The following is a 57,671-nucleotide window of genomic DNA, read 5'->3' as shown; positions in this document are numbered from 1 at the left end:
ATCGCAGCGGCATCCTGCACTGCTCCACACCGCTCGACTCCCACGGCCTGCAGGCCGAAGCAGAGGCGGCTGCCTTCAAGGTGATGCACGAGCTCGACTATGTCGGCGTGATGGCCTTCGAGTTCTTCGTCGTCAAAAACGACGATGGCAGCGAGCGCCTGCTGGCCAACGAGATCGCACCGCGTGTGCACAACTCGGGCCACTGGAGCATCGAGGGCGCCGCCACCAGCCAGTTCGAGAATCACCTGCGTGCCGTCGCCGGCATGCCGCTGGGCGAGACCGCACTGCTCACGCCCTGCGCAATGCTCAACATCATCGGCCGCATGCCGGAACGTGACGCCGTGCTCGCCAACCCAGGCGCGCGTCTGCACGACTACGGCAAGGCGCCGCGTGCGGGGCGCAAGATCGGCCACATCACGCTGCTGGCCGCCGACAAGGCGAGCCTCGACGCCCGCATCGCGGCTGTCGAAGCGCTGCTGGTCAATGAACTGGGCAAGTAAGCCGGTTCTGCGCCACTGAAGACGAAACGCCCCCGCTGCCATCGGCAGCGGGGGCGTTTTCGTTTCGGCACGGCTCAGCGAGCCGCCACGGAATCAGTCGATCTCGTGGTGGATCTGCTTCTGCAGGTAGAGCTCGATGCCGACCTTCTCGATCAGGCCCAGCTCGGTCTCCAGGTGATCGATGTGCTCTTCCTCGTCGTCGAGGATCTTGCGGAACAGATCACGCGAGGTGTAATCGCGAACCTGTTCGGCGTAGGCGATCGCTTCCTTCAGATCGCCATGTGCCTGGTGCTCCAGCGCCAGATCGCACTCGAGCATTTCCTTGGTGTTCTCGCCGATGCGCAGCTTGCCGAGGTCCTGCAGGTTGGGCAGACCTTCCAGAAACAGGATACGCTCGATCAGGGTGTCGGCGTGACGCATCTCTTCGATGGACTCGTCGTATTCCCACTTGGCCAGGCGCTTGAGGCCCCAGTCCTTGTACATGCGCGCATGCAGGAAGTACTGATTAATGGCGACCAGTTCGTTGGCCAGTATGGTGTTGAGATGCTCGATGATCTTGGGATCGCCTTTCATGTCGCCATTCCTCTCTTGTCAGGGTTGCTGCTTGCGTCAGGTTCTGTGCTGCGCCTGATGACGGCATGCATCAGCCGCAGCGCGGGCACGTCAGGCGTGCCCTATCGATCAGGTGCGGCAAGTATGGCGCAAAAACATGAATTTTTCGAGACATACCAACAAGTTATCGACTTTTAGGCGCAAATGGGAAGGATTGGTATCCGCGTTGTCATGTGGCGACTGACACCGGAATGCCTGGCGCCCATACGAAAACGCCCGCCACCCGGTCTTGAGACCAGGTGGCGGGCGTCAGGCAAGCGAGCACTTGCCGGGAGTCGACGAGAACGGATCACGCAGCTGGGCAGCGCGGCGACTGGGCGGCGACTGGAGTGTCAGTCGCCGACAGGCGAGCCTCGGCTCGAGCCTGCATCACACCGCGTAGGCGAGATCCTCTGCCGGCATCATTTCACGCGCGACCGCTTCGCGAGTGATGGTCTTGGCCATGCAGGCACATTTGCCGCACTGGGTCGCACAGCCGGTCTGCTCACGGACTTCGCGGAAGCTGCGCGCTCCCTGTTCCACGACTTCGCGGATCTTGTGGTCTGACACACCTTTGCACAGACAGACGTACATGGCTCACCTCGCTCACTCCAAGTGAGACAAATGTAAATGATTCGCAGAAACATGCGCAACACCTGACTGCAAAAAATTCTCATTCACACGTTATATCAAATACTTAGCGAGGCGATTTCTGGCCGGTTTGCGGTTGCGGAACACACGATGTCATAAGCAGGCCACATCAGCCTCACAAAGCGATTGCCGTGGGGAAAGCCAGCGCCGTATAAAGAATGATGGCCCGTGGCTGACAGAAAGGTAGGGTTGCGATTTCACACGAGGCCGCTAGTATGTATAACGATTTTTTATGCAATTCGAAAACAATCGCACCAAAACATAATGAGTCATCGCTAGCCGATCACTCAGGCGGGTCACTCGAACGCAGCCCAGCTCCTCGCTCACGGGAAGCGCCGCGTCACGATGAAGGCAAATGACTGCCACGCCCCGCCAGGCAATCAGGAAAGAACATGAACAGGACACTGCAAGAGATTCCGTCGCTCCGCCTCCTCATGGCCATGACCCGCATCGGCATGCCGATGATGGGCGCCATGCTGAAGCCGTGACCGGCCTGAATCCGTCTGCTGTTGCCCTATCTGCCGATTTCCGAACGCCAATCCGCAAGGAGCCCGATATCATGTCAGTACAACTCGCCACCGCCGATCATCACGCCACGTCCCACCTGCCACTTGATCTGGACGCCGTCCGCGACGCCGGCAGCTGCTTCGGTGACCACCACCGTCTGCCGCTGACCCCGCTGCTGCGCAATCTCTATCGTGAAGCCCGCCGTGAAGGCCTGGTGGATGAGCATTGCAACGCGCGTGAACTGATGAGCCATATCGCTCTGCCCCATGACCACGTGGTCACCCAGGAAATTTCCGACCGCGTCTGGCGCTACAACGTCGGTTACTCCAACACCGGCGAGAGCGCGGAACAGGGCGACCTGAGCGCGGCGCTGGACTCCCTCAACGAGCGCACCCTGGATGAGCCGCTGCCGGGCGCCCTGCAGCGCCTGACCGAATCCTGGCTGTACCTGCCGGGCGAGCTGGAAAGCCCGCGTCAGGCCAGCGCCGACGTGCTGTGGCTCGACAAGCAGGGCCGTGCTCGCTACCGCCTGGATCAGGCACGCCACTGGTTCGCCACCCTGCGCGATGAAGCCGTTGACATTGATGGCTGGCTGGCATGGCGCCTGACACACCTGCCGCTGACCAGCGCGCCGGTGCTCGATACCGTCAGCGCCTTCACGCGTCTGGCGCGCCTCGACCACGATGGCCAGCGTCCGATCGGTCAGCTGTCCTTCGTGCGCTACCGTGAAGGCGTGCGCCTGGAAGGCATGGGCACCGCGGTGATCGACCTGCCGCGCGAGCTGCCCGAGACGGCGGCGCAGGAAGACAGCCTGGTGGTGTCACGCGCCAGCGTGGAACGCATCATCACGCGCCTGGATGGCCTGCTGGGCGTCTGATCAACCCCTCCACTCGCGGAAAACACAACGCCCCGCCAGTCATCGACTGGCGGGGCGTTTTCTTGTCTAACTGAGATCACTTCTGGCTGAGCTCACGTCTGGCTGAGATGACTTCTGGATGAGCTCACTGCTTTCCTGCACGGCGCATGCGCCAGAGAATCCCTGACGGTGCCTCACTCGCGCCGCGGCTTGGGCAGCACCACCACGCGAGTGCCGGAGGCGATATCCTGCCAGCTGCGCTGCTCAGGGTCCCACAGCTGCCAGACGTACCCCAGCCCGCAGGCACCCAGTGACAGCCCGGCAACCACGAAGCGTATCAAGCACTGCTGCAGTGTCGGGACATGACCCTGTGGCGTCTCGATGCGCAGTCGCCAGGCCTGCATGCCCAGCGTCATGCCACTGCGACTCCAGCAGCCGCCGAAGAAGGCGAACATCGCCACCAGCAACAGACTGCGGAACAGCGGTGACTGATTGGCCTCACCGCCATTGACGGCAACCCCGATGAAACCCAGCACGATCAACAACGCCATCACGAGGAAGGCGTCATAGACCACGCCGCCCAGACGCCGCATCAGGCCCGCAGGGCGTGCTCCCTGCGGGTCGAGACGGCGGCGAGAGTGCGGGGCGCCCCTAGCCACTGCGCCGGATCAGCAGCAGGCCGATCACGTAACAGGCCAGCATCGGCGCCAGCACCGCCCAGATGGGCGCGAAGCCGAACACCACCGAGGCCGGGGCGAGCAGGTCCTGCAGATACTTGAACAGCAGGCCGACCACGATGCCGTAGAAGACCCGTGTCCCCGCCGCCACCGTGCGCAAGGGCCCGAACACGAAGGAGGCGGCCACCAGCACCAGCGCCGCCAGCGTCAGCGGCTGCAGAATCTTCTGCCAGAAGTAGAGCAGCGGCTGATTGGCCGACAGGCCCTGGTCCTGCAGGTAGCGGGAATAGCGCCACAGGTCGGAGGCTGACTGCTGCTTGGGGTCGCTGATGACCAGCTTGAGCAGGTCCGGCGTCAGCTGGGTATCCCACTCGCGGGTCTCCTGCTGAGCCACCGTGGTGGCGCTCGGCTCGCCATCCTGGGACTCGAAGGTGGTGGTCTGCACCGCCTCCAGCGTCCAGCCATCGCTCTCCCAGACGGCGCGCTTGGCGTAGAGCGCCTGGGTCAGATGGCGCTCGTCATCGAAGCGATAGCGGGTCACATTGAGCACCACATCATCGCTGCGAATCGAGCCGAATCGGTAGTAGTCGTTGCCCTCGCGCTGCCAGCCGCCGCCTTCCGCGTAGACGGCGCCTGCGCCCTGCTGCTTCTCGGCGCGCCAGGCGTCGGCCTGCAGTTCGGTGACAGGGGCGACGTATTCACCGACCGCCATGGTGATGGCGATGACCAGCCCCAGCGGCTTCATCACGCCCCACAGAATGCGCGTCAGTGAACGACCGGCGGCGCGCATGATGGTCAGCTCATTGCTCGAGGCCATGCTGCCCAGCCCGATCAGGGCGCCCAGCAGTACGCCGACCGGCACGAATTCGTAGAAGCGCGACGGCAGACGCATCAGCAGATAGAGGAGCACTTCAAAGGCGCCGTAGTCGCCTTTCACATCCCCCAGATCATTGATGTAGGTGATCATCAGGTCGAGCCCGAGAATCAGTACCTGCACCACCAGCATGGCCACCAGCACATTGCGGGCGATGTAACGGTCGAGACGATCAAGCAGCATCAGCGGCCACCTCCGCGGTTGTCGCGCCAGCTCAGCCAGATGCCGAGCGCCAGATAGACGCCGTGAATGGGCCATAGGCCGATGGCGGCCGGGTACTTCTCGGATGCGACGGCATTCTGCGCCGCGATCAACAGGCTGAGATAGGTGATATGCACGAAGATGGCCGGCAGCAGGCGTGCAAAACGCCCCTGACGCGGATTGACGCGTGCCAGCGGCAGACCGATCAGCATCAGGATCGGCACCATCAACGGCAGCGAGATGCGCCACTGCAGCTGGGCCTTGGCCTCCGGAAGATCGGAAGCCCAGAGCTGCGCCGTGGTCGCAAGCTCGATGTCTTCCTTGAGGGCCGCGGCGTCCTGGCCCTCGGTGATGCGCACGCCGTAGCGATCAAAGCCCAGTCGCTGGGCGATCGCCTTGCCCGGCTCCACCCCGTAGCGCGTGCCGTCGCTCAAGACCAGATAACGACTGCCGGTCTCGGGGCTGACTTCCTGGAAGGCACGCTCGGCGCGCACCACCGACTGGCTCGGTTCGCTGTCGGGCGTGCTGGCGGCATTGCTGTCACCTGCCTCGGCGATGAAGACGTTTTCCAGCTCGCTGTTGTCATCGCTCATGCTCTCGGCATAGACGGTGCGATTGCCGATCTCCTGGAAGCGTCCCGCGCCGAGAATCGAGAAGTCGGTCTTCTGCTTCTGCTGCTCGAGCAACAGCTCATTCTTGAGCGCGCCGGCAGGCGTCAGATAGAGACTGCAGGCCGCGACCAGCGCCGTGATCAACAGCGCCGGCAGCAGGGTGACACGCAGCAGGCGCTCCGGGCCGACGCCACAGGCGACCAGTACGGTGATCTCGCTGTTCATGTACAGCTGACCGAAGGCCAGCAACACGGCGAGGAAGAAGGACAGCGGCAGCAGCAGTTCGAAGAAACCCGGCAGGTGATAGAGCATCAGACTGCCGAGAATCGACGCCGGGAAATCCCCCTCCGCCGCATCACTGAAATAGCGGATGAATCGGCTGCCCATGATGACAAGCATCAGCACCCCGGCCACGGCGGCCATGGTGGTGAGTATCTCGCGTGTCAGGTAGCGGAAGATGATCAAGTGGAACTCCTGTTTCCCGCTCGCAAGCGAGCGTGTTGACCAGATCGATGATAGCCGGTGGAGGAATGGTCGTGATCACATGAAGGCATCATCCCCCTCATGCATGGTGCGCAGCCTTTGCGTACACTGGCGGCACGGGTCTGAAGACTGGACGGGAGCGGCTCCCCCTCATGCAGCAGCATTATCCAGAAAGGATGCTGCCTTGTCGCGGCTGCAGGCATTGCACGTGGACAGCCTGACATGATGGACTGCCCTCACTCGTGCATGCCAGCTCAGCTTGTCATGAGCGGCCTGCGCCCCCATCCAGACCATGACCCCGATGTCGCCGCGAGCCGGGCACGCCTGGCCTGACGACATCCTTCATCCTTGTACTGTTCATCTTCGTACCCTCACTCGCGCGCGTGGAGTTGCCATGGAATTTCCTGTAGTCACTGCCAATCCGGCCCAGCTTGAAACCGCCTGCATCGTGGTACCTGTCATCGAGGGCGACCTCACCGGTGCTGCGGCACGACTCGACGATGCCAGCGAGAAGCTGATTTCCCAGCTGATCGAGCGCGGCGACTTCAAGCCCGAGCTCGGCAATACCCTGCTGGTGCCCTTCGCTCCGGGCCTCGGCGCTCAGCGCCTGCTGCTGGCCGGTTTCGGCAGTGAGGAAAAGCTCGACGAAAGCCGTTACAAGCGTGGCCTCGACGCCGCCATGACCGCCCTGCTCAAGCTGCCCATCGAAGACGCGGCCTTCGCTGGTCTCGAGCTGAATCTCGAGCTGCGCGAGGCTGACTGGATGGCGCGCATGATCGCCGAGAGCGCGCTGCGCACTGCCTATCGCTTCACCGAGATGAAGAGCAAGCCGGGCGAGCCCGTCTCTCTGACCCGCCTGAACGTGGTTAGTGCCGACAAGCAGCGTCAGGCCGAGCTGGAAGCCGGCCTGCGCGTCGGTGCCGCCATCGGCATGGGCGTCAATGAAGCGCGCACGCTGGGCAATCTGCCGGGCAACATCTGCACGCCGCGCTACCTGGGCGAGCGTGCCGAGCAACTGGGTGCTGCCTCCGATGGCGCCCTGAAAGTGACCGTGCTCGGCGAGGAAGAGCTCGAGGAGCTCGGCGCCCTGTCCCTGCTGTCGGTCGGCCGCGGCAGTGAAGAGCCGAGCCGCCTGATCGTGATGGAATACCGCGGCGCGGAAGACGAGAACGAAGCTCCGCACGTGCTGGTCGGCAAGGGCATCACCTTCGATACCGGCGGCATCTCGCTCAAACCGGGCGCCGGCATGGACGAGATGAAGTACGACATGGGCGGCGCGGCCAGCGTGTTCGGCACCATGCGCACCGTGCTGGAACTCAAGCCCAAGCTCAACGTGGTGGCCATCGTGGCCAGCGCCGAGAACATGCCGGACGGCCGCGCCACCAAGCCGGGCGACATCATCAAGACCCTGAAGGGCCTGACCGTCGAAGTCCTCAACACCGACGCCGAAGGCCGTCTGGTGCTGTGTGATGCGCTGACCTACGCCGAGCGCTTCGAGCCGGCCAGCGTCGTCGACATCGCCACCCTGACCGGCGCCTGCGTCATCGCGCTGGGCAATCACGCCACCGGCCTGATCTCCAACGATGATGACCTGGCGCTCGACCTGCTCGACGCCGGCGAAGAAGCCTGGGACCGCGCCTGGCACATGCCGCTGTGGGACGAATATCAGGCGCAGCTGGATTCCAACTTCGCCGACATCGCCAACATCGGCGGTCGCGAAGCCGGCATGATCACCGCAGGTTGCTTCCTGTCCCGCTTCGCGGACACCTTCCCGTGGGCGCATCTGGACATCGCCGGCACCGCCTGGATGTCCGGCAAGCAGAAAGGCGCCAGCGGCCGCCCGGTGGGCCTTCTGACCCAATACCTGCTGGATCGCGAAGCGGAACTCAGCGCCCCGCAGGAAGAGACCGTCTGAGGCTTCGCATGCTCTCGATAGCGTGCTAGCGTTGAGACACGCGGGTCGCGACGCCACTCGGCACCGCTGACCCGAGAGGTCCTATAAAAATGATTCGACCCCCGGCGTTCCGCGTCGGGGGTCTCGCTGCTACGGAGACACCCACGTGACCAAAGGCTTCGACGTCCGCGCGTCCACGCAACCGGCGGATGCTGCCGTTCGTGACACCATTCTGGCCAATCCCGGCTTCGGCCGTCACTTCAGCGATCACATGGCCCATGTACGCTGGACCGCCGACGGCGGCTGGCACGGCCATGAAGTCCGCCCCTACGGCCCGCTGAGCCTCGACCCCGCCGCCTCGGTACTGCACTACGCCCAGGAAATCTTCGAAGGCATCAAGGCCTACCGTCATGAAGACGGCTCGGTGTGGACCTTCCGTCCCGAGAAGAACGCCGCACGTTTCCGCAACTCCGCACGCCGTCTGGCACTGCCGGAGCTGTCCGACGAGGACTTCGTCGGCTCGCTCAAGGCCCTGCTCGCACAGGACAGCGCCTGGGTGCCGACTCCGGCCAGCGTCAGTGACGAATGCAGCCTCTATCTGCGCCCGTTCATGATCGCCAGTGAAGCCTTCCTCGGCGTGCGTCCGTCGCGTGAAGTCGATTACTACGTGATCGCCTCACCGGTGGCGGCCTACTTCAAGGGCGGCATCAAGCCGGTCTCCATCTGGCTGTCCTCGCACTACAACCGTGCGGCCGCCGGCGGTACCGGTTTCGCCAAGTGCGGCGGCAACTACGCGGGTTCACTGGCCGCGCAGAGCGAAGCTTCCGCCAATGGCTGTGACCAGGTCGTGTTCCTGGACGCCGCCGAGAACAAGTGGGTCGAGGAACTGGGTGGCATGAACCTGTTCTTCGTCTTCAAGGACGGCCGTCTGGTCACGCCGCGCCTGACCGGCACCATTCTGGAAGGTGTCACCCGTGACTCCATCCTGACCATGGCGACCGATCTGGGCCTGACGCCGGAAGAACGCCCGATCAGCATCGACGAGTGGCGTGAAGGCATCGCCTCCGGCGAGATCACCGAGGTGTTCGCCTGTGGTACCGCCGCCGTCATCACCCCGGTGGGCGAGCTGGTCAGTGAAGAAGGTCGCCTCGACCTGACCGCCAACGCCGGTGATGTCGCCATGCGTCTGCGCAGCCAGCTGCTGGATCTGCAATACGGTCGCGCCGAAGACACGCGTGGCTGGATGACGCGTCTGGCATAAGTGCACTGACATTAGTTCTCTGGAACAAGCCCTCGAGCCTGCCCCTGTGGCTTGCAGGATGACCGAAACCCCAAGGCCCGCCTCTCTCGAGGCGGGCCTTGGGGTTTCTGGCGCGCGGATATCTGACTGCGGAAAGATGTCACGGGAGGCAGGCTGCATCGAAGCCGCGCGACGAGTGCGGTATCCTGAGCGCTCGAGAATTCCTTGCCCGAGCGGTGCCCATGACCCAGATCGACTTCTACATCCTGCCCGACACCACGCTGGAAGCCCGGCTGGAATTCGCCTGCCGGCTGGCCGAGACCATCCACGCCAAGGGCTTTCGCCTGCATGTGCATGTCGAGGACGAGGCGATGGCGCGTCAGTTCGATGAGCATCTGTGGCAGTTCCGCCCGGAAAGCTTCGTGCCCCATGCGCTGGATATCGATCTCGACATGGCCGCCCGCGAGGCCGAACACGCCGATGACGTGCCGCGCCCGCCGGTCACCATCGGCTGGCAGGACGCCCCGGCGCCGGGTATCGAGGCGCTGCTCAACCTGCACCCCGAGATTCCCGAGTGGTTCTCACGCTTCGAGCGCGTCGCCGAGATCATCAATCAGCATCAGGATGTGCTGGTGACCAAGCGCGAATGCTGGCGCACCTACAAGTCACGCGGTTATGCCGTGCGCTCGCATCAGCTCAAGGGCGTCAGCTGAGCGACACGCCATGCGTCAGCGGTCCGTATCGCAGGCACGCTGGAAGTTGACCATCAGATGCGTCATCCAGCGCTCGATATCGTCCATGCCGGGCGGACTTTCACCACTGTCGAAGAAGGCCTCGGGCAGGCCGCCTGCGGCCTCGCTGGCGTCACGCCCCCCGATACGCACGGCCCACAACGGCAGTTCGCGCGGCATGCGCTGGATCTCGGCGAACAGCGCGGCCACGTTCATGTCCGGCACATCGCCGAAGATGACCAGACACGGGCTGACATCTCGCACCAGGCGCAACGCCTGGGCCGCACTGCTGGCGATGATGATCTCCAGATTGGCGACGTGACTGCCGATCACCTCGAGGCGCAGACGGTCCTGCGCCCGCGTGCTGATCACCAGCCAGCGACAGGGCACCGGCAGCACCTTCTCCGCCGACCACGCCGCCTGGACGACGCGCTCATGGGCGCTGACATCCGCCAGCGGCAACCAGACCCGGAAGCTGGCGCCTTCGCCCAGCTCGCCCCGCGCCGTGATGTCACCGCCCATGCGGCGGGCGAGCTCCCGCGACAGCGCCAGCCCGAGCCCGGTGCCCTCGATGCCTGAATCTTCTCGTCCCAGACGCGAGAACGGCTGGAACAGCTGGACCGCCTGCGCGGAATCAAAGCCGAAGCCGCCATCGGTGATTTCCACCCAGCCCATCTCCACTCCGCTGGCATTGCGCTCCTGGCCGATGGCCAGACGAATCCAGCCCCCCTCGCGGTTGTACTTGATGGCGTTGCCCATCAGGTTGCCGAGAATCTGATCCAGACGACGCTGGTCGGCATTCAACCACAGTGACTCGCCTTCCAGCGCCAGTGATAGCGTCAGATTGGCACTTTCCAGGCGCGGCTGATATTGCCCTGCCAGCCGGATCAGCTTCTGACCCACCGAGAGGGGCTGGCAATCCAGCGGCAGGTCACCGGCTTCCAGACTCGACATCTGCAGCACGTCCTCGATCAGCGCCGACAGCTGCGCCGCCGCATGACTGGCCTCATCCACGTAGCGGCGCTGCTCGCGGGTCAGGTCGGCTTCTTCGCAGAGCAGATCCGTGAAGCCCATGATGGCGTTGAGCGGGGTGCGAATCTCGTGACTGAAACTCGAGAAGAAACGCGACTTGGACTGGCTGGCCTCGGTGGCACTGTCGCGGGCCGCCTCCAGCAGCTTGAGTGACTGCTTGTGGCGCTGGATGTCCAGCGCAAGCCCGGTGGCGCGCTGTGGCCGGCCCTCATGATCACGCCGGGTGATCTGGCCGCGGATCTGCACCCAGACCCAGTGACCACGCGCATGCCGATAGCGCACGTCACGTGCCTCGGCCCAGCTCTCACCGTGCATGACTCGCCAGCGCGCCTCGAGCAGACCGACGAGGTCTTCCGGGTGCGTCATGGCGTCAAGGTCCGCGAGATGCATGCTGGCGCGTACCGGCAGCCCCAGCATCAGGAAGAAATTCTCGTGCAGGTAGAGATCATCCTGATCGAAGTCATAGCGCCAGGTGGCATCACCGGAGGCCGCCATCACCATCTCGACGTGCCGCGCACCTTCGGCGCGTTCAAGCTCGATCTGGTCACGGCGCTGAGCTGCTTCGCGCAATGCCTCACCGGCCTGGTCCAGCTCCTGCAGCTGGAAGCGCTCGCGGACCACGGGCTGGCCGCGACCGATGCGCAGCGCCATGTCGCTGAGGCGTGCCAGTGATTCGGACAGGGTGGCCGCCATGGCCTCGGCCCGCCAACGCATTACCACCAGCAGGGCGAAGAAGAACAGGATCAGCCCCACCAGCATCACGTAGCCCAGCTGATTGAAACGCTCATTCCAGATATCGATGCCGCTGTTGACCTGCTGCGCATCCACCACCGCCAGCAACCGCCAGTCGGTGCCCGGCACCGATTGCCAGCCGATCAGCCGCTCGCCGGCGAGCAAGGCAACGCTGCGCACGCCCTGCGCCTCATCCGAGATGCTGCGCAGCAGGTGCGCCATGGCCGGGGAGTTCTCGACATCATGCGCCGTATCGAGGAAACGATCGTGCAGCAGCGGCATCGGCACCACTTCAGGATCGGGCTGGGGGCCGAAATCCTGCTCGCCGACACGCGGCATGGCCATGACGACATCGTCACTCACCAGAATCAGATAGGCGCCCCAGGGCAGCTCGGCATTCTCGAGCCGCTCGACCAGAGAATCGAGGGTGACGTCGATGCCGACCACGCCTTCGAGGAAGTCGCCGCGATGGACCGGCATCAGCGTCGAGACCAGCCAACCGCTGCCGACCGGGTCCTGGTAGGGCGGCGTGATGACGGCGCCACGGCTCGGGTTGTTGCGGTCATCCGCCAGGTAGTAGAAGCCGTAGCTGGTGAGGTCGACGCCGGGCGTGAAGATGTTGCGGGTATCGGTCCACGGCGATATGCGGAAGTAGCCGTCGTAGCCGGAGAACCAGATCTGGCGCAGCTCGGATTGCGTGGCGAGCATGTCCGACACCTGGGCGTCCATTGTCGAGAGGCGCACCACCTTGTCGTGGTCCTGCAGATAGCTGGGCACCAGCGAGGAGTAATAGGAGCCGGCGCCACCATCATTCTCGGCGACGTACAGGGTGCCGTCGCCCGCACTCATGTGGCGCTGCAGCTCCTGCTCGCGCTGGCGGGGCGTCACGGGGGTGTCCATGTGACGCAGAGTGCTGCGCGCCAGCTGGCGGGCATCGCTGCGCCAGTCGTCCGCCAGCAGACTGATGTGCTCTGCCTCGTAATGGGTCAGCTGCTCGAGCTGGGTATTCACCAGCTCACTGCGCGTGGAGTCCTGCTGCCCGGAGACCAGCCAGTGCAACACCAGATAGCAGCCCAGCAGCGCCACCTCGAGCACCAGCAATGGCACCAGCGCATGACGCAGCAGTTCATGCCAGACCCAACGACGTGTCGGACGAGGGGCACCGTCCGTGGGGCGAGGCTTGGACATTGCGGCTCCGCGAGCGTGAGAGAATGGGAAGTGTGCGAGGCGGCAAGCCTCGGCTCATGAGGTCGCAACAGGATACGGCATCAGTGCGTGGATGTTGCCTGCTTTGTGAAAACAGGGTCTGCCAGACGCCACGAGGGCCTGCCCGCCAAGACCGAATGACGCCCGTCATCAGCGGCGCTATAATCGAGCCCATTTTCTGCCTGCGCTGACCGCTCCTTGAGCCGGCGCGGGACGCCCCGCCCAACCGGATCAATGCAGACCCATGGACAAGACCTACCAACCGAACGCCATCGAGACGCGCTGGTACGAGCGCTGGGAATCCGACAACCGCTTTGCGCCGTCAGGCCAGGGCGAGAGCTTCTCACTTGTCATCCCGCCGCCCAACGTCACCGGCTCCCTGCACATGGGCCACGCCTTCCAGGATTCCATCATGGACACCCTGGTCCGCTGGCGCCGCATGCAGGGTCGCAACACCCTGTGGCAGGTAGGCACCGACCATGCCGGTATCGCCACCCAGATGCTGGTCGAGCGCAAGGTCGCCGCCGAAGAAGGCAAGACCCGTCATGATCTCGGCCGCGAAGCCTTCACTGACAAGATCTGGGAGTGGAAGGAAGAGTCCGGCGGCAACATCACCCGCCAGCTGCGTCGCATGGGCACCAGCATCGACTGGAAGCGCGAGCGCTTCACCATGGATGACGGCTTCTACAAGGCGGTACAGGAAGTCTTCGTGCGCCTGCACAAGGAAGACCTGATCTACCGCGGCAAGCGTCTGGTCAACTGGGACCCGACCCTGCACACCGCGATTTCCGACCTCGAAGTCGAGAACCGCGATCAGCAGGGCAGCTTCTGGCACTTCCGCTATCCGCTGGCCGATGGCGTCAAGACCGCCGATGGCAAGGACTACGTCATCGTCGCCACCACGCGCCCGGAAACCCTGCTGGGTGACACCGGCGTGGCCGTCAATCCCAAGGATGAGCGCTACGCAAGCCTGGTCGGCAAGTTCATCGAGCTGCCGCTGGTCGGCCGTCGCATCCCCATCGTCGCCGATGAACACGCCGACATGGAAAAAGGCTCCGGTTGCGTCAAGATCACCCCGGCCCACGACTTCAATGACTACGAAGTCGGCAAGCGTCAGGGCCATCTGCTGATCAACGTGATGAGCCAGGATGCCACCATCCTGGAGCGCGCCGAGATCTATGACCTCCAGGGCCGTCCGCAGCCCCAGGAAGACGCCAGCCTGCCGGCCGCCTACGCCGGTCTGGATCGCTTCGTCGCCCGCGAGAAGCTGGTCGCCGACATGGACGCGCTGGGCCTGCTGGAGCAGGTCGAGGCCGTCAACAACACCCTGCCGCACGGTGACCGCTCCGGCGATGTCATCGAGCCGCTGCTGACGGACCAGTGGTTCGTGGCCGTCGAGGAGCTGGCGCGTCCGGCCATCGAAGCGGTCGAGAACGGCGACATCGAGTTCGTGCCCAAGAACTACGAGAACATGTACTTCGCGTGGATGCGCGACCTGCAGGACTGGTGCATCTCGCGTCAGCTGTGGTGGGGCCACCGCATTCCGGCCTGGTACGACAACGACGGCAACGTCTATGTCGGCCGCAATGAAGAAGAAGTCCGCACCGAGAACAACCTGGGTGCCGACGTCGAACTGCGTCAGGACGAAGATGTCCTCGACACCTGGTTCAGCTCCGCGCTGTGGACCTTCGGCACCCTCGGCTGGCCGGCGGATACCGAAGAGCTCAAGACCTTCCACTCCACCGACGTGCTGGTCACCGGCTTCGACATCATCTTCTTCTGGGTGGCGCGGATGATCATGTTCACCCTGAAGTTCAAGGGTGAAGTGCCGTTCCGCAAGGTCTACGTGCATGGTCTGGTGCGTGACAGTCTCGGTCAGAAGATGTCCAAGTCCAAGGGCAACGTGCTTGATCCCATCGACCTGATCGACGGCATCGGCATCGAGGAGCTGGTCGAGAAGCGTACCGGCAACATGATGCAGCCGAAGAAGGCCAAGGCGATCGCCAAGGCCACCCGCAACGAATTCCCGGAAGGCATCGAGCCTCACGGTACCGATGCGCTGCGCTACACCCTGCTGTCACTCGCCTCCACCGGGCGTGACGTGAAGTTCGACATGGGCCGTCTCGATGGCTATCGCAACTTCTGCAACAAGCTGTGGAATGCGGCGCGCTACGTGCTGATGAATGCCGAGGACCAGGATTGCGGCGTCAACGGCGAAGCCGTCGAACTGTCGCTGGCCGATCGCTGGATCATCGCGCGCCTGCAGCAGACCGAGCAGCAGGTCACCCGCGCGCTGGAAGAGTTCCGCTTCGACCACGCCTCCCAGGCGCTCTACGAGTTCATCTGGAACGAGTACTGCGACTGGTATCTGGAGCTGTCCAAGCCGGTTCTGTGGGACGACAACGCCAGCATCGAAGCCAAGCGCGGCACGCGTCGCACCCTGGTGCGCGCCCTCGAGACCATCCTGCGCCTGATCCACCCGATGATGCCGTTCATCTCCGAGGAGATCTGGCAGCGTATCGCACCGCACGCCGGCAAGCCGGTGGAAGGCGAGAGCATCATGAGTCAGGCGTGGCCGCAGGCCGAAGCCGACCGGATCGATGAGCAGGCCATCCGCGATATCGAGTGGCTGAAAGGCATCATCATCGCCATCCGCAACGTGCGCGGCGAGCTCAACCTGTCACCGGCCAAGCCGCTGGAAGTCTTCCTGCAGAACGGCGCGGCTGGCGATGCCGAGCGTCTGGAAGCCAACCGCCTGTTCCTCTCCAAGCTGGCACGTCTGGAAAGCATCACCTTCCTGGCGGCAGGCGACGAAGCCCCGATGTCCGCCATCCAGCGCGTCGGTGAGCTGGAAGTGCTGGTGCCGATGGCAGGCCTGATCGACAAGGAAGCCGAGCTCAAGCGCATCGACAAGGAGCACGAGAAGCAGCAGAAGGTCATCACCGGCCTCGAGAACAAGCTCGGCAACGAGAAGTTCGTCGGTCGTGCACCGGCTGATGTGGTCGAGAAGGAGCGCGCCAAGCTGGCCGACGCCCAGGCGGAACTTGCGCTGCTGGAAAGCCAGCGCGTCAAGATCGAAGCGCTGTAAGTCACGCTCGCGCTTCACGCAAGCAAAAGCCCCCTGCACCGAACGGTGCAGGGGGTTTTCTCGTTTCTGGCAGCCCGCTCGCGAATCGCCTTACAAGCGCGCCGAGCAATTACTCGGCGGCGCCTTCCAGCGGCATGAAGGTCGCCAGCAGATAGCCGGTGTCATCCATCACGCGCAGCCGAGCACTCTCACCGCTGCCGATGATCTGATAACTGGCCACATCCTCGAGCATGCGATTGAAGGCGTTGGACTGCTCGGGGTTGGGACACATCTTCATGGTCGAGGCCAGCGGACCGATATCCAGCGTCTGACGCGACTCATCCAGCACCACCGGCCCCATCAGGCGGTTGCAACCATTGCTGCCGACCAGACGCAGACGGTCGTCCTCCTCGTCTGCCAGCTGCTGCTGACTGGGGGGCTGCAGCAGGAAGTTGGCGGCCTCTTCACTGGCATCCGTGGCGGAGAAACTCCATTGGGTGCCCACCAGGGCAGGAGCAGCGGCACCCGATGAGTCACTGCCCTGCGGATGCTGTGTCATGGCCGCGCAGCCAGCCAGCAAGGAGATAGCGAACCCCACGGAGGTATAACGCGATAGACGACGCACGGTAACGGACATGGATGACTCCTGTGGCGCCCGCCGGTGACATTGCCGGCAACGGCAGTCACCCGGCAGACGGAAAGAACGGTGGGTAAGGAACAGACATGACAGCAAGGGTAGCGATCATGCGCACGGCTGTCATGAACGACAGGCCCTCACGACATGCGCCTGAATGTCACCTGCCGGACTACCGCCAGCTTGCCAGCAACGCGATGGACGCAACCATCTGTCCACCTCGCCGACTTTGAAAACAGTGTTTTCAAAGCGAAGCCTGCTCTAGAATTTCGACCAGATCGCCACTCAGCGTCGCCTGTCTCGAGTCCTCTGGCCACCGAGCCAGCGAGCTACCGACCTGAGTGAGCCTATCCCGACATGAGCCCCGCAGAGCTGACACGACATGACTCCCGCCGCCCCCGACAGTCCTTCCTTGCACGCCGCTGATACTGCGTCTTCACAGCGAGTCAGTGGTTCGCAGCAGGCCCCGCACGTGCAACCCTCGCACCCGCCCCGCCCGCGCAGGGCGCAGACAGGATTCAATCTGCGACGACTGGTGTTCCTGAATGCGCTGGGAGTGGCGCTGCTGGCGTGCTGGTGGATACCGGCGCTGGATTTCTGGCCCACCCTCGACAGCGATGTCTTCTGGGACTTCAACCAGTTCATCACACCGCTCAATCCGCACTGGGACACGCTGCTCGGCATTCTGAACACGCGCGCCTTCGACGCCGTAGCCTTCGCCATGATGGGGGTACTGTTCTGCTGGGCGATGCTCAATGATCAGCAGCCTGCCCGCTATCGCCGCTGGACCAGCATCGGCATCACCATGCTGCTGACGGCGGGCCTGCTCTCGCTGTTCGTGCTGCGCGCCATCAGCTATGGCCATGCCAGCCCGACGCGCTTCTTCAGCCACGCACAGCATCTCTCCGAGCTGGTGTCCTTCAAGACCAAGGATTCGGCGTCGAACAGCTTCCCGGGGGATCACGGCCTGATGCTGATGGTATTCGCGAGTTTCATGCTGGCCTTCGCACCGCGCCGCATCGCGCTGTGCAGCCTGGCGTTCGTGGTACTGCTGAGCGCTCCGCGGATCATGGTCGGCGCTCACTGGTTCAGCGATGTCTATCTGGGCTCGCTCAGCATTGCACTGATCGCGTTGCCCTGGGTGCTGTGCACACCACTGGCGACCACCGTTGTCCATGGCATGGAGAACGCGCTGGCCCGATTCAAGCAGCGCTCCTGAAGCAGCATTCGTGAACCTGCACTCAAGAACCTGAACTCAGGTCAGCCGACGAGGGGGGTCCGCGAGAAAGGGCTGGAATCCTTGTGGCGCTGCTTTTCCTGGCGGTCATCCTCCTTGCAGCGAGCGCCCTCCTCCACGGCCTCTGCCTTGCCAAGTCCGCCGCCGTCATTGCCGGGGGGCGGAGGGCTGACATCGGGCGTGGCAAGGCCTGTCATCTCGTGTTCCCCACCGGCCACCACCTGATCACGCCCATTGTGCTTGGCGTGATACAGCCGCCTGTCGGCCAGCTGCATCAGCTCATCCAGCGAATCGACCTCATGACTGATGGCAACGCCGATGGAAACCGTGACCGGCACCGGCGTGCCGGCGAAGACCGGAGGAGACTTGGCCAGCAGGGAGCGCATGCGTCCCGCCACGGAAATGGCCTCGGTGCGCCCGATACGTGGCAGCAGCACCAGGAACTCCTCGCCACCGACACGCCCGGCGCGATCGCCCTGACGCAGTGTGGCCGTCAGCAGGCGGCCCAGATGACGCAGCACTTCATCTCCGACGGCATGGCCATGCAGGTCATTGACGCGCTTGAAGTTGTCCGCATCCAGCATCAAGGCCGCACAGGGCACTCCGTCACGCCACCAGTCCTCGGCGTGGCGCAATATCTGGCGGCGATTGAGCAATTCGGTCAATTCATCACGACTGGCATCCTTCAGATACTGACGCTCGAAATGTTCGGTAAGTGCCAGCATGCGCCACAGGAAGGTGACCATCATCAGGAAGACCGCGAACAGATTGGTCGATTGCAGCACCCAGGCCGACAGGACGCCGTCCTCATGCAGGACTGGCGAGACCATCAGTGCCGAGACAGCCGCCATGAACAGCATCAGGGTCGTCACCACTCGAACACGCGCCGCCAGCGGGGCCAGGTGAATACCGGCCATCACGATGAAGAAATAGTACTCATAGCCCGCCGAGAGCCCGAAACAGAAAACCGAGAGCCAGGCCATCAGCGTCAAGGCGCTCATCATCAGGGCCAGACCCAGCGTCAGTTGATGCGCCCGGTGCAGCATCACGCCCAGCACGGACACGAGCGCCATGATGCCGCTGACGAATGCCAGCCGCGGCTCGTTGAAGAGAGTGAAGAAGGGGACCCACACCACGAAGAGGCCCATCAGCATCAGATAGACCCAAAGATAGGCATGGTAGAAACGACGATGCTCCACGGCGAGCAATCGTGGTTCATGACGTAGCCAGGCGCTTATGACTCTCGGCATCAGGCAGTCCTTGCCAGCTAGGCAGTGTCCGCGTGGCGGTCCCTCACGCGACTCAAGGAGGTGCAACATCGCGGCAGGCGGGCAGCAAGAGAAAGGAAGAAGGTATAGCTGCCTGCCGCGATGACACTCCACAAAGGCCGAGCACGACATGTTACTCATCATGCTACGGGGCTTATGAACTTCATTACATCATAAGCCCTGCTGGGCGATGCACCAGTCATAATTCGGCTATTGCGTTGCCTGGATGCGACGCTTACGCACACGTCAACATGCGGCCTTGCTTGCTTACCAGCTGCCCGTGTTGCTCATGGAGGCCCAGGGTTCCTGCGGCGCAAGGGCGTCACCGGCCTGCAGCAGCTCCAGCGAAATCCCATCCGGGCTCTTCACGAACGCCATGTGGCCGTCACGCGGCGGGCGATTGATGGTCACGCCGTTGTCCATCAGATGCTGACAGGTGGCGTAGATATCCTCGACGCGATAGGCCAGATGACCGAAGTTGCGCCCACCTTCGTATTCTTCCGGGTCCCAGTTATGGGTCAGTTCCAGCATCGGCGCCTGCATCTCGCGGGCACGTTCGGCATCCTGCGGGGCTGCCAGGAAGATCAGCGTGAAGCGGCCCTTCTCGGAATCCTTGCGCGATATCTCGACCATGCCGAGCAGGTCACGGAAGAAATGCAGTGAAGCGTCGACATCACGGATACACAGCATGGTGTGCAGATATTGCATGGATCACTCTCTTGAACGGTGGTTGGGGCAGCACTGAGGACGGAAAAGACGTGCGCCGAGCGTAGCTGGCTCGGCGCACGGGAATATTCTAGACACACGACTGCCGCGCGACGAGTCTCCTCGCGGCACGGCAGTGTGGTGATGCATGCACCCTGCTGCTGGCATCTCGCGCCGTCAGGCGATGCGTGAACTGCGCTCCAGACGCACGGGCACCGCCTTGGAGGATGGCGTGCCGGTATCAGCGCCGTGGCTTTCCAACGCGACCAGCACGTTGGTTTCCGGATAGTAGGCCCCGATGCAACCGGCCGGGATGTCGTACTCGACCAGACGGAACTGCGGCGCACGTCGCTCGCTGCCGTCCGGACGCGGCTCGCCGAGCATGTCGACCCAATCACCGTCGGCCAGCCCCAGCCGCGCCAGGTCTTCACCATTGATGAAGATCACCCGCCGCTGACCCGACACGCCACGATAGCGGTCGTTGTAGCCGTAGACGGTGGTGTTGTACTGATCGTGGCTGCGCATGGTCTGCAGCGTCAGCCAGCCGTCACGCCGTGCCAGCTGTTGATGCATCACCGACTCCGGCAGCGGCATGTGCGAGAACTCGGCCAGGCCGCTGGAGGTCGGGAAGGCAAGCTCGCGAACCGGATTGGCGAGGTGGAAGCCGCGCTTGTGTGCCAGCCGCGCATTGAAGTCCGCGAAGCCGGGGATGACCGCCGCGATCTCGTCACGGATCAGATCATAGTTCTCGCTCAGGGCCTGCCAATCGACCGGATCACTGACTCCTCGCGCCGGCAGCACGCGCGCCAGGGTGGCACGCGCGATCGCCGCGATGATGCCGGGCTCGGAGCGCAATTCAGGGCTGGCCGGCGCCTTGATGCCGGCGCTGGAGTGCACCATCGACATCGAGTCCTCGACGCTGATGTGCTGGGAAGCCACCTGTGAGGAGCGATCGATCTCGCTGCGACCGAGACACGGCAGAATCAGCGCATCGGTCTGCTTGCCCATCACCAGATGACTGCGATTGAGCTTGGTGCTGATCTGGACGTTGAGCTCGAGGTTGCGCATCGCGGCCTCGGTCCGCTCGCTGTCCGGCGTGGCACGCGTGAAGTTGCCGCCCAGCGCAACGAAGGTCTTCGCCTTGCCCTGCTCCAGCGCCGCCAGGCTCTCCACGGTGTTGTAGCCCGGCGCACGCGGCATGCTGACCCCGTAGCGCGCTTCCAGCGCATCGATCAGCCAGGCGGGCGCCTTCTCGTCGATACCCATGGTGCGATCGCCCTGAACGTTGGAATGGCCACGCACCGGACAGGCCCCGGCACCGGGGCGACCGAAGTGCCCGCCGAGCAACAGCAGATTGACGATCTCGCGCACACTCTCGACGGCATGCAGATGCTGGGTGATGCCCATCGCCCAGGTGCAGATGACGTTGCCGGCACTGGCGAAGATGGCGGCCGCCTCCTCGAGCTGAGCGCGAGTCAGGCCGGACTGGTCCTCGAGGGTTGCCCACTCGGTCGCCTCGACCAGCGCCTGCCAGGCCTCGACGCCCCGGGTATGCGCTTCGATGAAGCTGGCGGCGCGCGTGAATTCGCCCCGCGCCTCCATCGCGAACAGCGCCTTGGCCATGCCGCGCACCGCCGCCATGTCGCCGCCCATGCGCGGCTGGTAATAGCGATGGCTGATGGGCTGGCTGGAGAGGGTCATCATCTCCAGCGGCGACTGCGGGTCGGCAAAGCGCTCCAGCCCCCGCTCACGCAGCGGATTGAAGCTGACGATGCGCGCGCCACGCCGTGAGGCACGCCGCAGATCGCCCAGCATGCGCGGGTGATTGGTGCCGGGGTTCTGACCGAACACGAAGATGGCATCGGCGTGCTCGAAGTCCTCCAGCAGCACCGTGCCCTTGCCGACGCCGAGGCTCGCCTTCATGCCGACACCGCTGGCCTCGTGGCACATGTTGGAGCAGTCGGGGAAGTTGTTGGTGCCGAACAGACGCACGAACAGCTGGTAGAGATAGGCCGCCTCGTTGCTGGCACGTCCCGAGGTATAGAACAGCGCCTCATCCGGCGACGTCAGCGCGCTGAGGTGCTCGGCGACAAGCTCGAAGGCCGCGTCCCAGCTGATCGGCATATAGCGATCACTGGCCGCGTCGTAGCGCATCGGTTCGGTCAGACGCCCCTGATCCTCGAGCATGAAGTCGTCCCAGCCCAGCAGCTCCGTGACGGTGTGCTGCGCGAAGAAGCGCGGCGTGACCCGCTTGGCGGTCACTTCCCAGGCCACCGCCTTGGCGCCGTTCTCGCAGAACTCGAAGGAGGAGCCGTGTTCCGGGTCTCCCCAGGCACAGCCGGGGCAGTCGAAGCCCTTGTCCTGATTGGCCTTGAGCAGGGAGCGCACGCTCTTCCACGGCGCCCTGGAGTGACTGACATGCTGACCGACGCTCTTGAGTGCACCCCAGCCACCCGCCGGCCCGGAATAGGCGGCAATGCGCGGATGACGCGTCTGTTGCGCATCCTCGCGGGGCAGGCTGGCAGACGCAGGCGTCTCGATCTCGGGGGCAGCAATGTCGGTCATGTCAGGATCCACTGGCTAGGATGAACGGGGGCGATCAGCGTGACCGCTGAGCAATTCGAGTCGACGCCCGCGGTGGGCACAGATCAGATTGAGGTCGCAGGCGCGGGCGGTCTCAACGGCGAGTCGCGAGGGCACCGCGAGGGTGATCAGGGTCGGAATTCGCGCACGGATGGTCTTCTGCACCAGCTCCAGGCTGCAGCGGCTCGATACCAGCAACGCCTCGGGCCACACACCGCTGTCGAGACTCATGCCGATCACGCGGTCCAGCGCATTGTGGCGACCGATATCGGCGCCCTGCGAGATCAGACCGCCTTCGGCGTCAAGCCCCAGCGCCAGATGCATGCCGCGGCGCGTGGCGCGCTCCAGGCGCTCCAGCCCACGCATCAGCGCATCGGGTGCCAGCGCTGCCCGTGGCGGCAGACGCATGAGCCCCGCCATCAGCTCCGCTTCGTCCTGCACGCCACAGGCGCCGCAACTCGAGACACTGCTCTCACGCCGCTGATGACGCTCGGCCTTGCGCGCCAGCGAGTCACTGACCTCAAGGCGCACCGCCAGCCCATGACGCAGCCGCGAGAGATGGATCGCCGAGACCTCGTCACGCCGCGTGATCCAGCCCGCGGTGAAGGCATGCCCCAGCGCCAGCGGCTCAAGGGCCTCTGGACTGGCCAGCAAGGTACCCATCGCGGTGTCATTGAGCGCCAGACTCACCGGTAGCTCCGATGGGCCATCCAGCTCGCGCAGCGGCACCTCGCGGGCATCCGCGTAGCCTGCAGCGCCTGGCGCCTGTTGATAGAGCGAATCTTTCATTACAGCTCTCCGTGGCGCAGATGCGTGGCGAGAAAGGTGCGCGCAACCCTCACCCGACCTCTGCGCAATATGGGAATATCCTACCGTCATGCCGTGAGGACGACCAATTGAGCCGAGCCGCCAATTGATAGACACCGCCAATGAAGATGGCATCCTGCCGGTGACAGGCATGCGAGCCATCGCGGCGGGCGAGAAATTCGCGCGCGAGTCGCGTAAAATGCGTCGCCGACCCTTGAGGGTGCTCCTGCTGTCGCGCTATCACCCGTCCGCCGGCCGCTCTCATCTCTCGATCATCCTGCTCCGGATTTACGTTCCGGCCCGCATGAGGACCCTTCGCATGACCGACACTCCCGACCTGACTGCCGCATCTGATCAGGCCAGCGCCCCGCAGCTGACCAGCACATCTGCCTCCGCCCGCCCCAGCCCGCTGGCGCCGCAGCATGTGGTCTGCGCGCTCTACAAGTTCGTCACCCTCGAGGACTTCGAGGCGCTGCGCGACCCGCTGCTGGCGGTGATGAACGAGCACGCCATCCGCGGCACCCTGCTGCTGGCCCGCGAAGGCATCAACGGCACCGTGTCCGGTTCACGCGCGGGCATCGATGCGCTGCTCGCCTGGCTGACCAGCGACCCGCGTCTGGCCGAGCTCGACACCAAGCAGTCACTGGCCGAGCAGGCGCCCTTCCTGCGCGCCAAGGTCAAGCTCAAGCGCGAGATCGTCACCATGGGCGTCGAGGGCATCGACCCGCGTCACACCGTCGGGACCTATGTGGAGCCGAAGGACTGGAATGCGCTGATCTCCGATCCTGAGGTGCTGCTGATCGACACGCGCAATGACTATGAAGTGGAAGTGGGGACCTTCGCCGGTGCCGTCAACCCGAACACCACTGCCTTCCGTGATTTCCCGGACTACGTCTCGCGTGAGCTGGACCCGAAACAGCACCGCAAGGTGGCGATGTTCTGCACCGGCGGCATTCGCTGCGAGAAGTCCACGGCCTATCTCAAGGAGCAGGGCTTCGATGAGGTCTATCACCTCAAGGGCGGCATCCTGAAGTATCTGGAAGAGGTGCCCGAGGAAGAGACGCTGTGGCAGGGCGAGTGCTTCGTGTTCGATGAGCGCGTCACCGTCGACCACCAGCTGCGTCCCGGCCAGTACGACCAGTGCCATGCCTGCCGCCTGCCGATCACCGAGGAAGACAAGCAGAGCGAGCGCTATCAGAAAGGCGTCAGCTGCCCGCGCTGCTACGACAAGCTGAGCGATGCCCAGAAGGCGCGCTTCGCCGAACGCGAGAACCAGATTCGCCTCGCCAGAGAACGTGGCGAAGCCCATCTGGGCATGGACGCCGTCGCCCAGATGCAGGCGCGGCGCGATGCCAAGCGGCAGCAGCGTGAAGCCGCCCGGCGTGCCGCGCTGGAAGCCAGCAAGAAGTCCAGCGAGAAGTCCGGCAAGTAGATCTGCCAATAGACCTGCAAGAAAGCCCGGCATAGAAAACCCAGCGATAAGAGCTGATAGCAGCCAACGCCGCTTTCGCTACCAGAACACCCCGTCTCGACGGGGTGTTCTGCGTTGCAGGCTCGCTCAATCGGCCACACCCGCCGAGTGAGGCAGCGAACGCAGCAGCTCCAGCACGGCATTCAGTCGTCGGCTGCGCTGCTGACCACTGCGCCACAACAGCCCGACCGTCTCGCCCTCGCCGGGCAGCCGACGCGCGACCAGCCCTTCACCAAGCCGCGAATCGGCCAGGTTCTCCGCCAGCACGCTGACTCCCAGGCCAGCCTCCAGCATCACGCCGAGGCCGGAAATCGAATTGGCCTCCAACAGGGGCGAGGGCTGCAGGCCCAGCAGCTCGAACTGCTGATTGAGGCGCCGCCGCTGCTGCATCTCCGGCGTCAGCAACACCAGCGGGTAGTCACGCAGGCACTCCCACTGCGGCGCGTCGGGCAGGCGGAAATGCGCCTGACTGGCGATCAAGGCCGAATGCTCCTGATAGAGCGGCCGACAGGCGAAGCCGCTCATGGCCGGCGCCGCGGGGTAGCCGACCGCGAGATCCAGCTCGCCATCCTCGAGCCCCTGGGCCAGCGATGAGGTCGACAGCTCGCGCAGGCGCAGCGAGAGCTGCGGAAAGGCCTCGCGCAGCCGCGGCAGAAACTCGCCGACCGCCGCCAGCGCCGACGGCACCGCGCCCAGTGACAGGCGCCCGGTCAGCACCGCGTCCGGCGACAGGTCTCCCTTCAGCTCATCCAGCTCGGCGAGAATGCGCCGTGCATGGGTCAACACGCGCTCCCCTTCCGGCGTGAAGCCCTCGAAGCGGTGGCCGCGCAGTATCAGCGCCGTGCCCAGCTCCTCCTCGAGCTGCTTGAGGCGCGCCGACAGCGTCGGCTGGGTGACATGACAGACCCGTGCGGCGCGACCGAAATGGCGCTCACTGGCCAGCGCGACCAGAAAACTCAACTGTCGATGATCCATGTCGGGCCCTTGGCTCGCGGTGGCGGGGGTGACGTACGCTGGGGGCGCATGCCGTCAGCGCCATGATGACGCAAGGCGGCCCGTCAGTCAGCACGCCTGCATGTCTGGCGATCAGACACGAAAACGCCCGGCGCGATGGCCGGGCGTTGGATATCACCACTATCCGGGGCGTCGCTTATTGAGCGGCGTCCTGGACAGCTTCGCCAGCATGCTCGACATCCTGGCCGGCACCGTCAACGGTGTTGCAGCCGGAAAGCGCGGCCAGAGTGAAGAAAGAGGCGAAGATGAGTGCAATGGTGCGGGACATGGTCATGCTCCTTGCGGTAGTGAATATCGAGAAATCTCGTAAAGACGCCAGTTCCTGCGCCTCTACCCTCATACCTTGGGCCGCCCCATGGGCTTTCAAGGGGTGAGATTCATGTTTTGTTCACTCGCCGCCCATGTCATGGACAGTGCCATCAACTGGCCGATTCCTCGATGGAACCCCCAAGGTGTTCGAGATCTTCCCCGAAACCTTCCACGGTATTGCAGCCACCCAACAGCAGGCCGAACAGCAGCGCGGTGCCAGTCATCATCATGAATCGTCGCATGGGCATTCCTCTCTCTCGGGCTATCAGCTGGCGGCGTTGTCGATCGAACCGCCCAGATGCTCCAGGTCCTTGCCGAAACCGGCCACGGTATTGCAGCCGGCCAGACTCACACTGGCCACCAACAGGGCAGCCACCATCAAACGCGTCATTCTCATCACTTCTCTTCCTGATCAACGGCCAATGAAGGTCAGACACCCTCACTGACCGAAGGTGCCAACACTCAACGATTTACCAGCAGAATCTTGCCCAGCGCCTCGCCGGACTCCAGCAGCTCATGCGCCTTGGCGACGTCACGGAAGCTGAACTGGTGCTCGTCGAGCAGCGGACGTACCGCGCCGGCCTCCAGCATCTCGCTCAGGGCGTTGAGCAGCTCCGGCTGGTCGTCCATGCCGATACCGGTCAGCAGCGGTACCGAGCGGAAGATGACGTGCAGCGACAGGTTCTTGGAGTGCAGCTGGGTCAGGTCGTGGGTCGAGCGGGTATTGATGGAGCACAGACGACCGGAGGTCGCGGTGGCCTCGATGGAGCGGTCCAGGTTGTCGCCACCGACGGTGTCGAAGACCAGATCGAAGCCACGCCCGGAGGTCAGGCGCGTCACGTAGTCCGCGACCGCTTCCTCGCGGTAGTTGATGATCTCGTCGGCGCCCAGCTGGCGTGCCAGGTCCGCCTTGGCTTCGCTGGACACGGTGGTGGTGACATGCGCGCCGAGATACTTGGCGATCTGTACCGCGACATGGCCGACGCCGCCGGTACCGGCGTGGATCAGCACGTGCTCGCCTTCCTTGATCTGACCGCGCGAGACCAGTGCCGTCCAGGCCGTCAGGAACACCAGCGGCAAGGCCGCGCACTCTTCCAGCGTCAGCGCCGCCAGGCTCGGGCGCTTCACGATCACACGGGTGTCGGCGATCATGTAGTCCGCCAGAGCGCCCTGCCAGCCCTTCACGCCACCGGCACAGCCCAGCACTTCATCCCCGACGGAGAAGTCCGACACGCCTTCGCCGACGGCATCGATCACCCCGGAGACATCGCCATTGAGAATGGCCGGGAATTCCGGGTGCGACTTGACCAGCCCGCTGCGCAGCTTGGTCTCGATGGGGTTGATGCTGGAAGCCGTCACCTTGATACGCACCTGCCCCCGCGCCGGTGTCGGGGTCTCCAGTTCGCGCTCGACGAACACTTCGGGACCGCCGTACTGCTCGATGACCATGGCTTGCATGAGGAAAGACTCCTGAACGATGAAGGAAGAGACGCCATAGCCGGGCTCGGCGCCATCATGAATAGGGGGTGAGCGGCGTGCCGGTGTGTCGACGGGACAGACTGGCATTTCGCTCAGATTACCGCGAGCTTACTCCGTGTCTAACATAAGGTCAGCATCAGGCCAGCATCAGGTCAGCGCCAGCTTGAGCACGATGATGAAGATGACCGTAACGGTCAGCCATTTCACCCACCGCGCACCCGCGGGACTCATGTTGACCCGCGCGCCGAGGAAGGCGCCGCTCATGTTGCCGACCGCCAGCACCAGACCGTAGGCCCAGCGCACCTGACCATCGAACACGAACACCGCCAGCGCCGGCAGGGTATACATCAACACGATGAAGACCTTGAAGACGTTGACCTGGGTCAGGTCGATCTTGAGCAGCCGGTAGAGCACCACGATGAACAGCACGCCGACACCGACCTGGATGAAGCCACCATAAATGCCGATGCCGAACATCGCCAGCAACACCACGGGCGTGATGCGCTCCGGCGTCAGTTCACGGGTGTCGATGCGCGGCGTCGGCAGCAGCATCATGATCGAACACACCACCATCACCACGATCAGGACGCTCTCGAAGGCCTCGGCACTGATGCGGGTCGCCAGCCAGGCGCCCAGCATGGCGCCTGCCACGGCGGGTACGGCCAGTCGCCAGGCGACGCCCATGTTGTGCGCGCCCGCCTTGAGGAAGGTGCTGGTCGCGGTCGCACTCTGCAACGCGATCGCCACGCGGTTGGTGGCATTGGCCTGCGCAGGCGGCAGACCGAGAAACATCAGCAATGGCAGCGTCAGCATCGAGCCACCCGCCGACAGCACATTGATGAAACCGGCCACGCCACCCAGTGCGATCAGCGCCACTACGCTGATCAGATCAAGGCCGCTGGTCAGCCCTGCAACATCCGACATCATGCCGACATTCCTTGTCCCGCCATCCCGTTGAGTGAAGACGCCCGAGGCGGACAGGCCCCAGAGCGCGCGATGCCCGACACACCACCCTCGCGTGACTGCGCGGGGGAAAGTGATGCCGGGCATCGTTCATAGCATATCGCGTCGCGTCACGCCTGCTTCAGCCACATCGACTGACGCGTCTGGCGCTCATCCGACACGCCTGGCTCAGTGCGCCAGCGCTTCCTGCCGGCCACTCTGACGCACGCTGTAGGTCAGCACGCCCAGGAAGATGACCAGACCCGCGAGGTCGTAGGTCAGCTGACCATGCGGCCACAGCATCAGCGCACCCAGCGGGAACATCGCCAGACGCAGCCACCAGGGCAGTTCGTGCTCCAGATAGCCTTCCAGGCCCGCGACGATGGCGTAGATTCCGAACAGCGCGAACACGAACACCGTCAGCATCTCGCCGATGTCACCGGAGATCAGCGGGCTCCAGGCGAACAGCAGCGGCACGATGTAGAGGCCCTTGGCGATCTTCCAGGCCATCAGGCCGGTCTTCATCGGCGGTGTACGGGCGATCGCGGCTGCCGCGAAGGCGGTCAGGCAGACCGGCGGCGTGACGTTGGAATCCTGGGACAGCCAGAAGATGATCATGTGGGCACTCACCAGCGCCATGGTCAGCACGTGCGGCGACAGCGCCTGCTCATACAGCTGGCTCTGGAAGGTATCCGGCACCAGCGCCAGCAGTTCGCGGGCGGCGTCCATGCTCATCGGCGCGCCCAGCAGGTCCAGCTTGTCCGGTGCGGCCAGCATGAAGATGGCCTTGGCCTGCTCCGGCAGGTTGCCCGCCGCCAGCAGATCCACCAGCTGGGAATGGGCGATCAGGTTGTAGAGCGCCGGGGCGGACAGCGTGCCCAGCACGATATAGGACGCCGTCACCGGCAGGCCCATGCCCAGAATCAATGACGCCAGCGCGATCAGGATGATGGTGATCAGCAGGCTGCCACCCGCCCAGTCGGTGATCATCAGCGAGAAGGTGTTGCCGATACCGGTGGTGGAGACGACGTTGACGATCAGGCCGACGGTGATCAGCAGGATCGCCGTGGTGGTCATGTTGCGTACCCCGGCCAGCATCGCCTCGATGATGTCGCCGAGCTTCATCGGATTCTTCGACAGCCACGAGGCCGCGATGACGGACAGGATCGCGATGCCGGCGGCGTAGGTCGGCGTGAAGCCGTAGATCAGCGCGCCGACCAGCACGAACAGCGGTGCCAGATAGTGCCAGCCATCCTTGAGCACGTCCTTGAGACGCGGGCCCTGCGGGTCATCCAGCGCCGTGGCGTCGGAGCGCTTGGCCTCGATGCGCACGAACATGGCCACCGACAGGAAGTAGAGCAGCGCCGGCAAGGCGGCCACGCCGACGATGGTCAGGTACGGCACCTGGGTGTAGGAGGCCATGATGAAGGCACCTGCGCCCATCACCGGCGGCATCAGCTGACCACCGGTCGAGGCGGCGGCCTCGACGCCTGCCGCGAAGCGCGCCGGGAAGCCGGCCCGTCGCATCAGCGGAATCGTGATCACGCCGGTGGAGACGGTGTTGGCGACACTCGAGCCGGACACCGAGCCCATCAGACCGGAGGCGAACACCGCCACGAAGCCCGGGCCACCCTTGAAGCGACCCGCCGCGCAGCGCGCCAGATCGATGATGAAGTCACCCGCGCCGGACTTGACCAGGAAGGCCCCGAACAGGATGAACATGAATACGTAGGACCAGGAGATGCGTGCGATGGAGCCCAGCATCCCTTCGCCGCCGATGAAGCTTCTGAACAGCACCGTCTCCCAGGTCAGGCCCGGGAAGTTGAACACGCCACCGACATACTTGCCCCACCAGGCCACGTAGGTCAGCGCGATCAGACACAGCACCGGGATGAACCAGCCGGTGGTGCGACGCGCGAACTCGAGGATCAGGCCGACCGCGACGATGGAGACCACCCAGTCCGCGGTGGAGAACACCACGCCGCGGTCATAGAGCGCATCCTCGAAGCCGATCAGGTAGAGGCCGCAACCCAGTGCCGCCAGCCCCAGCATGACATCCACGCCCAGTACCCAGCGCTTGGCACCATCACTGGCCGGCGTCAGCATCGGAATGGTCAGCGCGCACAGCAGACCGAACAGGCCGTAGTGCAAGGCGCTCACCCACAGCTCCGACAGGGTCGAGACGGTGTTGAAGTACAGGTGCGCCAGACAGATGACGATGGAGATCACGAAGACGGCACGCCCCAGCCAGGGCAGCTCCATGCGCCACGGCGCAGCTTCGGCGGATTCGTCGCGCACACCGGAGAGATCCGGCTCCTGCGCTTCGCTATCAGTGGGACGAGAGGGCTCTGGCGAGCGGGAATCATGCATGGCGTTGCCTCAAAACGGGATCAGACAGCGATGGCGCAGCGGCGACTTGCGTCACCATGCGCCCGGGCTTGCGAGGAGAATACGGGCTTCTACCGCGATCATTCGTGGGCACTGCTCTGGTCCTGCGCCTGCCACTTTGCCCACGCGGGGCAGTGTCATGGCGCCGGACCGGCGGTGGTTTATTGGTCTGGGAAACTGCGCTGCCCTCACCGCCGCCAGAGGCGAGCGATGAGGGCAGCGGGAACATCAGGTATGGATCACTCGGCGATCAGGCGCGCCGGAATCTCGATGCCCTGCTCCTTGAAGTAACGTGCGGCACCCGGGTGCAGCGGCAGCGGCAGGCCCGCGATGGCCTTGTCGAGGGCCATGGCCTTGGTAGCCGGGTGGATGTTGTTCAGGAACGGCAGGTTCTCGTACATGGTCTTGGTGATCTGATAGACGTCTTCTTCGGAGACATCGTCACGCACCACCAGGATGTTCGGCTGGGCGATGGTGTTGATCGCCTCGTCCTGGCCCGGGTAGGTGCCAGCGGCGATTTCATACGGGGTCCACAGCTCGAACTGGGAGTTGACCTTGGCCAGCTGCTCTTCGGTGAAGTCCAGCGTGGTGATCTCGCCGCCCAGGTTGGCGTAGGCACGGGTCACGGCGGAGGCCGGTGCGCCGGCCGGAATGTTCATGCCGTCGATGTTGCCGTTCTGCATCGCGTCGGCGCTCGGGCCATAGCCCATGTAGGCCAGATCCATCTTGTCGGCATCGATGCCCAGCTGCTCGAGGATGAAGCGACCCGAGCCTTCGGTACCGGAGTTCTTCTTGCCGATGGAGAAGCTCTTGCCGTAGAAGTTGGTCATGTCCTCGATGGTGCCGGTCTTGACCTCATCATTGCGGGCCACGAAGTGCTCGACGTTCTGCCACAGCATCGAGATGCTGCGCAGGTTCTTGTGCGCCTTGTTGACCGGCGGGGTGCCATTCCATGCCCAGGCGCCGTAGAGGCCCTGGATGATGCCGAACTGGGCCTGGTCCTCTTCCATCAGCTTGAGGTTCTCGCCGGAACCGGCAGAGGAGATCGCGGACACGGAGATGCCGGCGGTCGGCTCGAGCTTGACCTTGATCAGCGTGGAGAGTGCCACGCCGACCGGGTAGAAGGTGCCACCGGTGGTGGCGGTACCCATGATGTACTTGCCTTCCGCCTGAGCCACGGCACTGAGACCAAGAGAGGCTGCGATGGCGAGACCGAGACCGGCCTTGAGGAACTGGCGCTTTTGCATGGAGTGACTCCTTGGCGAACCTGCCGGGCGCAGGTTGAGCATTCTTGTAATGTGGGTAGGCAGACGGACATTGCGGCTGAGCAGGCTCTGGCCCTGGGCGGTGCTGGCCATGTCGCGACCGACAATGCGCAAGGTAGCCCTCTTTTGCGTGGGGCGTTCGTTGCGAGCCTCTGCATCAGCGTAGGAAGAAGGTTAGCAACTGTCCGCGCGGCGCGGTATTTGGCGATGGGGGCATTGCGCAGCCTCCACAGCGCGCACGGGCAATCCGCAAAGTGGCAGGATTCTGCCGATCTGGTCACACTGAGGGCATTCGCGGGCGTTCACGCCAGGGAGTCCGCCACGATTCGGGTTACCCTTTGCCCTCGACTCACGCCCGCCCTGCTCCATCCGATCAAGGAGAGACGATGACCCCCTTCAGCCTTCACCCGCAGCTGGACGCCGACACCCACTTCGTGGCCGACCTGCCGCTGTGCACCGTGCGTCTGATGAACGATGCGCGCTATCCGTGGCTGGTACTGATTCCGCGCCGCGATGCCATCCGCGAGATCTACGAGCTGGACAGCAGCGCCCAGCAGCAGCTGTGGCAGGAAACCACGCAACTGGGCGAGCTGCTGATGACGGTAAGCGGCGGCGAGAAGCTCAATATCGGCGCACTGGGCAACATGGTGCCGCAGCTGCACATGCACGTGATCGCCCGCCGCAGCGATGATGCAGCCTGGCCAGGGCCGGTGTGGGGCGTCGGCACGGCCGAGCCCCACGACAACGAGGCACTGACGGTGCTGGTCGACACCCTGCGCATGAAGATCGCCGAGCTGCCGAGCTATTCCTACTGACGCCGTCTCCTGCGCTGTCACTGACATCTGCGCTCTCGCAGACACTGTCATCCACGTTCTCACATCTACGAAAACGGGGCCCGATGGGCCCCGTTTTCGAATCTTGCTGGTAGTAAGCAGCAGCTAGTAAGCGACAGGTAGCAAGCGGCCTGCCTGCCTTGGCGGGGCAGGTCTCACTCCTCGCCTGAGCTCTGCCCTGATGACCTCGGACCCAGAGGGCTCTGGAGGGAAGTGCCCGGCGCCGAGCGATCAAACGGCGAAGCACCGCGACCGGTGGGAGAGTCCAGCGCCTTGAGGCTGCTGGCGACCAGCAAAGCGCCAAAGACCGTGATGATGATGCCGCCGAGCAGCCCGACCAGTGCCGCCCACGGCCACTGACGGCGCGTGCGGCTGTCCGGGTGAGACCCACCCAGGCGCGAGCCGGCCGCCGCCAGGCGTCCGCTGGCCTTCATGATCAAGGTGGCCATGGCCACGCTGCCCACCGTCAGCGCGGTGCCCAAGGACATCGCCAGCACCGCCAGTACCCCGCTGCCGACCATGTTCAGCGCCAGCGCGGCCAGCAAGACCAGAATCGCGCCGGAACACGGCCGCAGGCCGATCGCCAGCACCGCCATGCCCATGGTGCGCCAGTCGCCACTGGCCTGCTCCGCCGTCACGCCATGCGCATGGCCGCAGCCACAGTCATGCCCGTGTGAATGAGCGTGGCCGTGAGAGTGAGAGTGAGAGTGAGAGTGAGAGTGAGAGTGAGAATGTGAGTGGTCGTGGCCAGGCGACGGCTCGAACGCCAGCCCCTGCATCGCTGGCGCCTGCGGCGCTCCCACGCTTGAGTCAGGCTGTGCCCTGACAACACGCCATAGCGTGCGAGCGGCACGCCACAGCAGCAACAGCCCCAGCACCAGCACCCCGAGATGACTGAGCAGGGTGACCTTCTCGACCTGCCCGAGCACATCGCGCCCCGCCCAGTCGAGCAGCCCCGCCCCGAGACCGACCAGCACCAGCGCACTGAGGCCCTGCAGCAAGGCCGCCAGCAACGACAGCCACAGCGCACGGCGCCGAACGATGGGCTGACTGACCAGCAGCGTACTGATGACGACCTTGCCATGCCCGGGGCCCGCGGCATGCAGCACGCCATAGGCGAAGGACAGCCCGATCAGCGCCCAGGGCGTGCCGGGATGCGCGGCAAGCTCACTCATGGCGCGCCCCAGCGAGCGCTGGAAACGCGATTGCTCGGCAAAGATCCACCCCAGCGCCTCGCCCCAGCCCTGCACCAGGCCTGGCCAGAGCGCCATGCCCAGCACGAGCAGCCCGCAGCCGACCGCCAGCCAGCCGGCCAGGCGCCGCCCCCGCGACGAGGCCGGTTTCAGCAGGCCATCGCGCATGCCCTTGAGGCTCTTGATATCGCCAAGCCCGCTGGTGTCCTTCGGCTCACTGCTCATCAGCCACCTCACAGCTGACACTGCCCACATCGGCGAAGTACTGGCCGAGATCCATCGGTGCGGTGGCATTGATATCCAGCATCGAGGCCTCGGCGACCTTGGACGGGTCCGGGTCGGCCGGCGTGATGCCCGACGTGCAGCTCAGCGCCGAGTCCTGCCCTTCCAGCCCGCTCACCACCAGCCCTTGCTGCACGGCGATGGCATCCGGATCATGCAGAATCTCGATGTAATAGGTGGGGTCGTAGATGCGATAACTGAGGGTATGGCCAGCCATCGCCACCGGCTCGGCCAGCGGCAGCTCCATCTGGAAGGCGACACGCTCGCCCTTGAGCCAGGTGGTCTGGCGCGTCGCCTTGCCAAGCGCCACGGGTTCACCGTCCAGCGTGACATGGGTGTAGTAATCGAACTGCGACAGATTGGCCAGAATCTCGCTGCCCAGCACATCGAGGCGCTGCTCCATGCTGGTATCGTCCTCGAGCGCGGCCAGCTCCTGACGCAGCGTCAGGCTGTAGAAGGGGTCGAGCAGCCAATACTGGCGCATCGCGACGGCCCGCCCCTGGTCATCGAGGCGCAGCGTCACCCGCAGATCGACCCAGCCATGCGGATGCGCTGCGGCGGGCTGACTGGCCACCAGTGTGCCCAGCATCAGCAACGGCGTCAGCCAGACCACGGGGCGCAGGCTGTGACGAGACGGGAAACGCGCCAGCGCGGACGACAGCGCCGCCACCAGGCGATGAACAGCAACAGACATCGGGAAACTCCGGCAGAACGTCACGGGGACGACAGGAAGGGATTGGCAGGATGTTACTTCATGACAAAACGGGCGGCATCCCGACGCAGCCCGAGGACACCTTCGACAGGCAACGGTGACGGTCAGTTCGCCGAATCATCATGGCCATGGCGAAAGTCTTCACGGCGCAGCCCGTATTTGTGCATCTTGAGATTGAGCGTACGCCGCGGCAGTGCCAACTCCTCCAGCACCTGAGCGATGTTGCCGCGTGCGCGAGTCAAGGCGGCGCGAATCAAGGTCGACTCGAACATCGCCACCTGTGCCGCCAGCCCATGCTCCTCGCTGCTCGCCAGCGCCTCGTCGCTCGCGCCATTGCCGGTCTCGCAAGCCTCGTCCTCCGCTGAGGCATTGCCCGGTGTGGAGGACTGCCGCGTGGTGGGCGATTCCCCCAGCACCACGCGGCGACTGGCGGCCTGGCGCAGCTGCCACAGATTTCCCGGCCAGTCCGCCGCCATCAATGCGGCCAGCTCACCGCTGGCGAAGGGTTGCGCCTCCACCTCATGCACCTCGGCGGCCTGACGGCTGAAATGCGCCATCAGCAACGGGATGTCCTCGCGCCGCTCGCGCAGGGCGGGTGTCGTCAGTTCGATCTCGGCCAGTGCATGCCCGAGAGTACGCGTCAGCGGCCCGCTTGCCATCACGTCGCCCACGCTGCGCAGCGCGCTGCACACCAGCCGTGGCGCCTGGCGGGCGCCGTCCTCACGCGCGGCGATCCAGCCGTCCAGCCACTGCCATTGCGCGCCACTCAGGTGGTCCACCTCATGCAGCAGCAAGGTATTGGCCGCAGGACATGCCGCGAGTGCATCCTCGATCGCGCCCGCCAGTGCCTCCGCGCCCTCTGCCCTGGCTTGCGACAGGGGCGCGCATTCCACTCGTGCCAGCAAGGCCGTCGCCGCCGTCGGCATGGCGGCAGTTGAGGCCGATGCGTCGGCAGGCGGCGCATGCTCGGCCAGTGCCAGCGCCAGAGTGCTGCGCCCGCTGCCCGCCTCGCCGCTGATCCAGACCCGCGCAGGATGTCCGCGCAATTCAAGCAGTCGCTCACGCAGCTGGCGAATCTGACGGCTCTCGCCCCGCAGCAGTCCACTGAGGCCGCGCACGCTCAAGCGGCGGCGCAGGCGTTGGTTTTCATCACTCAGACGCCGCCCCGCCAGCGCCTGACGCAGCTTCAGCTCCAGCGCTTCGGGGTCAAACGGCTTCTCGATGAAGTCGCGCGCCCCACCCTGCATCGCGGCAACGGCCGTAGCGACATCGCCGTGACCGGTCATCATCAGCACCGGCAGCTCCGGTGCCTTTAGCGCAAGCCGCGCCAGCAACGTCAGGCCATCCATGCCCGGCATGCGGATGTCGCTGATCACCACACTGACCGGCTCGGCGGCGGCCAGGGCTTCCAGCAGCGCCTCGGCGCGCGAGAAGCAGCGCAGGTGGATCTCGGCCAGCTCCAGCCACTGGGCGAGGGATTCGCGCACCGCCGGATCATCATCCACCAGCCATACCGGGGCCTCGCGGGTCAGATCGCTGTCCTGCTGCAGGCGCAGCTCTGCCGGGTCCAGGCCCGTGGCGGCAAACCCCTCTGCGCCCTCGAAGCCATCGCTGTCATGCGTATAGCCTGTCATTCGTGCGTATACCCCGTCATGTCACGGATTGCTGCCCGCTGCCGTGTTGTTCGGTGCTTTCATGGCCAGTGCCTTCATGATCCGTGCCGTCGCCGTCATGCCCCGCTTCGGACGCCGGCGTGCGTAGCCACAATTCGAAGCAGGCGCCGCCCAGCGCAGAGCCCTCAGCCAGTGAGGAGCCCTCAGCCAGCGAGGAGCCCTCAGTCGGTTCAGACACAGAAGAGCCCTCAGCCGGTTCAGACACAGAAGCGCCATCGGCCAGACGCAGCAGGCCACCGAGGTCGCGCGCCAGGCCATAACTCAGAAACAGCCCCATCCCCATGCCCTCGCCGACCTCACGTGTGGTGGTGAAGGGATCAAACAGCGTGGCACGCAGCGCAGGGTCGATGCCGGGGCCGTTGTCCTCGATGCGCAGACATCCGCCCGGCTGCCCCTCAAGACTGGCCACTGCCGGCCAGGACTGCCAACTGAGGCGCAGTCGCGGGACCGTGCGCTTGTTTTCCGGCGCATCGCTCTGCTGATCGGCCTGCTGCGCTTTCTGCTCCCCTTCCAGCGCATCGAGCGCATTGCGGATCAGGTTGGTCAGCAACTGCTCGAGACGCACCTGCTCGCCCATCACGATGATGTCTCGGGGCAGCGCGTCCCGCTCCACCGTCAGGTCGAGGGCGGTGACTCGCTCGGCGAGCAGTTCCAGCGCGAAGTCGATGCTCGGCGCCAGCGCCAGGGCGACGGGCGCCTGCTGACTGGCCGGACGCACGAAAACCCGCAACTGGCGAATCATGTCCGCCAGACGCTCGGACAGCTCACTGATGCGCGTGAAGTTGCTGGCGGCGGATTCGGCGGCACGCGCGGTCAGCTCGGGGCGCGTTGCGGCGGAGGCGATGCCCCGCGCCAGCAGCTTGCCGCCGCTGGCGGCATAGGTGCGAATGCCGACCAGCGGCTGATTGAGCTCATGAGCGATACCGGCCGCCATGGTGCCCAGCGCGGCCAGCTTGCCGGCCTGCACCAGCTCGTCACGCGTGGCCTCGAGTTCGCGCGAGCGCTGGGCGACCCGCTCCTCGAGGCGCTCGTTGATCTCGCGCATCATCACCGCTTCACGCCGAATCAGCCCCAGGCGCGCCTGACGCTCGCGCATCCACAGCGCCATCATCGCCAGTCCCAGGATCACGGCGAGCCCGACCAGCACCACATTGCGCGCCTGGATATAGAGTGGCCGCAGCGGCATCAGAAAATGCAGCTGCCAGCCCAACGGCCCGCTGGCCAGCGACTCATCCAGATAGCGCTGGCCCATCGCCGCAGTCGGCAGCCGCGCGATCTCCGACGCCGCCAGTTCGTGGTTGTCGCCCAGCACCAGGCTGCCGTCCTCCAGCTCCCGCGACAGCGGTGTCAGCGGCGCCCCGCGAAACTGCTGCTGTGCCCGAATGCTGTCCAGTGCCTGCGGCTCGATCGCCTCCAGCGCGCGATATTTCCAGTTGCGCCGCGAGGCCAGCAGCACGATGCGATTGGCATCGGCGAGCAGCACCGTCTCCCCCGCCTGGCGCCAGGTATCTTCCAGCGCCTCCAGCGAGACCTTGACCACCATGACGCCCAGCGGCTGACCCTCGGCCCCGAGTACCGGCGCCGAGACGAAATAGCCGGGACGCCCGGTGGTATTGCCGACGGCGAAGAATTCACCGCGCCCGCGCGCCAGGGCATCGATGAAATAAGGGCGGTAGTCGTAGCGATAGCCGACGAAGCTGTCTGGCTCATCGAAGTTGCTCGCGGCCACGGTCATGCCGTCGCGGTCGGTCAGGAAGATGGCCGCCGCGCCGGAGGCACGCGCGACACGCCGCAGGTGCTGGTTGAGATCACTGCTCGAACCGAGGGGAGCGGCGGCACTGGCGGCGTCGCGTTCGTCTGAGGGGATAACAGGCGGCGTTGCCGCAGGCGGAACGCCCTGCTCGCCAAGGGCGATACGCACACGGGCCTGGCGTGCCAGCAATTCCGGCAGCCATTGGAAGCGCGACAACTCGGCATTCAGCGTGCTGGCGTAGAAATTCAGGCGAGTCGCGGCGTGCTGGCGAGCATCACGCTCGCCACGCGCCAGCTCCCAATGCCAGAGAGCAAACAAGGCCATCAGCCCGGCCAGCAGACTGGCCGAGAGCGCCAACCAGGCCAGACGCCGACGGCGCAGCGCACTCAGCGTCATGGGCCATCACACCGCGCAAGCGCGGGCTCGCTCGGGCTCCGGCACTGCTCGCCTGCGAAGTGGTGGGCAAGGCCAGAGAGGCGACGCTGAGGGCCGCCTCGTGGGGTTGTCATGCGTGGGGTTGCCATGCGCGAGGCGGTCACGGCGCGCCGATCACCGGCACGGTGCGCGCATCCAGGGCCACGGCGACCTCCACCAGCAGGTTGTCGAGCCGGCCCGGCGCGATATCGGCACCATTGCTGTCACCGCTCACGCTGAGACGAATCTGGCCGTTGACCTTGCTCACCCAGGCTTCCAGCGCAAGCGGCGGCCGGGCAGCGTAGCTGGCGTCGAGGCGCTCGAGGTCCGGGTCTGCGCGCTCGATGATGAAGCCACGCTCCGCCAGCGTCGTCAGCAGGGTGACGAAGACCTGCTGGGAGGTCAGGGTGCCGCTGTTGGGGGCGATCACCGCGGTGCGCGAGTCCGGCGCATGGGTCGGCTGATTCATGCAGCCACCCAGCACCAGCAGGCCGGCGAGCAGCGTCGCGAGCCCCAGACGTTGCCATAGCGAGCGTGGAGATGCCTTGCGCATGTTCATCAGCGAACCTCCCGTGGATCACGACCCGCCAGCGCAGCCTGCAGCTGACGCTCGATCTGGCGGCAGCTGTCGCTGTCATTGTGAGGACGGGCATCGATGACGTAGCCGCCCTGATTGATGACCTGCTCATCGCGGATCACGCGCACGCGCTCATCCGGCGCGACCAGCGAGATACGCTCGAAGCTGATCGGGTCATCGCGGAAGGTGTCATTGCCGACGCCCACGCCGAAATCATTGCCCGCCGCGACGCCATAGCCCACCGAGAAGCCGATGCGCGAGCCGAAGGGCCCATCGATCGCGCCCAGCCCCGGCTGGTCCACCTTGCGCTCACCCGTCACCACGCCCAGCGCCTGTTCGCTCTCGCGGATCTTGTAGCCACGGGCCTCGACGACCTGCGCCGCGGCACGCAACCACTGATTGGCATCGCCCTCACGCGGGAAGATGCAGGCCTCGGGCAGGCCAGCGCTGTCATTCGCGGCCAGCGGGTCCTTGCCGGACAGGGCCGAGCAACCGCTCAGCAGCACCAGCCCCACTGCGAGCAGTGTCATGCGCGGCAGTCGCGAGCGCGCTGACGTGTCAGCCACGCTTGGCCGTGCGGAAAATTCGGGAAGTCGATGGAGCATGCGAACGTCTCCGGTCAGCCACTTGAGCCGGCGCTGCATCACGATTTTCACACCATGAGACACACCAGAGGCACTAGACTGACACATAAGTCTTGTAGGGTTTCTGCATAATTATGGTATCGAGACAGCGGGATACCCTGGATGCAGGAAGCCTCATCTTAGCGCCCAGCCATGCCAGCGCCTACCGTATCCAGCCCCCGACAATGCAAGCCAAGAGCGTACCGCCATTGCCATTTCGCAGGATGAACACGCAACGCCAGCGCTGCCAGGGCCGCTCGCTCGGCGCGCAAACCGCCGGTCAGCGCGCGCAACACTGGTTACATATGGAAACGATATCGCGCGGACAACTCACGACGCTACAGGTTCAATAAGTTACCATTATCGACGAATAGGCAATCAGGGAGAGAAATTTATGTCAGAAAATGCCGACCAGCCCACGGTCGCCAAGATCAATCCGCCAGTCTTCTTCGGCTCCGCCGTGGTGATTCTGGCGTTCGTGATCTTTACGGTCGCCATGCCGGATACCGCGCAGACCGCCTTCGGTCATGTCCAGACCTGGATCATCGACACCGTCGGCTGGTTCTACCTGCTGGCCATGGGCGTGTTCGTGATCTTCACGCTGGGTCTCGCCTTCTCGAGCTATGGCGACATCAAGCTGGGGCCAGACCATTCCGAGCCTGATTTCAGCTACGGCTCCTGGTTCGCGATGCTGTTTTCCGCGGGCATGGGCATCGGCCTGATGTTCTACGGCGTTGCCGAGCCTGTCTTCCACTTCACTGCGCCTCCGGTCGGCGATGCCGGCACCGTCGAGGCCGCGCGTGAAGCCATGAAGACCACCTTCTTCCACTGGGGCATCCACGCCTGGGGCGTCTATGCCGTGGTGGCGCTGGCGCTGGCCTACTTCAGCTTCCGCCACAACCTGCCGCTGCGCATCAGCTCTGCGCTGTACCCGCTGATCGGCAAGCGCATCCATGGCCCGATCGGCCACGCCGTCGATATCTTCGCCGTCTTCGGCACCATGTTCGGGGTCGCGACCTCGCTGGGTCTGGGCGTGCTGCAGGTCAGCTCCGGCCTGCATTATCTGTTCGATATCGACAACGACCTGACCACCCAGATCATCCTGATCGCCATCATCACCTGTCTGGCGACCGTTTCCGTGGTCATGGGTCTGGACGGCGGCATCCGTCGTCTCTCCGAGCTGAACCTTGGCCTGGCACTGGCGCTGATGCTATTCGTGCTGTGCGTGGGCCCGACCATCTTCCTGCTGCAGACGCTGATCCAGAACATCGGTGGCTACCTCAGCGAAGTGGTCGACAAGACCTTCAACATGTTCGCCTATATCCCCGAAGATGGCCCGTCCAAGTGGCTGGGTGGCTGGACCCTGTTCTACTGGGGCTGGTGGATCGCGTGGTCCCCGTTCGTGGGCATGTTCATCGCGCGTGTCTCGCGTGGCCGCACCATCCGTGAATTCGTCTACGGCGTGCTGTTCGTGCCGATGGGCTTCACCTTCCTGTGGCTGACCTTCTTCGGCGACAGCGCCCTGCACATGCTGCTGACCGATACCGCGGGCAACCTGGCAGAAGCGGTCTCCGCCGATGCGTCCGTGGCACTGTTCAAGTTCCTGGAGCTGTTCCCGTTCGGTAGCATCACCTCCATGCTGGCCACCCTGCTGGTCGTGACCTTCTTCGTCACCTCCTCGGATTCCGGCTCGCTGGTCATCGACATGCTGACCTCCAAGGAAGGCGACGAATCTCCGGTCTGGCAGCGTGTCTTCTGGGCCTTCTCTGAAGGTTTCGTCGCCGTGGCGCTGCTGATGGCAGGTGGTCTGGGCGCGCTGCAGACCGCCTCGCTGGCCTCTGCCCTGCCGTTCGCGATCATCCTGATGTTCGTCTGCTATGGTCTGCTCAAGGCACTGCGTCTCGAGGGCGTCAAGCAACGCTCCATGCAGCACCTGAGCAACACGCCGGGCCACACCGCCGGTGGCGCACGCAGCTGGCAGAAGCGCGTCCAGACCCTGGTCGAGACGCCGCGTCAGAAGAACGTCGAGCAGTACCTGATCAACACCGTCACGCCGGCACTGGCGGATGTCGCGAAGGAATTCGAGGCCCAGGGCCTGGATACTCGCGTCAATGACGAGGAAGACCGCAGCTATCTGCAGGTCAGCCACGGCGAGGAAGTCGACTTCGTCTACGGTGTGCGGGTGCGCGAATATGCAGCACCGGCCTTCGCGCTGCGCAACGTCAAGCGCAAGGGCACCAGCGATGTGGAACGCCATTACCGCGCCGAGGTCTTCCTGCGTGAAGGTGGCCAGACCTATGACGTCATGGGTTACACTAAGGAGCAGGTGATCGGCGACGTGCTGGACCAGTACGAGAAGCACATGCACTTCCTGCACATGGCGCGCAACTGACGCCTGAGCGTTGCAGAAGTGATGACAGCTGATGACATGGCTGTCGCAAAGGCCCCGCCCCGTGCGGGGCCTTTGCGTATGTGGCCGGAATCAGAATGTCCGAGCCGACGACATTGGCTGCAATATCCGTGTGCGACCTTGAAAACCGCGTGCGCGCACCACATCTCTTACCAGGCATTCATCTACGGCTTGAGGGTGGTGCGCCGGCGACGATAGGGGTGGCCGATGAGGGCGATACAGTGAATTCGTTACCCTGCATCCCGCCCAGCCTCTACACTGGTGGCATACTGGCAGCACGGCTCGCCACCTGCATCTCCACTTTCCCCACAATGCCGTTCACTTCACATTTTTCAGGAGAGTCTTCATGTCCAACGATACCAATGCCATCGGCCTGCACACTGCCAGCGCCACTCAGCTGGCCGAGCACCTCAACATCCTGCTGGCCAACTACCAGACCTTCTACATGAATGCCCGTGGTTACCACTGGAACGTGAAAGGCAACCAGTTCTTCGAGCTGCACGTGAAGTTCGAGGAAACCTACACCGACCTGCTGACCAAGGTCGACGAGATCGCCGAGCGTATCCTGACTCTGGGTCACGAGCCGCTGCACGCCTACAGTGACTACGCGCGTGTCGCCACCATCAAGGAAGACACCCACGTCAGCGACGGCACGGCTTGCGTCAAGGGCCTGCTGACCGGTTACAAGTCCCTGATCGAACTGCAGCGCGAGATCATGTCCGTCGCGTCTGACGCCGATGATGAAGGTACCGCTTCACTGGTCGGTGACTACATCCGCGAGCAGGAAAAGACCGTGTGGATGCTGTCCGCCTACCTGGGCGAGTAAGCGCTCAAGCCAATGCAGCGCCAGGACATTTCAAGCGGATCTCTGATGCTGCTGTCTGACGCTGTACTTGACTGACACTGGGCCGCGAGGCATTCGCGCAGTGTGAACGCCGCCTTTCGACCCTGCACACGCGGGACTCGAAAGGCGGCGTTGTCATGTGGCCATGAAGGCCCGCCAAATACCGACCAGGAGGGTTGCATGTCACTGCCGCTGACACGTCTGCTACGCAAGCTGCTGCATGTGGCAGCCAAGCCCATGCGCCACGCCCAGGGCAAGGATGGCTACGTCATTCACGCCTATCGTGGCTACGGCTCGCACAGCGAAGCCTTTCTGATGGGGCGCATCTTCCGCCAGCCCGGCTCACGCAGCCAGCTGGCTCCCGGCGCCGGGCGCGACCTGATGGATGTCGGTCGCCGCATGCTGCGCTGGGGCAAGAGCGGCGTCGAGGTAGAGGTCGCGCTGGGGGACAACCGCACCACCGCCATCACCGACCGCGATGGCTACTTCAGCGTGCATCTGCCGCTCGATGAGCCGCTGGAGCACCAGGGCCAGTGGCATACCGCCCGCATCACCGCGTGTCCGCCGAAGCAGCCCCCGGTGGAAGGCGAGGCGCAGGTCTATCTGCCGCCCATCAGCACACGCCTCGGGGTGATCAGCGATATCGACGACACCGTGATGTACACCGGTGTCGCCAACAAGCTCAAGATGCTTTATCGCCTGTTCATCGAGTCCGCCGAGCGCCGCACCGCCTTCCCCGGCGTGGCTGCCCTCTATCAGGCACTCCATGAGGGTGATGATGGCCAGCAGCAGCGCCCGCTGCTCTATGTATCGCGCGGCCCGTGGAGCATCTACGAGATGCTGGAGGTCTTCTTCCAGCACAACCGCATTCCGGTCGGGCCAATCCTGTTCCTGCGCGAGTGGGGCCTGACCCTGCAACGCCCGCTGCCCAGACGCTCCGAAGACCACAAGCAGGCGCTGATCGAGAAGATGCTCGGCCTGTATGACGAGATGCAGTTCCTGCTTATCGGCGACAGCGGCCAGCATGACCCGGAAGTCTACGCCGAGGTCGTGCGCCGCTATCCCGGACGCATCTGCGCGATCTACATTCGCCAGATAGGCGATTCGGACTCGCGCAAGGCCGAGCTGGACCAGCTCGGCGAGGAGCTGGCCGCGCTCGGCTGCGTGATGCTGTTGAGCACCGACAGCCTCGACATGGCGCACCACGCGCATGCCAACGGCTACATCGATGCCGCCAGCGTCGAGATGGTACGTGCCGAAATCGAGCATCAACTCGCCGACGAGCCGGCCTGAGCGCCTCGCTAGCCAGCGGATAGATAGCGGCACTATCGCGGTACTACAACGCAAGACGGAGACCCCAGGGTCTCCGTCTTACGTTGTGCGCGACTGATATGAGCCTCACCGAACGACTCTGCCGAATGACGGCCTCAGGCGATGCGTGAGCGAATCAGCTGATCGAGCGACAGCCGCCCCGGGCCCTGCAATACCAGCACCAGCAGGCTGGACAGCCACAGGCCGTGGGTTACCCAGGCGTGGGGATAGACGAACAGCTGAATGGTCAGCGTCATGACGGCCAGCCCCAGCGCCGCGAAGCGCGTCCCCAGCCCCAGCCACAGCATCAGCGGGAACAGGTGCTCGGCGATGGTCGCCAGCCAGGCAGCCAGTATCGGCGAGACCAGCGGCAAGGCGTATTCATGCTCGAACAGGAAGAAGGTGCTGTCCTTGATCGTGAAGCCGTCGACCTTGGTCTGCGCTGACATGAAGAATACCGCGCCGACGATGATGCGCATCAGGATCAACAGCGCATCCATGCGCAGGTTTTCCAGCCAGACGAACACTTTCAGGACCTGCCCCGCCACACCGGTACGAACCGCAGGCGTCGTTGATGATTCAAGGCTCATGATGAGGCCTCCTCAAGGGTGCGCCAGGGCGCGAAGGGTCAAACAGAAAAGAGCCGAGCAGAATAGAACAGAGCAAGAGACACCGAGCAGGATCAGGTCGGCGCGCGGAAGGCACCACTTGCCAGCAGGGGGGCCAGCAGCGGCCCCAGCGCCTGCTCGGGGTGCGCGTCCGCGAGCCGCGCTGCCGCGTCCGCCAGCGTCTCCCCCGCCAGCAGCAGTTCGAGCAGCAAGGCAGCGGCCTCGCACAGCACCGTGACCTGCACCTCCAGCGCCGGGCGCGTGATCAACACCCGCTCCGGCCGCGCGATAGCCAGCCCCTCAAGGGTCGCGCCGGCATTCTGATGGCGCTGCCAGATCTCGAGCACCGCATGCTCCAGGCGCAGCAGACAAGCCGCGGGGTGCGCCGAGAACCTGAGCTCCATCACCGCTGCGGGCGGCACCCCCGCCAGCTGGGTCGGCACCAGGGCTTCGGCGTCCGCCGCGTGATAGGCCACCAGACGAGCGGCCTCGAAGCGGGCCAGGTCCACCGCATAGAACGGCAGCTGAGCGGCCGACATATGACGCGTCTCGACCAACGTGGTCAGGGTCGTGTGCAGAGTCTCGGCAAGCCCGGCCCCGTACTCCATCATCAGCGGTGAGCGCGGCAGATGCTGGCGGGAATGATCGTGGGCCAGGGCCGCAAAGAAGCGCTCGCCCACCACCTGCCGGGTCACCGGATAGGCCTCTTCCAGCGCACTGATCAGGCTGGCCCAGACATTGTTGCGATAGACATCGAGGCGCTGCTGATGGCCTGCCTCGATACCGGGCAGCGCGGCATCGGGCTGGGTGAGTGCCTCGATGAAGGCGCGCTGCCAGTCGGGCTGGCGCTCAGCGCTGGCATGCCGCTCGAGAGAGGTCATCGGTCGCCCTCCATGCCGGAGCGCGCCAGCTGCTGCGCCCGTGTGCTGTGCAGCAACGCCTGAGCGCGCGTGGTCTGCCCCAGCAATACCTCCAGCGCCGGTACCTGGGTATCCCATTCAATCAGCGTCGGACGCGGCCCGATGCGATTGATGAAGTCGGCATACAGCGCCCAGACCTCATCACAGACCGGCGCGCCATGGTTGTCGATCAGCAGACCTTCACGCGTGTCCTCGCCATGCCCCGCCAGATGGATCTCCCCGACGGCGTGGCCCGGAATGGACTCCAGCCAGGCTGCGGGATCGATCCCGATGTTGTGCGCCGAGACGAAGACATTGTTGACGTCGATCAGCAGTCCGCAGCCACTGCGCTCGACCAGGCGAGTGAGGAAATGCGTCTCGGGAATCAGTTCCGCCCCCAGCTCGCGCGCATCGAAACGCAGATAGTGGGCGGGATTCTCGATCAATACCTGACGGCCCAGGGTGTCCTGCAACTGCATCAGGTTATCGCTGACCCGTGCCAGCATCGCGTCCGTCAGCGGTACCGGCAGCAGGTCGTTGTAGAAGTGGCCGCTATGGCCGGCCCAGGCCAGGTGCTCTGACACGCTGGTGGGCGGGTGACGCTCGCAGAGCGTTCTGAGGCGCGCCAGATGCGTGGCATCCAGCGGGCGCTCCGATGCCAGCGACAGGCCGACACCATGAATCGAGAGCGGGTACTCCTGCAGCGCATCCAGCCGGGCATGGGGTGCCCCGCCGGCGCCCATGTAGTTCTCGGCATGAATCTCGAGAAACCCCAGCGCCGGACGCGACGACATCAGCTCACGCACATGCTGCGCCTTGAGGCTGATACCGACGGCCATCTCGTCGAGGGACGGATAGGCCGTACCGAAATCCGGACTGCCGGAGGAAGGGGATGGCTGATGCATGAAGACCTCTCGAGGCGGCGAGCGTCCGGTGGCGGCGTGGCGCCAGGCCACCGGACGTCAAGTTCGGGGGATGCCCGGGGAAGTCCGAGCCAGCCCCGAGGCGTGATGCTTACTTGATCTCTTCCAGGCTGCCGGTGCCATTCGGCGTTTCAATGGAGGTGCAGGTGCCTTCCGGAACCAGCTTCCAGGCATTGCCCTGATAATCGACGGTGGAAGTCCCGGCACACGAAGTGCCTGGGCCGGCGGCGCAGTCATTCTCACCGGCCAGCGACACGCCGTAGCACTTTTCCATGCCCGCCGCGTGGGCCGGGAGGGAGACGACAGCGGTAGACAGAGCGACAGCGGTTCCGAGTGCGGAGGCCAGGGCAAAAGCGGTCTTGGCGGACTTGTTCGTCTTGGTAGACATGGGCACATCTCCTGAGAAAATGCTCTTTAATGAGCCAAACGTTATTTATCTATCACTTTCGCCCCTGCGCTGCGGGCTCAATCCAACTTACGGGGGGCTTGGGAAGATGGATGCAGAAAAGATCGAAATTATTGCCGCGACTCGACAATATCGCGCTGACTGCACTCCCCTCATCACATGTGGAAACGATACCCCGCGCTTGCGTTGACCTCGCCATGCAAACGCAAGCGGCCCCACATAGGGGCCGCTTGCGTTGACTGTCATCTGCTGTCCGAGGGCATGTCGCAACGTCTGTTGTAACGTCAGTCGCAACGGCTGCCTGCAGTGCTGCAGGCGATGAGGGCGATCAGCAATCGCCCTGCCACTTGCGCTCCATGAGCTCCCAGCGCGAGAGCGACGCAGGCGCCTGCCCTGCCTCGGTATCCAGTGTCTCTGTGTCCAATGCCTCGGCATCCGGTGCTTCGCCGCTCGGTACTTCGGCGCCCGGCGCTCCGGTCACATCCTGGCCTTCGCTGGCTGCCGATTCTTTACTGGCAGGCGCTTCTTCACTGGCAGGCGGCTCGGGCTCGGGCGCGGGCTGGCGATCAAGCGCCGACGGCGCGGATGTCGATGGCTGATCCAGCGCCTGCTCGGGTTGATGCAGGGTGTCGCGCGACTGGCGCACCAGCGCTTCCGGCAGCGGCTTCTTCATGCGCGCGCCGAGTTCCAGCAGCTCCTCGGCACGGCTGATCAGGTTGCCGCGCCCGCTGGCCAGCCGCTTCATGGCGGTATCATGCGCCTCGCGCGTGCGTCCCAGCTGAGTGCCCAGCTCCTCGAGGGATTCGGCGAGGCCGCGGAACTTGTCGAGCAGCGCCCCGGCGCGCTCGCCGATCACGCGCGCATTGTCGTTCTGGCGCTCCAGACTCCACAGACTCGCCACGGTGCGCAGGCTGGCCAGCAAGGTGGTCGGCGTCACCATCACCACGCCCTGGGTGAAGGCGTCCTGGAACAGGCTGTCATCGTGTTCGAAGGCCAGCGCGAAGGCCGGCTCCATCGGCAGGAACAGGAACACGAAGTCCGGCGAGCCCAGCCCCTCGATGGCGGGATAGTTGCGCCGCGCCAGCCCGGTGACATGGCCGCGCACCGAAGTCAGATGCGCGCGCAGCGCGCGTGCTCGCGTCACGTCGTCCTCGGCGTTGACGTACTCGGTGTAGGCGGTCAGCGAGACCTTGGCATCGATGATCAGATGCTTGTTGTCCGGCAGGTAGACGATGGCATCCGGACGCTGGCGTCCGCCCTCGCCGGTGAATGACACCTCGCGCTTGAACTCGATGCCATCACGCAGACCGGAGCGCTCCAGCACGGTCTCCAGAATCATCTCGCCCCAGTTGCCCTGCATCTTGCTGTCGCCCTTGAGCGCCCGCGACAGATTGGCCGCCTCCTCGGTGATCTGGCGGTTGAGCCCCGCCAGCTGATCGAGCTGACTCTTGAGGCTGGTGCGCTCGCGCACCTCCTCGCCATGCAGCTGCTCGAGGCGCTGACGGAAGTCGCCGACCTGCTCTCGAAACGGCTTGAGCAACTGCTCGAGCTGGGCGCCACTGGCGGCGGTGAAGCGCTGCTGGCGCTCCTCGAACACCTTGCCCGCCAGCTGCTCGAATTCCTGACTCAGGCGCTCGCGTGACTCGTTGAGCAACGCCAGCTGCTGCTCGTGATGGCTGGCCTCCTGACGCTGGCGCGTCACCAGCGAGGCATGCGTCTCGCGCAGCTCGGCGTAGCGCTCGCTCAGTGTCTCGAGACGCTCCTCGCGCTCCAGCAGCTGCGCCTCCAGCACTTCCTGCTGGCGGGTCAGGCTGCGCGCCAGCGTCTGCTGCTCACTCAGGGCGCGTGACTGTTCATCCAGGCGCCCCTGCAGCGATTCGCGCAGCGTGGCGAGTTGCTCCGTCAGCGCATCGCGCGCCTGGCGCGCTTCCTCCAGCGACTGGCTCAGATAGCGTTGCTGCTGCTCCGCCTGCTGCCCATCCAGTGCGGCACGTTGCTCGATCAAGGCCGCCCGCTGCTCGGCCTGTTGCTGGCGCTCACGCGACTCGTCCAGCGAGGCCTGCCACGCTTGCTGCATCGACTGCTGCTCCTCCTCACTGCTTTCCTGCAGCGCATGGAGCTGCTCGCGGGTTCGCCGCCAGCCCAGCCCCAGGGCCAACGACAGCATCAACAGCACGCCGACCAGCAACCACATCACGGCGGAAGATTCAGAAAGCAGCGACATCGGGCACTCCATGGCCTGTGAAAACGCAGCGGGGTTGCCCCCTTGAAAGTCAGTATCGCGCATCCATGTCTTGAGTGTCAGGGCACGAAAGGAGGGGAATTGCCTGCCATCATCGAGCGGTGCTCACCACGATGAGTGACGTACCCCGAGAGCAGAATTCTCCCCTTCTCTGCCCAGCACGCTCGCAAGAGCCGAAGCACGGAAAGGAGATTCGCATGACACAGCAGACCGATCAGCAGACACGTCAACAACTGCAAGGTAAGCGCGTGGCCATTCTCGCGACCCATGGCTTCGAGGAATCCGAGCTCGCGGTGCCGCGCGCCGCACTGCAGGAGGCGGGCGTCGAGGTAGACATCGTCTCGCCGGAGAAAGACGGCATTCGTGCCTGGGCCGAAACCGACTGGGGCGAGAAGTACCAGGTCGACACCCCGCTCAGCGATGCCAGCGAACACGACTATCACGGCCTGGTGCTACCGGGTGGCCTGTTCAATCCGGACACCCTGCGTCAGGACGAGAGCGCACTGAGCTTCGTGCGCAGCTTCTTCCAGGCCCACAAGCCGGTCGCCGCCATCTGTCACGCGCCGTGGATCCTGATCGATGCCGGCGTCGTCGAAGGCCGTCAGATGACCTCCTTCCCCTCCGTCGCACAGGACCTGAAGAACGCCGGTGCCGAGTGGCAGGACAGCGAAGTGGTGTGTGACAGCGCGCTGGTCACCAGCCGCAAGCCAGCAGACCTTGATGCGTTCAACGCCAAGCTGCTCGAGGAACTGGCCGAAGGCAAGCACCAGCATCAGCACGCCTGAGGTCGCAAGCCAGAGAGCCGCAAGCTAGAGATCCGCAAGCCAGAGAGCCGCAAGCTCTGAAGCTTGAACAGACAGACGCCCCTGCCACTTCGGCAGGGGCGTTTTCGTTGTCTCAAGGGCGCGATCCGGTGCCTTGGTGGCAGAAGTGAAGTGTCCTCGCAGCACTGGCTGAACCACTCATGCCCGAGGTTCGTTGGCCATTCTGCAGCCGTGCGTTGTAGAACCTCATTGCGAGCAACCACTTACGCTACAGGCAAGGCAATCTGGACAACTCAGTTCCACAACAACACGACAAGCGACGCACGGAGACATTAGCGAACGCCTTTCGTAAAAGGCGCTGCGACACGATATTCTGAGGACAAGGATCCTCTTGGGTGACTGACCGACCATACGGGAGACCGCCCCATGCATATCTCGACCTTGACCACTGCCCTTACATCTCTGCTGCCTTCCCTGCTGCTGGGACTGACGCTGATGCTCGCCACGCCGACGCTGGTCGCCGCGGATGATCGCCATCGCGCGCAGGGCCAGCACGGCGAGCGCCACAGCACGCCGCACAGTCGCCACGAGGCGATCAAGCGCCGCCATCTCAGGATGTTCGACGAGCCGCGCGTGGAGCGCCATCAATCGCGTCAGCATTCTCGTCATGACATCCGTCGCCATGTCCCCAAGCGCCGCTACCATCAGCATGGGCGTCTTGAGCACGACCGCTACCGCCCGTACTACTACCGGAACCATGATTCCGGCCGGCATGGCATCCGCCGCTACCATAACGGCGTGAGCATCGGCATTCCGGCGATCCGCATCAATATCAACTGAGCTTGTGCACTCACATCACGCCACGCCAGCGCCTGATGCCCAGAGATGTCGACGCCCAGAGCTGACGACGCCCCCGCAGGCTGACCTGCGGGGGCGTCGTTCGTCTACGTGACGAGTCTTGCCTGAGAGTTGATCAAGCGGCCTTGGCAGGCTCGGCAAGTTCCGTGATCAGTCCCTTGAGCACCTGCCAGAATTCACCGACCGACTCGACCTCGACCCGCTCGCTGGGCGAGTGAGCACCGCGAATCAGCGGTCCGAAGGAGATCATCTCGAGCTGGGGATACTTGGCCCCCAGAATGCCGCACTCGAGTCCGGCATGGATGACCTTGATCTCCGGCGCGCGGCCGGTGACGCTCTCGTGCAGGCTGCAGAAGCGCGCCAGCAGCTGCGCATCCGGCGCCGGCTGCCAGCCCGGATAGGCATTCTCGGCCACGGTGGTCGCGCCGATCAGCGCAAAGAGCCCACGAATGCGTTGCTCCATCATGGTCACGGCATCATCGCGCAGCGAACGCACCAGCGCGCAGAGATGGAAGCGCCCCTCGCGCAGCTGCACCACGCCGAGGTTGTTGGAGGTTTCCACCACGCCTTCCACCGCCGCGCTCATGCGCTCGACCCCGTAGGGCGCGGCATCCAGCACCGCGACCAGGCGCTGGGTGTCCTCGACGGACAGCGCGTTCTCGGCATTGCCACGGGTCACGCTGAGCGAGACATCCGGGTCCGTCTCGCGCAGCTCGTCGCGAATCTGGGCCTCGAAGTCCGCGAGGCGCTGGCGCGCGGCGGCAACGCGCTCGTCATAGATCACCACGCCGACCGTGGCCTCACGCGGCAAGGCATTGCGCAGCGTACCGCCAGACCAGCTGACCAGACGCGGCTTGAACTCGGCCAGCGCGACCAGCGCACGTGACATCAGGCGATTGGCATTGCCGCGCCCACGGTGGATATCGAGCCCGGAATGGCCGCCGACCAGGCCGCCGATGGTCAGCTCCAGCTCCGCTTCGGCATCCTTCAGCGACGAGGTGGCAAACTCGTGGGCGACATTGATGTCCGCGCCACCGGCACAGCCGATATAGACCTGCCCGCGGTCTTCCGAATCCAGGTTGAGCAGGTAGCGCCCCTCCAGCCAGTTCTCGGCCAGATTCAGCGCGCCACCCATCGAGGTTTCCTCCTCGAGGGTGAACAGCGCTTCCAGCGGACCGTGCACGAGGCTGTCGTCCTCGAGAACGGCCAGCGCCGCCGCGACGCCGAGACCGTTGTCGGCCCCCAGAGTGGTACCGCGCGCCTTGAGCCAGCCATCTTCCAGATAGGTGTCGAGGGAATCACGCGTGAAGTCGTGATCACTGTCGCTGGCCGCCTGGGCGACCATGTCGAGATGGCCCTGCAGCACGATGCCCGCTGCGCTCTCGTGGCCGGGCGTGGCGGGCTTGCGCAGACGCAGGTTGCCGAAAGCGTCGCGATCATGGGCGAGACCACGCGCTTCGGCCCAGTCGATCAGATAGGCCACCAGCGCGGCTTCATGCCCGGACGGGCGCGGGATATTGCACAGAGTGCGGAAATGACGCCAGAGGATGGCGGGGTCCAACGTATCGATATGCTCATTCATGGCGAAGATTCCTGTTCTTGTCATCAATGAGCATACGGAACAGCGGACGGGCGTGGCTAGTGGTTGTCGACACCTATCGATCAGCGAATTCGAATATGCAAGGATGACAATCACGACCCTGCTGACAGCTGCATGCCATTCCCCACCTTCATCGGAGCCTTTATGCCTCGTCGACTACTGCTGCTGACCGCCATCTCCGCCACTGCCGGCCTGCTGATGCTGAGTGGCTGCTCGCCGATTCCTGACATGCCCGGCCCGATCGGCATTCCGGGCCTCTGAGCCGCGACCGGCCGCTCTGGGCTTATTTGATGCTCATGTCAGACGGCCTTGTCATTCGCTCTGTTCGATCAGGCGCCCGGCGGCCGCTCGGCACCAGCGATCGCGCGCCTTGCGGCCCACGATGCCCTGCCCCTCGGCCCAGCTGATGAAGGCAGGCGCATCCTGTCCGCCCAGCGCCAGCACCAATCCGTGACGTGACGCCTCATCGAGTCGTGCAGGCTTACTGGCCTCGAGTGCTGTCTCGAGCCACGGCCGCACCAGCGCCAGCCCCCCGCCACCACGCCGATACCAGTCCAGTCGCTGCGCGCATGCGGCTGGCGTCAGCGTGGCCAGATCAGCCTCACTTCCCCGCTGCCTCAGCCTGTCGACCAATGCGGGCGGCAAGCCGTGCAGCTCATGGGTGAGCAGGCTGGGCAGCAGGCGCTGGAAGTCCTGCTGCAGCGCGCCGAGCAAGGCATCCTGCGCCAATTGCCCACGCGGCGCTGATTCTCCACTCCCACTCTCGCCGATGGCCTTGCCCATCATCACCGCGTGCTCGCCACTGGCGGCATCGCGCTTGAGGCCCATGCGCAGCGGCACGAAGCCCTGCGCCAGCCAGAAGGCGACCAGATCGGCCTCGGCCCCGAAGCTGGTGCCGAGCCGCGTGACGCCTGCCGCCAGCGCCTGCTGCTCGAGCGCCTGGAGCAAGCGCGCGCCCTGACCACGCCGCCACAGCTCGGGATGCACCGCGATGCGCAGCACCCGCCACCAGCGGGCCTCGGCGGCGCCCTGGTGGCCTGCATGCGCCGCCAGCGACTGTGCCAGCAGATGCCCGCGCGGACGCCGCTTGCCGCACCAGATGTCATGCGCCAGGGACGTCGGGAAGCCGCCCTCCTCGACGGCGGCCACCACCCCCAGCCAGGCATCACGCCCTGTCGTGACGTCGCGCTGACGAATCGCCATCAGCGTGAGCCCCGGCGTGTCGAGCAGCTGGCGCAGGTCCGCCGGTGTAGTGCGGTAATGCGCCTGCACCAGCAGGCCGAACAACTGCCGCAACGCCGCCTCGTCACGCGCCAATGCATCACGCTCCAGCACGACAATGTCGCAGCCCTCCAGCCACTGCTGAGCATTCTTCGCGCATGACTCAGGCAGCTCAGGCGGTTGCGCCGAGAGCAGCAGCAGGTCATCGGTCAATGCTTCCAGCGGGTCACCGAGTGCCCAGCGCACCGGCTCCGTCATCTCCAGCGCCTGCCAACCGGGGCATCGGCGCTCGAGATAGTGACGAAACCGCAGCTGGAAGCCGCGTCCGGTACCTTCATAGCCATGTACGGTGGTGGCGAAGGCGATGCGCGGGAAGTCCGCCAGATAGCCCTTCAGCAATGGCGTGGGGATGGCAGCGGCCTCATCGACGAACAGCCGCGGCAGCGCGGCATCCTGACAGGCAAGACGCGCCGCCTCGATGGCATCCGGCGCCACGAAGCGCAGTTCGCTGCCGACAGCCGTGTCACCTTGCGGATGACCGGCCTGATCCCGCGCATCCGCCTGAGCCGCCGGCAACCTGAAGACATTGCCCTCGCGCTGTCCCCGGGGCAGCAAGGCCGCCAGGCGTTCGAAGATCGCGCTGACCGCCGCAGGGCGCGGCGCCGTCAGCCAGACATCCTGCCCCGCTGCCAGACAGCGCGCCGCCGCGATGCCCAGCGCACCACTCTTGCCACGCCCGCGATCGGCGCTGATCACCACGGGTCGCACAGGCGCCAGAGCCGCCAGCGCAGCCACGCTGGCAGCCTGGTCCTGCGTCAGGCAGTCGCTGTCGGTGTCGGCGATGGCGTCTGATCGCGCCGCCTGATTGCCGCTTTGCAGCGATGGCGCAGGCAAGTGTCCGCCCTGTGGCCAGTGCAGCACACTGGCGTGCGATGAGAGGCGCCGCGCCAGCCGCGCCAGATAGCGTGCCGTCAGCTGCTGCCGCTCGAAGGGCCAGTGAGCCAGACGCGCATGATCGCCATCCGGCACTGGCGCAGGGTCTGCCGCGGCCCAGGCGGCAGGCGTCATCAGTACCAGCAGCCCCCCCGCCTTCAGGGTGCCGGCCACGGCGCCGAAGGCATCGGGGTCGAAGCCAGTCGCCGGCTGCGCCGCATCGAAGATGACCAGTGACTGCTCACCGCCCAGCTGGGTGGCGGCCTTGGCCATCGCCAGCGTACGCACGGGCGTCGCGCCCGACGTCGACAAGGCTTCACCTGTGCCCAGCCACAGTGGGGCAGGCTCTCGCGCCGGCCACCGCTCGCAGATCGCCTGCGCGGCGCCAGTGGGGTCATCGCCACTGATCCACAGGCAGGCACGCTGACGCCGCGCGAGCAGATGTTGATGCAGCGTTCGGCACCACGCCTCGAGGGCGGGCAGATCAATGCGAGAAGGAGAATCTGAAGGAGGAGTCGTCATGTCGCGCAGCATGCCGCATGGCAGCGCGCCAGACCAGATGAGCAGACCAGATGGCGCGAGAAAGTCGCGATCTGCTCGGCGCGGCCGCCAGGCCTGCCACTCGCGCCTGTTACTTGAGAAGAAGCTCGTGCTTACTTGAGAATAAACTCATGCTCATACAACGCCCCGTTGCAAGATGAGCAACGCAAGCGGCGCAGGGATGAGAATGGTTATATTTAGGCTTATCGGGATAATGAAGCTCCACTTCCCATCATTGCGAGTCCCCCCCGATGCCACAGCGTCACTCCCTCACCACTGCTCTGCCCCGCGCGCTCAAGCCTTGCCTGCTCGCCCTGAGCCTGGCGGCAACATTCGTGGCGGGTCAGGCCTCGGCACTGGAATACCCGATCGGCACGCCGGTCAAGGAAGGCGGCATGGAAATCGCTGCGGTCTACCTGCAGCCGGTGGTGATGGCCCCGGCCGGCAAGCTGCCTGCCAATCAGGCCGATATCCACCTGGAAGCCGATATCCACGCGCTGATGGAAAACGACAACGGCTTCGCGCCGGGCGACTGGATTCCCTATCTCGGCATTCACTACACCCTGACCAGGCAGGGTGGCGAGGCGCCGATCGAAGGCGAACTGGTGCCGATGATCGCCAATGACGGCACCCACTACGGCAAGAACGTCAAGCTGGATGGCCCGGGCAAGTACCACCTGACCTTCGAGATCCAGCATCCGGACATGCCGCGTCATATCGACAAGGAAACCGGCGTGGCCGAGTGGCCGCAGACCATCACCACCGACTACGACTTCGTCTATGCCGGCGTCGGCAAGAAAGGCGGCTACTGAGCGCCGCTCTGCCCTTGCTGCATGCCCCTGAATGTCTGCATCCCGTGAGGCGGCCATTGCCGCTTGCTCCTTCGATGGCCGCCTGTGCTGACCTGCACTCGCGGCCATTGGTCGCTCTACCACCAGCGCCTTGCGCTGGTGTCAGTGTGCGCTTCCCCTCATCGTCCGGAGTGTCCTATGCGCCTGACCTCTTTCTTGCCCTCCCTCTTGCCCTCTCGCCTGCCCTCTCGCCTGCCCCGTCGAGCAAGCGCCCTGCTGCCCGCGCTCGCCATGTTGCTCGTCGCCCTTTTGCTCGTGGCCCTGCTGCCTCGGCCGGCGGCTGCCAGCGACATGCCGTCCTACGACCTGACCCTCGACAACGGCAAGCTCATCCCTGAGGTCCTTGAGGTGAAGGCGGGCGAGAAATTCGTCATCCAGCTGCACAACGCGGGCAATACGCCGGCCGAATTCGAGAGCAACTCCCTGCGCAAGGAGAAGGTGCTGGCGCCGGGCGTGAAGTCGTTCGTCGTCATCCATCCGCTGCGCGCGGGGAGCTATGACTTCTTCGATGATTTCCACCTGCCGGACGCGCGTGGCAAGGTCGTCGCCGAATAAGCTCGGCCACCCTGTGCCAATGACGCCTTTTTCGTCATCGATGGCGCGCACCGAACGTCAGTAGAAGAGAGTCCGCATGTTTGATCAGATCCTGTTTATCGTCTGGCGTGAAAGCGTCGAAGCCATTCTCGTCATCGGCATCATGCACGCCTGGCTGGTGCAGTCCGGCACCCGCGCGGGCCTGCGCTACCTGTGGGGCGGGGTCGTCGCCGGTCTGGTGCTGGCCGGCCTGATGGGGGCGGCGCTGATGGGCGCCAACACCTGGCTGACCGGCACCGCGCAGGAGGTCTTCCAGGCCGTACTGGTGCTGACTGCCTGCCTGTTGATCACCCAGATGGTGCTGTGGATGCGCACCAAGGGCCGCACGCTCAAGGCAGAACTCGAGAGCGGCCTGGCCAGCGCCGTCTCCTCCGGCAGCTACTGGGGCGTGGCGACGCTGGTCGCCATCGCCGTGGCGCGTGAAGGCGCGGAAACCGTCGTCTTCCTCTACGGCATGGGCGCCGCCAGCCTGCAGTCCGGCGGCATCGCCAGCTTCGCGCTGGCTGCGGGCCTCGGCTTCGCCCTCGCGGTGGCGACCTTCATGGCGCTGCAGCTCGGTTCACGACTGTTCTCCTGGAAGCTGTTCTTCCGCGTGACCGAAATCCTGCTGTTGCTGCTGGCGGCGTCACTGCTGATGTCGGGCCTCGAGCAG

The 57,671-nt window shown here is 64.7% G+C and carries 49 protein-coding genes (2 of these 49 cut by a window edge); 17 read left to right on the top strand and 32 right to left on the bottom strand.

The window, feature by feature from the left end; translation table 11 throughout:
• Positions 1-500 carry the 3' end of a 5-(carboxyamino)imidazole ribonucleotide synthase gene (locus MSG32_RS11820; protein WP_248379842.1) on the top strand. 622 nt of this gene lie to the left of the window's left edge, so 500 of the gene's 1,122 nt are visible here — the last part of the coding sequence; its start codon lies beyond the left edge, outside the window; it ends in the stop codon at positions 498-500.
• 93 nt (positions 501-593) lie between these two features.
• Here MSG32_RS11820 and bfr read toward each other — a convergent pair whose 3' ends face one another.
• The gene (gene bfr, locus MSG32_RS11815) at positions 594-1,073 is read right to left on the bottom strand and encodes a bacterioferritin (protein WP_043333195.1); all 480 of its coding nucleotides are present in this window, start codon (positions 1,071-1,073) and stop codon (positions 594-596) included.
• Between the two features lie 408 nt (positions 1,074-1,481).
• On the bottom strand, positions 1,482-1,685 hold the full coding sequence (locus MSG32_RS11810) for a bacterioferritin-associated ferredoxin (RefSeq protein WP_043333196.1): 204 nt from the start codon (positions 1,683-1,685) through the stop codon (positions 1,482-1,484).
• Positions 1,686-2,301: 616 nt separating this feature from the next.
• On the opposite strand from MSG32_RS11810, the gene MSG32_RS11805 reads away from it, so the two are divergent.
• A complete protein-coding gene (locus tag MSG32_RS11805; RefSeq protein ID WP_107335632.1) occupies positions 2,302-3,126 on the top strand; it encodes a hypothetical protein in 825 nt (274 codons plus the stop codon).
• A 173-nt stretch (positions 3,127-3,299) separates the two neighbouring features.
• On the opposite strand, the gene MSG32_RS11800 is transcribed toward MSG32_RS11805, so the two are convergent.
• Genes MSG32_RS11800 through lptF form a run of 3 tightly spaced genes read right to left on the bottom strand, consistent with a single transcriptional unit; the run spans position 3,300 to position 5,933 of the window.
• The gene (locus MSG32_RS11800; protein ID WP_235506925.1) at positions 3,300-3,764 is read right to left on the bottom strand and encodes an RDD family protein; all 465 of its coding nucleotides are present in this window, start codon (positions 3,762-3,764) and stop codon (positions 3,300-3,302) included.
• Positions 3,757-4,839, bottom strand: coding sequence for an LPS export ABC transporter permease LptG (gene lptG, locus MSG32_RS11795; protein WP_248379841.1), 1,083 nt, complete (start codon positions 4,837-4,839; stop codon positions 3,757-3,759). The genes MSG32_RS11800 and lptG overlap by 8 nt, the downstream gene beginning before the upstream one ends.
• Positions 4,839-5,933: an LPS export ABC transporter permease LptF gene (gene lptF / locus MSG32_RS11790; RefSeq protein ID WP_082388186.1), complete on the bottom strand. Its 1,095-nt coding sequence runs from the start codon at positions 5,931-5,933 to the stop codon at positions 4,839-4,841. Before lptF ends, lptG begins: the two co-directional genes overlap by 1 nt.
• 412 nt (positions 5,934-6,345) lie before the next feature.
• On the opposite strand from lptF, the gene MSG32_RS11785 reads away from it, so the two are divergent.
• From MSG32_RS11785 to MSG32_RS11775, 3 genes are all read left to right on the top strand, one after another.
• On the top strand, positions 6,346-7,866 hold the full coding sequence (locus MSG32_RS11785) for a leucyl aminopeptidase (RefSeq protein WP_248379840.1): 1,521 nt from the start codon (positions 6,346-6,348) through the stop codon (positions 7,864-7,866).
• Positions 7,867-8,011: 145 nt separating this feature from the next.
• Positions 8,012-9,106, top strand: a complete 1,095-nt coding sequence (locus MSG32_RS11780; RefSeq protein WP_043333205.1) for a branched-chain amino acid aminotransferase — start codon at positions 8,012-8,014, stop codon at positions 9,104-9,106.
• A 221-nt stretch (positions 9,107-9,327) separates the two neighbouring features.
• Entirely contained in the window at positions 9,328-9,798 is a 471-nt protein-coding gene (locus MSG32_RS11775) for a DNA polymerase III subunit chi (protein ID WP_043333207.1), read from the top strand.
• A gap of 15 nt (positions 9,799-9,813) precedes the next feature.
• On the opposite strand, the gene MSG32_RS11770 is transcribed toward MSG32_RS11775, so the two are convergent.
• Positions 9,814-12,768, bottom strand: a complete 2,955-nt coding sequence (locus MSG32_RS11770) for an ATP-binding protein (protein ID WP_248379839.1) — start codon at positions 12,766-12,768, stop codon at positions 9,814-9,816.
• A 262-nt stretch (positions 12,769-13,030) separates the two neighbouring features.
• Between MSG32_RS11770 and MSG32_RS11765 the strand changes: the two genes are divergently transcribed.
• Positions 13,031-15,874 carry a valine--tRNA ligase gene (locus MSG32_RS11765; RefSeq protein WP_248379838.1) on the top strand — a complete coding sequence of 948 codons (2,844 nt, stop codon included), beginning with the start codon at positions 13,031-13,033 and terminating at the stop codon, positions 15,872-15,874.
• A 109-nt stretch (positions 15,875-15,983) separates the two neighbouring features.
• Here the strand turns inward: MSG32_RS11765 and MSG32_RS11760 are convergent, their stop codons facing one another.
• Entirely contained in the window at positions 15,984-16,490 is a 507-nt protein-coding gene (locus MSG32_RS11760) for an META domain-containing protein (protein WP_107335638.1), read from the bottom strand.
• Between the two features lie 469 nt (positions 16,491-16,959).
• Between MSG32_RS11760 and MSG32_RS11755 the strand changes: the two genes are divergently transcribed.
• A complete protein-coding gene (locus MSG32_RS11755) occupies positions 16,960-17,706 on the top strand; it encodes a phosphatase PAP2 family protein (RefSeq protein WP_248379833.1) in 747 nt (248 codons plus the stop codon).
• 41 nt (positions 17,707-17,747) lie between these two features.
• On the opposite strand, the gene MSG32_RS11750 is transcribed toward MSG32_RS11755, so the two are convergent.
• From MSG32_RS11750 to MSG32_RS11735, 4 genes are all read right to left on the bottom strand, one after another.
• Positions 17,748-18,974, bottom strand: coding sequence for a diguanylate cyclase (locus MSG32_RS11750; protein WP_248379831.1), 1,227 nt, complete (start codon positions 18,972-18,974; stop codon positions 17,748-17,750).
• Positions 18,975-19,259: 285 nt separating this feature from the next.
• Positions 19,260-19,700, bottom strand: a complete 441-nt coding sequence (locus tag MSG32_RS11745; protein WP_248379829.1) for a VOC family protein — start codon at positions 19,698-19,700, stop codon at positions 19,260-19,262.
• A 174-nt stretch (positions 19,701-19,874) separates the two neighbouring features.
• On the bottom strand, positions 19,875-22,262 hold the full coding sequence (locus MSG32_RS11740; RefSeq protein ID WP_248379827.1) for an FdhF/YdeP family oxidoreductase: 2,388 nt from the start codon (positions 22,260-22,262) through the stop codon (positions 19,875-19,877).
• Between the two features lie 15 nt (positions 22,263-22,277).
• Positions 22,278-23,069 carry a formate dehydrogenase accessory sulfurtransferase FdhD gene (locus tag MSG32_RS11735; RefSeq protein ID WP_052384488.1) on the bottom strand — a complete coding sequence of 264 codons (792 nt, stop codon included), beginning with the start codon at positions 23,067-23,069 and terminating at the stop codon, positions 22,278-22,280.
• A gap of 337 nt (positions 23,070-23,406) precedes the next feature.
• Between MSG32_RS11735 and MSG32_RS11730 the strand changes: the two genes are divergently transcribed.
• A complete protein-coding gene (locus MSG32_RS11730; RefSeq protein WP_248379825.1) occupies positions 23,407-24,519 on the top strand; it encodes a rhodanese-related sulfurtransferase in 1,113 nt (370 codons plus the stop codon).
• Positions 24,520-24,645: 126 nt separating this feature from the next.
• On the opposite strand, the gene MSG32_RS11725 is transcribed toward MSG32_RS11730, so the two are convergent.
• The 8 genes from MSG32_RS11725 to MSG32_RS11690 all read right to left on the bottom strand — a co-directional run bounded on the left by MSG32_RS11725 (position 24,646) and on the right by MSG32_RS11690 (position 31,937).
• Complete coding sequence (locus MSG32_RS11725) at positions 24,646-25,533, bottom strand: LysR family transcriptional regulator (protein ID WP_248379823.1); 888 nt, start codon at positions 25,531-25,533, stop codon at positions 24,646-24,648.
• A gap of 175 nt (positions 25,534-25,708) precedes the next feature.
• A complete protein-coding gene (locus MSG32_RS11720) occupies positions 25,709-25,840 on the bottom strand; it encodes an entericidin A/B family lipoprotein (protein WP_043333217.1) in 132 nt (43 codons plus the stop codon).
• Positions 25,841-25,991: 151 nt separating this feature from the next.
• On the bottom strand, positions 25,992-26,123 hold the full coding sequence (locus MSG32_RS11715) for an entericidin A/B family lipoprotein (protein WP_107335644.1): 132 nt from the start codon (positions 26,121-26,123) through the stop codon (positions 25,992-25,994).
• Between the two features lie 23 nt (positions 26,124-26,146).
• Positions 26,147-26,278, bottom strand: a complete 132-nt coding sequence (locus MSG32_RS11710; protein WP_084589348.1) for an entericidin A/B family lipoprotein — start codon at positions 26,276-26,278, stop codon at positions 26,147-26,149.
• A gap of 65 nt (positions 26,279-26,343) precedes the next feature.
• Positions 26,344-27,339 carry a zinc-dependent alcohol dehydrogenase family protein gene (locus MSG32_RS11705; protein WP_054555249.1) on the bottom strand — a complete coding sequence of 332 codons (996 nt, stop codon included), beginning with the start codon at positions 27,337-27,339 and terminating at the stop codon, positions 26,344-26,346.
• A gap of 168 nt (positions 27,340-27,507) precedes the next feature.
• Positions 27,508-28,287, bottom strand: coding sequence for a TSUP family transporter (locus MSG32_RS11700; RefSeq protein ID WP_248379821.1), 780 nt, complete (start codon positions 28,285-28,287; stop codon positions 27,508-27,510).
• Positions 28,288-28,491: 204 nt separating this feature from the next.
• The gene (locus MSG32_RS11695; protein WP_152965327.1) at positions 28,492-30,564 is read right to left on the bottom strand and encodes a TRAP transporter permease; all 2,073 of its coding nucleotides are present in this window, start codon (positions 30,562-30,564) and stop codon (positions 28,492-28,494) included.
• A gap of 365 nt (positions 30,565-30,929) precedes the next feature.
• Positions 30,930-31,937: a TAXI family TRAP transporter solute-binding subunit gene (locus MSG32_RS11690; RefSeq protein WP_248379819.1), complete on the bottom strand. Its 1,008-nt coding sequence runs from the start codon at positions 31,935-31,937 to the stop codon at positions 30,930-30,932.
• Positions 31,938-32,341: 404 nt separating this feature from the next.
• On the opposite strand from MSG32_RS11690, the gene MSG32_RS11685 reads away from it, so the two are divergent.
• A complete protein-coding gene (locus tag MSG32_RS11685) occupies positions 32,342-32,770 on the top strand; it encodes an HIT family protein (RefSeq protein ID WP_248379817.1) in 429 nt (142 codons plus the stop codon).
• Between the two features lie 173 nt (positions 32,771-32,943).
• On the opposite strand, the gene MSG32_RS11680 is transcribed toward MSG32_RS11685, so the two are convergent.
• The 6 genes from MSG32_RS11680 to MSG32_RS11655 all read right to left on the bottom strand — a co-directional run bounded on the left by MSG32_RS11680 (position 32,944) and on the right by MSG32_RS11655 (position 39,922).
• Entirely contained in the window at positions 32,944-34,206 is a 1,263-nt protein-coding gene (locus tag MSG32_RS11680) for a sodium:proton antiporter (protein WP_248379815.1), read from the bottom strand.
• A complete protein-coding gene (locus tag MSG32_RS11675) occupies positions 34,196-34,957 on the bottom strand; it encodes a DUF1007 family protein (RefSeq protein WP_248379813.1) in 762 nt (253 codons plus the stop codon). The genes MSG32_RS11680 and MSG32_RS11675 overlap by 11 nt, the downstream gene beginning before the upstream one ends.
• Positions 34,958-35,079: 122 nt before the next feature.
• Positions 35,080-36,609 carry a response regulator gene (locus MSG32_RS11670; protein ID WP_248379811.1) on the bottom strand — a complete coding sequence of 510 codons (1,530 nt, stop codon included), beginning with the start codon at positions 36,607-36,609 and terminating at the stop codon, positions 35,080-35,082.
• A 16-nt stretch (positions 36,610-36,625) separates the two neighbouring features.
• A complete protein-coding gene (locus MSG32_RS11665) occupies positions 36,626-38,797 on the bottom strand; it encodes a cache domain-containing protein (RefSeq protein ID WP_248379809.1) in 2,172 nt (723 codons plus the stop codon).
• Between the two features lie 139 nt (positions 38,798-38,936).
• A complete protein-coding gene (locus MSG32_RS11660; protein ID WP_248379807.1) occupies positions 38,937-39,374 on the bottom strand; it encodes a hypothetical protein in 438 nt (145 codons plus the stop codon).
• The gene (locus tag MSG32_RS11655) at positions 39,374-39,922 is read right to left on the bottom strand and encodes a hypothetical protein (protein WP_107335651.1); all 549 of its coding nucleotides are present in this window, start codon (positions 39,920-39,922) and stop codon (positions 39,374-39,376) included. The genes MSG32_RS11660 and MSG32_RS11655 overlap by 1 nt, the downstream gene beginning before the upstream one ends.
• Before the next feature lie 487 nt (positions 39,923-40,409).
• On the opposite strand from MSG32_RS11655, the gene betT reads away from it, so the two are divergent.
• From betT to MSG32_RS11640, 3 genes are all read left to right on the top strand, one after another.
• Positions 40,410-42,407, top strand: coding sequence for a choline BCCT transporter BetT (gene betT / locus MSG32_RS11650; RefSeq protein WP_054555244.1), 1,998 nt, complete (start codon positions 40,410-40,412; stop codon positions 42,405-42,407).
• A gap of 364 nt (positions 42,408-42,771) precedes the next feature.
• A complete protein-coding gene (locus MSG32_RS11645; protein ID WP_043333228.1) occupies positions 42,772-43,251 on the top strand; it encodes a Dps family protein in 480 nt (159 codons plus the stop codon).
• Positions 43,252-43,449: 198 nt separating this feature from the next.
• Positions 43,450-44,562, top strand: coding sequence for a phosphatase domain-containing protein (locus MSG32_RS11640; protein ID WP_192838676.1), 1,113 nt, complete (start codon positions 43,450-43,452; stop codon positions 44,560-44,562).
• A gap of 134 nt (positions 44,563-44,696) precedes the next feature.
• Here the strand turns inward: MSG32_RS11640 and MSG32_RS11635 are convergent, their stop codons facing one another.
• The 5 genes from MSG32_RS11635 to rmuC form a co-directional block, all read right to left on the bottom strand.
• On the bottom strand, positions 44,697-45,170 hold the full coding sequence (locus tag MSG32_RS11635; protein WP_248379806.1) for a DoxX family protein: 474 nt from the start codon (positions 45,168-45,170) through the stop codon (positions 44,697-44,699).
• A 92-nt stretch (positions 45,171-45,262) separates the two neighbouring features.
• Positions 45,263-46,069: a DNA-binding domain-containing protein gene (locus MSG32_RS11630; RefSeq protein ID WP_248379804.1), complete on the bottom strand. Its 807-nt coding sequence runs from the start codon at positions 46,067-46,069 to the stop codon at positions 45,263-45,265.
• Positions 46,066-46,992, bottom strand: coding sequence for a DUF692 domain-containing protein (locus tag MSG32_RS11625; RefSeq protein ID WP_248379802.1), 927 nt, complete (start codon positions 46,990-46,992; stop codon positions 46,066-46,068). Before MSG32_RS11625 ends, MSG32_RS11630 begins: the two co-directional genes overlap by 4 nt.
• Before the next feature lie 109 nt (positions 46,993-47,101).
• Positions 47,102-47,398 carry a DUF2282 domain-containing protein gene (locus tag MSG32_RS11620; protein WP_043333233.1) on the bottom strand — a complete coding sequence of 99 codons (297 nt, stop codon included), beginning with the start codon at positions 47,396-47,398 and terminating at the stop codon, positions 47,102-47,104.
• 346 nt (positions 47,399-47,744) lie between these two features.
• Positions 47,745-49,640, bottom strand: coding sequence for a DNA recombination protein RmuC (gene rmuC, locus MSG32_RS11615; RefSeq protein WP_248379794.1), 1,896 nt, complete (start codon positions 49,638-49,640; stop codon positions 47,745-47,747).
• A gap of 215 nt (positions 49,641-49,855) precedes the next feature.
• Between rmuC and MSG32_RS11610 the strand changes: the two genes are divergently transcribed.
• Together MSG32_RS11610 and MSG32_RS11605 are read left to right on the top strand one after the other, a co-directional pair.
• Positions 49,856-50,443 (top strand): type 1 glutamine amidotransferase domain-containing protein, encoded by a 588-nt coding sequence (locus MSG32_RS11610; RefSeq protein ID WP_043333235.1) that lies wholly within the window; start codon positions 49,856-49,858, stop codon positions 50,441-50,443.
• Positions 50,444-50,848: 405 nt separating this feature from the next.
• Positions 50,849-51,262 (top strand): hypothetical protein, encoded by a 414-nt coding sequence (locus MSG32_RS11605; protein WP_248379792.1) that lies wholly within the window; start codon positions 50,849-50,851, stop codon positions 51,260-51,262.
• 133 nt (positions 51,263-51,395) lie between these two features.
• Here the strand turns inward: MSG32_RS11605 and MSG32_RS11600 are convergent, their stop codons facing one another.
• Together MSG32_RS11600 and MSG32_RS11595 are read right to left on the bottom strand one after the other, a co-directional pair.
• Positions 51,396-52,862: an aminoacyl-histidine dipeptidase gene (locus MSG32_RS11600; RefSeq protein ID WP_248379790.1), complete on the bottom strand. Its 1,467-nt coding sequence runs from the start codon at positions 52,860-52,862 to the stop codon at positions 51,396-51,398.
• Between the two features lie 330 nt (positions 52,863-53,192).
• Positions 53,193-55,556, bottom strand: a complete 2,364-nt coding sequence (locus MSG32_RS11595) for a GNAT family N-acetyltransferase (protein ID WP_248379788.1) — start codon at positions 55,554-55,556, stop codon at positions 53,193-53,195.
• A 269-nt stretch (positions 55,557-55,825) separates the two neighbouring features.
• On the opposite strand from MSG32_RS11595, the gene MSG32_RS11590 reads away from it, so the two are divergent.
• The 3 genes from MSG32_RS11590 to MSG32_RS11580 all read left to right on the top strand — a co-directional run.
• The gene (locus MSG32_RS11590; protein ID WP_054555234.1) at positions 55,826-56,386 is read left to right on the top strand and encodes an iron transporter; all 561 of its coding nucleotides are present in this window, start codon (positions 55,826-55,828) and stop codon (positions 56,384-56,386) included.
• A 177-nt stretch (positions 56,387-56,563) separates the two neighbouring features.
• Positions 56,564-56,980, top strand: a complete 417-nt coding sequence (locus MSG32_RS11585) for a cupredoxin domain-containing protein (RefSeq protein ID WP_248379786.1) — start codon at positions 56,564-56,566, stop codon at positions 56,978-56,980.
• A 76-nt stretch (positions 56,981-57,056) separates the two neighbouring features.
• Positions 57,057-57,671, top strand: partial view of an FTR1 family protein gene (locus tag MSG32_RS11580; protein ID WP_043333240.1) — the 5' portion only. It continues 246 nt past the right edge of the window; the window shows 615 of its 861 coding nt (coding positions 1-615); the start codon lies at positions 57,057-57,059; its stop codon lies beyond the right edge, outside the window.

The organism is Cobetia sp. 1CM21F, assembly GCF_023161745.1.
In the GTDB taxonomy this organism is placed as follows: domain Bacteria; phylum Pseudomonadota; class Gammaproteobacteria; order Pseudomonadales; family Halomonadaceae; genus Cobetia; species Cobetia amphilecti.
Note: the sequence above shows the minus strand (reverse complement) of the source record. Positions and strands in the feature narration are given on the sequence as shown.

Bases quoted from the DNA above. Each gene is read 5' to 3' on its own strand.
- MSG32_RS11775 (WP_043333207.1), top strand. From the start codon at position 9,328: ATGACCCAGATCGACTTCTACATCCTGCCCGACACCACGCTGGAAGCC.
- MSG32_RS11715 (WP_107335644.1), bottom strand. From the start codon at position 26,123: ATGCGACGATTCATGATGATGACTGGCACCGCGCTGCTGTTCGGCCTG.
- MSG32_RS11600 (WP_248379790.1), bottom strand. From the start codon at position 52,862: ATGAATGAGCATATCGATACGTTGGACCCCGCCATCCTCTGGCGTCAT.
- MSG32_RS11665 (WP_248379809.1), bottom strand. From the start codon at position 38,797: ATGACGCTGAGTGCGCTGCGCCGTCGGCGTCTGGCCTGGTTGGCGCTC.
- MSG32_RS11810 (WP_043333196.1), bottom strand. From the start codon at position 1,685: ATGTACGTCTGTCTGTGCAAAGGTGTGTCAGACCACAAGATCCGCGAA.
- MSG32_RS11710 (WP_084589348.1), bottom strand. From the start codon at position 26,278: ATGAGAATGACGCGTTTGATGGTGGCTGCCCTGTTGGTGGCCAGTGTG.
- MSG32_RS11805 (WP_107335632.1), top strand. From the start codon at position 2,302: ATGTCAGTACAACTCGCCACCGCCGATCATCACGCCACGTCCCACCTG.
- MSG32_RS11640 (WP_192838676.1), top strand. From the start codon at position 43,450: ATGTCACTGCCGCTGACACGTCTGCTACGCAAGCTGCTGCATGTGGCA.
- MSG32_RS11630 (WP_248379804.1), bottom strand. From the start codon at position 46,069: ATGACCTCTCTCGAGCGGCATGCCAGCGCTGAGCGCCAGCCCGACTGG.
- bfr (WP_043333195.1), bottom strand. From the start codon at position 1,073: ATGAAAGGCGATCCCAAGATCATCGAGCATCTCAACACCATACTGGCC.
- MSG32_RS11625 (WP_248379802.1), bottom strand. From the start codon at position 46,992: ATGCATCAGCCATCCCCTTCCTCCGGCAGTCCGGATTTCGGTACGGCC.
- MSG32_RS11605 (WP_248379792.1), top strand. From the start codon at position 50,849: ATGCATATCTCGACCTTGACCACTGCCCTTACATCTCTGCTGCCTTCC.
- MSG32_RS11770 (WP_248379839.1), bottom strand. From the start codon at position 12,768: ATGTCCAAGCCTCGCCCCACGGACGGTGCCCCTCGTCCGACACGTCGT.
- MSG32_RS11695 (WP_152965327.1), bottom strand. From the start codon at position 30,564: ATGGAGCTGCCCTGGCTGGGGCGTGCCGTCTTCGTGATCTCCATCGTC.
- MSG32_RS11590 (WP_054555234.1), top strand. From the start codon at position 55,826: ATGCCACAGCGTCACTCCCTCACCACTGCTCTGCCCCGCGCGCTCAAG.
- MSG32_RS11760 (WP_107335638.1), bottom strand. From the start codon at position 16,490: ATGTCCGTTACCGTGCGTCGTCTATCGCGTTATACCTCCGTGGGGTTC.
- MSG32_RS11740 (WP_248379827.1), bottom strand. From the start codon at position 22,262: ATGACCGACATTGCTGCCCCCGAGATCGAGACGCCTGCGTCTGCCAGC.
- MSG32_RS11585 (WP_248379786.1), top strand. From the start codon at position 56,564: ATGCGCCTGACCTCTTTCTTGCCCTCCCTCTTGCCCTCTCGCCTGCCC.
- MSG32_RS11705 (WP_054555249.1), bottom strand. From the start codon at position 27,339: ATGCAAGCCATGGTCATCGAGCAGTACGGCGGTCCCGAAGTGTTCGTC.
- MSG32_RS11725 (WP_248379823.1), bottom strand. From the start codon at position 25,533: ATGGATCATCGACAGTTGAGTTTTCTGGTCGCGCTGGCCAGTGAGCGC.
- MSG32_RS11700 (WP_248379821.1), bottom strand. From the start codon at position 28,287: ATGATGTCGGATGTTGCAGGGCTGACCAGCGGCCTTGATCTGATCAGC.
- MSG32_RS11635 (WP_248379806.1), bottom strand. From the start codon at position 45,170: ATGAGCCTTGAATCATCAACGACGCCTGCGGTTCGTACCGGTGTGGCG.
- MSG32_RS11685 (WP_248379817.1), top strand. From the start codon at position 32,342: ATGACCCCCTTCAGCCTTCACCCGCAGCTGGACGCCGACACCCACTTC.
- MSG32_RS11595 (WP_248379788.1), bottom strand. From the start codon at position 55,556: ATGACGACTCCTCCTTCAGATTCTCCTTCTCGCATTGATCTGCCCGCC.
- MSG32_RS11730 (WP_248379825.1), top strand. From the start codon at position 23,407: ATGACCGACACTCCCGACCTGACTGCCGCATCTGATCAGGCCAGCGCC.
- lptG (WP_248379841.1), bottom strand. From the start codon at position 4,839: ATGCTGCTTGATCGTCTCGACCGTTACATCGCCCGCAATGTGCTGGTG.
- MSG32_RS11620 (WP_043333233.1), bottom strand. From the start codon at position 47,398: ATGTCTACCAAGACGAACAAGTCCGCCAAGACCGCTTTTGCCCTGGCC.
- MSG32_RS11720 (WP_043333217.1), bottom strand. From the start codon at position 25,840: ATGTCCCGCACCATTGCACTCATCTTCGCCTCTTTCTTCACTCTGGCC.
- MSG32_RS11660 (WP_248379807.1), bottom strand. From the start codon at position 39,374: ATGAACATGCGCAAGGCATCTCCACGCTCGCTATGGCAACGTCTGGGG.
- rmuC (WP_248379794.1), bottom strand. From the start codon at position 49,640: ATGTCGCTGCTTTCTGAATCTTCCGCCGTGATGTGGTTGCTGGTCGGC.
- MSG32_RS11735 (WP_052384488.1), bottom strand. From the start codon at position 23,069: ATGAAAGATTCGCTCTATCAACAGGCGCCAGGCGCTGCAGGCTACGCG.
- MSG32_RS11645 (WP_043333228.1), top strand. From the start codon at position 42,772: ATGTCCAACGATACCAATGCCATCGGCCTGCACACTGCCAGCGCCACT.
- MSG32_RS11675 (WP_248379813.1), bottom strand. From the start codon at position 34,957: ATGTCTGTTGCTGTTCATCGCCTGGTGGCGGCGCTGTCGTCCGCGCTG.
- MSG32_RS11785 (WP_248379840.1), top strand. From the start codon at position 6,346: ATGGAATTTCCTGTAGTCACTGCCAATCCGGCCCAGCTTGAAACCGCC.
- MSG32_RS11670 (WP_248379811.1), bottom strand. From the start codon at position 36,609: ATGACAGGCTATACGCATGACAGCGATGGCTTCGAGGGCGCAGAGGGG.
- MSG32_RS11750 (WP_248379831.1), bottom strand. From the start codon at position 18,974: ATGCCGAGAGTCATAAGCGCCTGGCTACGTCATGAACCACGATTGCTC.
- MSG32_RS11610 (WP_043333235.1), top strand. From the start codon at position 49,856: ATGACACAGCAGACCGATCAGCAGACACGTCAACAACTGCAAGGTAAG.
- MSG32_RS11765 (WP_248379838.1), top strand. From the start codon at position 13,031: ATGGACAAGACCTACCAACCGAACGCCATCGAGACGCGCTGGTACGAG.
- MSG32_RS11690 (WP_248379819.1), bottom strand. From the start codon at position 31,937: ATGCAAAAGCGCCAGTTCCTCAAGGCCGGTCTCGGTCTCGCCATCGCA.
- MSG32_RS11680 (WP_248379815.1), bottom strand. From the start codon at position 34,206: ATGAGCAGTGAGCCGAAGGACACCAGCGGGCTTGGCGATATCAAGAGC.
- MSG32_RS11745 (WP_248379829.1), bottom strand. From the start codon at position 19,700: ATGCAATATCTGCACACCATGCTGTGTATCCGTGATGTCGACGCTTCA.
- betT (WP_054555244.1), top strand. From the start codon at position 40,410: ATGTCAGAAAATGCCGACCAGCCCACGGTCGCCAAGATCAATCCGCCA.
- MSG32_RS11655 (WP_107335651.1), bottom strand. From the start codon at position 39,922: ATGACACTGCTCGCAGTGGGGCTGGTGCTGCTGAGCGGTTGCTCGGCC.